The sequence below is a fragment of the Agrobacterium sp. 22-3639C2 genome, from assembly GCF_053522105.1.
The window spans coordinates 173015-218526 of record NZ_JBNWDB010000008.1 but is presented as its reverse complement, the minus strand read 5'-3'; the positions used below and the strand labels follow the sequence as shown (position 1 = coordinate 218526).

Below are 45512 nucleotides of genomic sequence, written 5' to 3'. Positions count from 1 at the left end.
GTCAGCATGAAGGCCCGCCTGAACCCCATCGAGCGCGTCTCGCGCGACGCTCCGGACTTCCGCATCACCGCCGGCAACGGCGTCGAGGTCGGCGCGGGTTGGAACAAGGTCTCCAACGACGGCGAGCCCTTCATCTCCGTCAAGCTCGACGACCCGAGCTTCAATGCCCCGATCACCGCAGCCCTTTGGCCGGGCGAGAAGGAAGGCGAATACGCCCTCATCTGGAACCGCCCGAAGCGGGAGGCCTGAGCACCCAGAGGAGCTCCGCTCGACAAGGCGGGGCTCTTTTTCGTCTTTTTCTCACATGGTGAAGCCGGAGGTGGGCATCGAGCCCATTTCATCACTCGGTCGCGATGGATTTCACAGCTGAAGCGACGACGGCGAGAGCATTCTCATCAAGGCCGATCACACCATCCTGTTTTTCGCCGATCAGCTTGGGCGTCGCACCGCTATTGTCCCAAATCCAGGCTCTGTCAGCTCGTTCGAGAAACCACGGAAGTTGATCGAGCGATCTTGCGTAACGGGCACGCACTTTATCAGCCGGAACGTCGTGTCCACCCTTCGCAACGCGAAGTTTGATACGTTCGATCGACCGCTCCGGGCTGTCCAAAACGGTGTAGAAAAGCCAGATGGCAAATCCCACGGCTTCAGCCGCCTCAACCAGACGGCGGTACTTATCCGTCGATAAAACGGTCTCTACCCCGATCGTCTTATGAACGGATATCGATGACTGAATCCAGGCCTCAATGCGCTGAACAGCAACCAAGTTGGCTTCCGGAAGTGGTTTGTTTTCTACCTCACTGATCCGGCCGGCGAGAAGATCGGGGTTGACGATCCATACGGAGCGCCCTTCCAACTCGAGATCCGCATTTGCGTAGACGCTGCTCTTACCGGATCCGTTCGGGCCAGCAACAATCAGAAAGACGGGCTGCTCAAGCTTTTTCAGGCGCACGATCGACAACGCCAGTCACGGCCTTATTATCACGGCGGGCCTTGGCGACATTCCTGCTGAAGACATAGGTAAGATCTTGCCCGAAAGTTTGGCTTTTTGCGTCGATCGTCCGCACAGTGACGAACTGCCCGCTGCTCGAATCCCGAACCCGTTTCTCCGTAACCGCTTTGCCACGCACTCCGGACTTAGGGCCATTAAGCTTTTTGACGACGACTTTTGCCATGTCTGCTCCAATTTTTCACCTTAATATAGCAAGCATCATAGAGCACGAAAAGACCAGTCCTCCTAATGCGTACTCTCGATTCATCCGGTGTCGCCGAGCAGGTTGCGAACAGGATCGCTGTTCGGTAGCCGACCGCTTGGGAGGCGAGAGACGAGACTGCAGAAGCATCGCGCAAACGCTGCCTGAGCACGTTCTACGTTCGCGGCTTGGCCAAGTTCCCCCGTGTGAACGATGCTGCCGCGGGCGTGGTAGAGTTCAATGATACTTTGCTGATAGGAGGAAACGCGGGGAACGCCTTTCATGCAAATTCCAGCCCGGCGCTTGATGCGTTCCGCCACGCCTGGCTGATAGTGGTCGGTGAGCAACGTTTCGAACGCCACCGCAAGAGCGACAATCGCCTCCGACTCGTTGGCATGTGAACCGAATGACTGTCGGAACCAGTCGAGCGCGGTGACGATGCGCTTGTAGAACCTCGCCTCCATCTTTGAGCCGGCCGTGAGATGGACGTGCCGGAAATATCCCTGCTCGACAGTCTTGAGCGCAGCCACGATTTGTCTTTCGAAACGCTTCATCGTGTTCGTCTCCATCGCCTCTGTCGAGACTACGGCGGCGACATCCGACAGTCTCGCGAGATCCAGCGCCGACACGTTCATGGGGACGCGCCGGGTGGCAATCTTTCCAGAGCGTCGACCTTCCCCGATCAGATAGTGGCGGATGTCGAGTGTTTCCCAGTTGTTGACGTGAGCGGACGAGCTGAATTTGTCGATCGAGCCGTCCCGCTCGACCGACAGCGCGTGAAGCATCAGTAGCGCGGACGCAGCCGACCGGATCTTGAGAGTGTAGACAAACTGGTTTTCATACATGTCTCCCGTGTGCGATGTCAGCTTGACGAGCAGCAACGGGTTAGTTTTAAGCCATTGCGCAGCATGCGAGAAATGTTCGATGTCGCCTCGCTCTATACGTTGCCGTATGCCCAACCCGCGTGCCATTTCGATCAGGCGGTCATGTGCCCGCGCGACTGAATTGGTCTGGGCGCTGACGGCAAACCCGGCCGCACGAAACAGGATGTGGCTTTTCAGTCCCGAATTCCTCCAGGGCAGCATCTCCATCTTCATGCCGAAGCTGGTTAGCGGATAAAGGACGAACCCGGGACGCTCGACTCCGGCCGAAGCGAGATCACTCAGCATTTTTCCGGGAACGCCACCCCCACCTTGCTTAGCGCATGCGAGAACATGCTCATCCAAGAGAGACGTACCGACATAAATTTCCTTTGACCACAGCGATCGGGCGATAGCCGCGCGAATATTTACGATATGGTGTTCGATTGCGCCCCGTTCACTGTCGCTGAGTTTCTTCTCATCCGTAACCAGATGATCGATCGAGTTGAACAGATTGAGCTGATTGTGTTTGCTGGCAAGGAAGGCGTCGGACTGGTTGACCGACTTTGACTGCGGAGTGACGACCGTGGCGATTGAGGGATGGCGCAACTGCTCACCATGATGGAGTTTGGACAGAGAAGGTTAATCGAAGCGGCAAAAATCGCCGAATTTTACGAGTAGCTGATGAGCTGCGTCCGGCTTTTCTGCCAGGCCTCGTTGAGATCCAAACGATGCCGTTCAATCCAGGCTACAATCTCCTCCTCGTACGGGCCGGCGCTACCTTCAAGTCGCCGGAGGGTGTCGAGGTTGAAAGCCACGTTGATTCCTCCGCCACGAACGACAACGTTTGCCGGCATCGCGAGATCAGCACAGGTTACGACAGCACTTGCACGGTCATACCCGTGTCGCGACGCGACAACCTCGCGCAATTCCTCCAAGGCCGCTTTCCCTGCCGAATAAATTCCCACGTTCTCAAGCTCGTGGCGGCCGTGAAGTTCGAAGTCATACGGGATGTAGCCGTCCTCCGTCCGGTATAATACTTCTTCAAATTCCTTAGGATCGATGGGCCGGAACGAGAGATACCAGGTCTCTTCTTTCGTCGCTGTCATCAACATCACTCTTTCCAGCTCCGAAGCGTTCAGACCCGCCACGGACTCGACGCAGGAAAGGCCCATGAACTTCGCGAACCTCGGACCGTCGTTTTTCCGGGACCAGGCAGAATAGTTGAAAAGCTTGCGGTCCCGCGTCGGAATTTTGACCTTAATTCTGATGCGCGTCTTATCGGCCGTCCACACACGCCCCTGGCGAAGCTTCGTTTGCTCGACTTTTTCAACATAAGAACGGTGCACTGGATCGAGTTGTTCTCCCGTCGTCAGTCCGTGCCCCTCGTGCCTTTCATCGGTCGTCAGCCATACGACGTCGCGCAATGGCTCTTCGGACCGCCTGGTGACGTGACCCTGGTTGAGCTGAGATGCCAAAATTCCCTCGGCAAGGGAAACAGAAGTATGATGAAAAAGGATCATTGTTATTCCGGGAGACAAATGACTGGAAGTTGCAAACTGCTATAGACCATCGAAATGCGAATGTTTACCCCTGATGGATTGATGTCGCTTAGGTCTGCCGGAAACTATGTGAGTGAAGGGAAGCGCAGCAGATGGCTGAAATTCCGATCCGATTTTTGCCGTATCCGTCGTACTTCTTCGCAGCGTCGCCGCTGGACCCGAGGTACTGCTTTTACGCCGGAATCGCACGCTGATCGGCGAGTGGTGCCAGATTGCCGGTGGAATTGAAGAGGGGGAGAAAGCATGGGAAGCAGCGCTGCGCGAAGTTCGTGAAGAAACCGGCCTGACTTGTGGTCAGCTCTATTCGGCAGACATATGTGAGCAGTTCTATGAGGCGGATCGCGACGCAATCAGCATGCTGCCGGTCTTCGTTGGTTTCGTGGATGCTGGGGCAACTGTTGTCATCAATCACGAACATAGCGAATTTCGATGGGTGCCGTTCGAAACGGCCTTGGGGATGGTGCCTTTTGCGGGTCAACGCCATGTGCTGAAGCATGTGCAGGCCGAGTTCGTACAGCGACAGCCGGTTCGACACCTCCTTATCTATTCGACGCGTGGAGCAATGCGATGTTCATGACGTCGAGTCAGAGCCGTCTCGGCATCGCTCGACTGTCGAACGACAGGTAGTTCAGACGCACCCATCGGCGATGGCGTCGAAGGAACGGCAGGTCCGCAGCCGTGACGTGGTGTGAGCAGGGTGCCGAAAACGATTGTGCCAGCGGCGTGCTGGTAGTGAGTTCAACGATTGGTTTCTCGGCATGTCGTGCGCAATCCGGTTCTGGCTGGCCACACCCACGCAGACCTCGATGGATCTGGTGTGACCGAAGGACGCCTTCGTCTCGATCGCCTTGGCCGCAACGGCCATACGCGACTTTCTTCCCCTGCAAACAGGTTTGCATTCCTCGCGGGCCAAGAAAGCCGCTCCCGGCCGTCCTCCACTTCGTTCCGGCCGCCAGCGGTGCGACGTCGATCGCCGTCGGTCTTAACACCGTCATCGAGGACGCGATGGGCGCGGCCCGAGCAAACCGGAAAAGGAGCACGACAATGGCAGTCATCGGCGAATTCAACACCAACGGCAACAACTCCATCATCGGCAACGTGCGCACGCTCACAGTCAGCATGAAGGCCCGCCTGAACCCCATCGAGCGCGTCTCGCGCGACGCTCCGGACTTCCGCATCACCGCCGGCAACGGCGTCGAGGTCGGCGCGGGTTGGAACAAGGTCTCCAACGATGGCGAGCCCTTCATCTCCGTCAAGCTCGACGACCCCAGCTTCAATGCCCCGATCACAGCAGCCCTTTGGCCGGGCGAGAAGGAAGGCGAATACGCCCTCATCTGGAACCGCCCGAAGCGGGAGGCCTGATCACCGCAACGAGCTCCGCCGAAAGGCGGGGCTCTTTTCGTGTCGCGAGGGAGAGCCGGGCGCAGGCATCGAGCCTGCTTCCGGCTTTTCCGGTGCCATACGAGGAGTTGTGGGCTGCTCAGTTCGTCCAAGGGTGCCATGGCGAAACGAAGGCGTCCAGCACGAGCGGCGCCTCCAATTTGCTCCTTCCGCCTATGGCGGCTCCCGCAAATCGGTTCCTCCCCTCGCCGCCTCCGGCGGTCGCGTCCCGCGATGCTGGACCCCTCCGCTCCGCCATGACGCGCGGCGTCGTCTTTCACAAACGTCAAGGAGACGACGATGACGATTTCTCTCGAAATTCAGCGCGAAGAGCTTCGGGCCGAATTCAGGAATGCCTGCGATCCGGCCGAGCGCCGCCGGATTGCGGCGGAGCTGGAGATGGTACAGGCGGAGCTTGCAACGATCGAGGCCGAACAGGACGGACGCATCAGCGCGGAGCCTCCTTTCTAGGAGGCTTCCATCATGCTGCCGTTTCCGGCGGCGTGGTCGCTTCAGCCGTTCAGTGCGTCCTTGACCGCTTTGCCGGGCGTAAAGGTCAGCTTCTTCGATGCCGCGATCTTGATCGTAGCACCCGTCGCCGGATTGCGTCCCTCGCGCTCCGGAGTGTCCTTCAGCTTGAACTTTCCAAATGATGGGATCGACGTTTCTGCGCCAGCAAGCGCCGCGTCGGTGATCTGCTTGAAGACGCTCTCGACGATCGTCTTGGCCTGCGCCTTGGTCAGGCTCTGTTCGGCTGCGATCTTGTCGGCGATTTCGTTGGTCGTGGTCATATTGGACATTCCTCATGTTGTTTCGGTCCCTCAGCTTTGGCAATGAAGATGTGGCGAAGAAAGGGGCAGAAAGGCAGGAATCCCCGGAAGGAGCGCGTAAGCCACAGGAAATGCAGCAATGCGGTCGATTGAAACCGGCTATTCGGTGTTGCCCGCGTCCCGATAGCCACGTCGTCTCTTCGTTCGTTCGAGACAGGAGAGTGCTGTGTTCGCATCATCCGGATGATCGAAGGTCTGCATCATCGTCTGGCCGCCCGATCCGATCCGGCCCCAGTTGCGGATGACCGAAGCCCCGCCGAACAGTGTCGGCTGGATCGCCAGAATGTAGAAGCGTCGCATGTTCTGCGCCGTCTCGATGCGGTGAAGATGAACCGGGCATGTCTCCTTGTCTTCCATGCCCTCATTGTCGCTATCTCGGCAAGCAGCGTCCAACGAGTTATCTGAATCGATCCGGTGTCACCGATTCATCGCCGTGATGATTTCAGACAGGGAACTGGGCGAGGCGGCTTCAACGCATGGCTCTATGCGCAAGCGCACCGAACCCGCAAGCGGTTTCGGCCATCCGGTTGCGATCCTCTCGCGGCCGGTTCTACCGGCAGACGGACGCGCCCTGCAGGCGCGGGTCTCTCTTCTCTCTGACTTTGTATTTTGCACCCGCCACTCCGGCGTCAAGGACGTCGTAGCACCTCCAATTTGCAGCCGCCGTCCGCGACGGCTCTTGCAAATCGGCTCCTCCACTCGCCGCCTCCGGCGGTCGCAATGCGATCCCTGACCCCTCGCGTCTACGGCGCAGCCTCCTTGCGTCAGAAAGACGAAAGGAGATTGTCATGACAGAGCAGAAAATCAAATACATCGATGGTGGCAGCCCGGAATACTGGCGTCAGCGGGAAGAGGGTTTTCGGTTGATTCGAGAAGCCGAGCGTGCACATGACCGCGTCACGCGCGCGCCAATGTACATCTCAGGCGCCTATGACGATGACGGCGACGTCATCCCTGTCGAAAACCTCGGTCCATGGGATGCGATGGACGCGGCGATCAGTGCTATCGAGGCGAACGAAACGGCCGTCGATATTCTGGTTGCCCAGCGACGAACCGAGATTGGCGACTGGCGCATCGACACGGTGATCCGTGAACTCAACGTTAGCCCCGATTAATGTCGAGGACGAAAGGTGGTGGTGCCACCTTTCGTCCGTATCCCTGTCTGCGAGCCTCGTCAGCCGGATCGACCGGCCGGCATGGCTAACGAAAGGGGGGCTGCGCCGCCCCTCTCGCCGCTCACCCCATGAGGGAAGGGCAAGCCCCTCCCTCAAACACCCTCCCATGGGGAAAGGGGACGGTTCCCTCCACCCTTTCCCCAAACCCCTATCCCTCTCCCGGGTGCGGCCTGCGGCCGGCTTAAAGCTCCGGGAGATCGGCGTCGCTCATTGGTGATTTTATGCACCGGTGATAGCCTCTCCCCCTGAATTCAGCAGCTTGTCGCAGTGTGCCGGATACAGGTCCCGTACGGCATCCGGGGACGCGCTTTCGGACGTCATGCGATGGACGGCTTCGCATCGCTGGCAGCGGCCCCCTCCTTCTCTTCCTCCCGCTTTCGTTTTCCGGTTGTGGACCGAATCCGGTTCAGCACCGGTGGCAGAAACGGAACATCTTCCCAGGCGACATCGCCTTCGAAGAGCATCTCTCTGTTTCTGTTGCGCCAGGCCACCTCTTCTCTCGTCACAAATGGCGGCGCGATCTCCGTGAACGCCGCCAGTGGCCCAAGCACCAGAGCGCAGAAAAGGCCAACCGTCTTCACGATCGTATCGCCGATCGCTGGCAGAATGGCCATGCTGACGATCGCCCCGGCGCCGAGAAACGGAATGGCGATGATGAACGCCACCCAGGTCATCAACGGCCCCATCAACGAGTACCAGTCTTTTCTCCAATGCATCATGCGCGCTTCCTTTCGTTCTGTCAGGGTGTGGAAGGTTCCGGCCCCTTGGCCGGCGCATCGCCTTGATGGAACCTGTTCTTGCCGACGATCCTCGTCATCTCGTCGCGGCGGAACCAGATGGCGCGGCCGCATCTGAGCGGCGCGTTGCCAGCCGTGAACACGATCTGCTCGTCGGTCCGCATGCGCATCACCTCATGCGGCAGGATCAGCCGCCGGTTCGAAAGCTGCTTCGACCGCGAGCGCGACGATCCCTTCATTCCGGTCGACCGGTTCGTCTGGTCGACCTCGATCGTCGTGTCGCCGCATCGCTTCGAGATGTAGTCGGCCGTGTCGGGATCGTTGATCGCCGCGAACGAGATCCATGACGCCGACTCGAACCATTTGCTCGTGGCGTCCCGACCGCCATAGGCCTCGCGCATCTGCCCGAGGCTCTGGAAGATCAGCGTCAGCGTGATGCCGTATTTGCGACCGGCATCGCGCGCTGTCTCGAGGATGCGCAGATAGCCGAGACGGGCCACCTCGTCGAGCAGGAACAGCGTCCTGCCCTCGACCTCGCCGTTGCGATTATAGATCGCGTTCAGGAACGCGCCGATCACGACGCGGGCAAGGCCCGGATGTGCCTCCAGCACTTTCAGGTCGAGTGCGATGAAGATGTCCGTCTCGCCCTTGGCGAGATCGTCCGTCGAGAAGCTGTCGCCGGACACCAGGGCGGCATAGTTCGGATAGGAGAGCCAGTGCGTTTCCTTGACGGCGTTGGCATAGACGCCGGAGAACGTCTCCGGCGTCATGTTGACGAACACCGCGACGTTCTCCCGGACGAATTCGGATTCGGACTGCTCGTAAATCCGCGTCAGCCGCTCGCGCAGTTTCGGTTCAGGCTCCGAGAGATTGGCGCGCACCCGGCGCAGCGTCTGGTCCTGTTCGTCCGTATGCCCTGACAGGCACACGTCTGCGATCAACGCGGTCAACAGCTGCATGGCGGAAGCCCGGAAGAAGTCGTCGCGGGCGGACGCAGTCCGCGCGTTGTCGGTCATGATCCAGGTCGCGACCGACACGATATCCTCCTCCTTCGTTCCGCCAAACCGCCCGATCCAGTCGAGCGCGTTGAAGCCGATGGCGGGCGTGGCGGGATCGAGCACGATCACTTTTCGGCCGGCCTTGCGCCGGTGTTCCGAGACCATCGGCGCCACCTCGCTCGACGGGTCCAGAACCACAAGCCCGCCACCCCATTTGAGCGCCGTCGGGATCGTCAACGATGTCGTCTTGAAACCGCCGGAGCCGGCAAAGACGATGCCGTGCGACGAGCCGAACGAGCCGTCGAAGCAGAGCAGCGGGGACTTGCCGCCCGCGCCCCATGTCTCGCGCTGATCGGCGCGGAACGACATGCCCGCCACACTGTCGCGATCGACGCGATAGCGTTCTCCGATGACGATGCCGCCCGCATCGGGAAACAGTCTTCCCGCTTCGACCACGCCCATCCAGTCCGCCTCGCCATGCACGGCCCGCTTGCCGCGGACACGGCGCGGCGCCGGACTGGCAAATGCAGCCTTGCCCTTGATGACGACGCGAAGTGCGAAGACGCCGGCGAGGAATGGGCCGGCCGCACCGAGCGCTGTCGCCGGGTCCGTGTAGGCGAGGACGGACTGGTCCGTGGGGACGCTTCCGGCGATGCCGGAAAGACGAGCCGCCTCGCGGATCATCGCGATGATAATCGCCGCGACGTTTCCGCTGACGACGCTCCATCCAGCCGTCTTTATGTTGGCGGCACCGTTGGCCGCGAACAGGAACATCGTACCTATCGCAGCCGCTGCGATGTAGGGCAGGGCGATGCCGAACCGCCCGAGCATCAGCTTCGCCTGCGCCGTCCTTCCGAACGCCGCCAGCCAGTGCTCGATCCCCGGCATCAGGATCACCGCGGCGATCATCGTCGTGGCGGGGACGACGGCGAGGAGAATTCTATTCGCCGTCACGACCAAAGGCCTCCGCCCCTATCGTGGTGAGGCGCGATCGCTCGGCATCGTCGCCCTTGATGCGGCGACCTGCATCGATCAGCATGCCGAGCAGCAGTGCCCGTTTCTCGTAGCGCAGCCCGGCCTTGACGATCAGGCCACCCAGCTCGATCTTCTCGCGGGTGTCCTTCTTTCGGGCGTCGGTCGATGAGGTCCGGTGCATCCGCTCAAGCCTCGCCACGGCTGCCCGCATCCGAGCCAGATGCGAGCGTCGCGCCCGGCTCGCCGGCGGTCCGGCCGTCATCGGCATTTTTCCTTCCGGATGTCCCTGCCTTACCTCCGCGAAAGCGCCCGGCGATGTCCTCGAACGCTGCCTGGAGTTCGGCCTCCTCGATCTCGATCTCGCCAAGACCGGCCTTCAGCGCGACGCGGCCGATGCGCTCGGCCTCCCGCGTCTCCGCCTGTCTGAGCTGGTCCTGAAGGCGGGCGATTTCTTCACGTATCTTCGATGACGGTTTCTTCATTCCGGTCGGATCTCCCTGGAAGTCTCGCGGTGATGTTCTCGCCGCCAGACTTCCTCAAAAGCACGTCCGAAGGAACGTGCAGATTTGCACGTCGGCAAAGCCGACACTTTGGAAGATGATCCCGCCGTTCCGAAGGAGCGGATCCAAGGGCGCAATTATACGTCGCTGGCGCGACGCGTTGCTCAATGACCCTGGCGGGGCCGCTATTCGCGACGAGCAGCTTGTTTCGACCGATTGACCGGGAGTATTCGCCGCCGTGGCCATCGCCCACTTCTCAGCCAGCATCGTCAGCCGCGGCGACGGCCGCAGCGCGGTGCTGTCGGCGGCCTACCGGCACTGTGCGAAGATGCACTACGAGCGTGAGGCGCGCACCATCGACTACACCCGCAAGGTTGGGCTCCTTCACGAAGAGTTCCTTTTGCCGGACCATGCGCCGAAATGGGTCCGGATGCTGATCGCCGACCGCTCTGTCGCCGGCGCTTCGGAGGCCTTCTGGAACAGGGTCGAGGCTTTCGAGAAGCGGATCGACGCCCAGCTCGCCAAGGACCTGACGGTGGCGCTGCCGCTGGAGCTCACAGCCGAGCAGAATATCGCGCTCGTCCGTGACTTCGTGGAAAAGCACATTCTCTCCAGAGGGATGGTTGCCGACTGGGTTTATCACGACAATCCCGGCAATCCGCACATCCACCTGATGACGACACTGCGGCCGCTGACCGAATACGGTTTTGGCGCGAAGAAGGTCGCGGTGATCGGCGAGGAGGGCGAACCTCTGCGGACGAAAGCCGGGAAGATCGTCTATGAGCTATGGGCCGGCGGAACGGACGACTTCAACGCGTTTCGCGACGCCTGGTTCGAACGGATGAACCATCACCTGGCGCTCAACGGCATCAATTTGCGCGTCGACGGGCGATCCTACGAGAAGCAGGGTATCGATCTGGTGCCGACCATTCATCTCGGCGTCGGCGCCAAGGCGATCGAGCGTAAGGCCGAAGGGGAGGGACGCAAAGCCGAGCTCGAACGCCTTGAGCTCAACGAGGAGCGGCGCGAGGAAAATGCCCGCCGCATCCGGGAGAATCCCGAACTCGTGCTGGATCTCATCACCCGCGAGAAGAGCGTCTTCGACGAGCGCGATGTCGCCAAAATCCTGCATCGCTATATCGACGATGCGGGCCTGTTCCGCAACATGATGGCGCGCATCATGCAGAGTGGGCAAGTGCTGCGGCTGGAGCGCGAGCGGATCTCGTTGGCAACCGGCAAGCGCGAGCCGTCGAAGTTCACGACGCACGAGCTGATCCGCCTCGAAGCGACGATGGCCCGGAGCGCGATGTGGCTTGACCGACGCTCCTCGCATGGTATCGGCAAGGCCGTTCTCGACGCGACCTTCGCGCGCCACGACCGGCTGTCGCAGGAACAGCGGACAGCGCTTGCGCATATCGCCGGCGCCAATCGCATAGCCGCCGTCGTTGGCCGTGCCGGAGCGGGCAAGACCACAATGATGAAAGCGGCCCGCGAGACATGGGAAGCCGCCGGATATCGCGTCGTGGGCGCAGCGCTTGCTGGCAAGGCGGCGGAGGGTCTGGAGAAAGAGGCCGGCATCATCGCGCGCACGCTGTCGTCGTGGGAACTACGCTGGCAGCAGGAGCGTGACCGCCTCGACGACAGGACCGTCATGGTGCTGGATGAGGCGGGCATGGTGTCGTCGCGGCAGATGGCGATGCTTGTCCAGGCAGCGACCGAGGCCGGGGCCAAGCTGGTGCTGGTCGGTGATCCCGATCAGCTCCAGCCGATCGAAGCGGGCGCCGCATTCCGCGCGATCACCGACCGCATCGGCTATGCCGAACTTGGCACGATCTATCGTCAGCGCGAGGCGTGGATGCGTCGCGCCTCGGTCGATCTTGCCCACCGTCAAGTCGGGTCGGCGCTCGCAGCCTATGACCGCGCGAACCTGATCCATTCGCACTGGTCGAAGGACGAGGCCATAGCCTCGCTGATCGAAGACTGGAACCGCGACTACGATCCGGCGAGGTCTTCTCTCATTCTCGCCCATCGACGACTCGACGTGCGCGCACTCAACGAACTCGCCCGCGAAAGGCTGGTCGGGCGCGGTCTCGTCGGCGAGGGCTTCGCCTTCCGGACAGAAGAGGGCGAGCGTCGCTTCGACGCCGGCGACCGGATCGTCTTCCTGAAGAACGAGGGATCGCTCGGCGTCAAGAACGGCATGCTGGCGAAGGTGGTCGAAGCCGCACCCGGCAGGTTTGTCGCCGAGATTGGCGAAGGGGAGGATCGCCGCCAGGTGACGGTCGATCAGCATCTCTACGCCAATGTCGATCATGGCTATGCGACCACCATCCACAAATCGCAGGGCGCGACGGTCGACGTCGTCAGGGTGCTCGCCTCCGGCACGATGGACCGCCATCTGACCTATGTCGCGCTCACCCGTCATCGTGATGCAGCCCGGCTCTATGTCGGCATGAACGAGTTCACCAACCGCGGCGGCGTTCTCGTCGATCACGGAGAGGCTCCCTACGAGAACAAGCCCGAGAACCACGACAGCTATTTCGTCACGCTCGAAACCGGCGAGGGGAAGCAGAACACCATCTGGGGCGTCGACCTGAAGCGCGCGATGGCAGAGGCGGCGCCTCAGATCGGCGACCGCATCGGCCTCGACCACAAGGGTTCCGAAATGGTCCGTCTTCCCGACGGCAAGAAGGTCAAGCGCCATACCTGGAAGGTCGTCGACATCCGCGAGCTGGCGCTGTCGCGGATGACGGAACGCATGTCGCGCGACGCAGCGAAGGAAACGACGCTCGACTACGAGAACGCCAGCTTCTATCGCGCGGCACTCCGCTTCGCCGACACGCATGGCCTGCGCCTCATGAACGTCGCCCGGACCATGATGCGCGACCGGCTCGACTGGACGGTCCGGCAGAAACAGCGGCTTGCCCGTCTCGGAAGCCGGCTGCTCGCCATCGGCGGCAAGCTCGGTCTCGTTTCCAGCACTCAGCAGCAACAATCGCTTTCCAGCAACATGAAGGAGGTCAGGCCGATGGTTGCCGGCATCACCATTCATCCGAAATCCCTCGACCAGGCGGTCGAGGACAAGCTCGCCGCCGATCCCGGTCTGAAGAAGCAATGGGAGGAAGTCTCCTCCCGTTTTCATCTGATCTACGCCCAGCCCGAAGCCGCCTTCCGCGCGGTCGATGTCGACGCGGCGTTGAAGGATCCGGCGACTGCGAAATCCACGCTCGCGAAGATCGCGAACGAGCCGGAGAGTTTTGGAGCGCTCAAAGGCAAGACCGGCCTGTTCGCCAGCCGCGTGGAGAAGGAGGACCGCGATATTGCACACGTCAATGCGCCGGCGCTTTCGCGTGACCTCGAACGTTATCTTCAGATGCGAACGAACGCCATGCAGCGCCTTGAAACGGAGGAGAGGGCAATCCGGCATCGCGTCTCGATCGACATTCCGGCACTGTCGCCGTCCGCCCGCACGGTGCTCGAACGGGTGCGCGATGCGATCGACCGCAACGACCTTCCCGCAGCACTCGGATATGCGGTCAGCGACAAGGAGGCCAAGCTCGAAATCGACGGATTCAACAAGGCTGTATCGGAACGCTTCGGTGAACGCAGCCTGCTGCCGAACGCCGCGCGCGAACCGTCCGGGCGGCTGTTCGAGCAGCTCGCCAAGGGGCTCCAGCCCCAAGAGAAGGAGCACCTGGCCGAGGCATGGCCGGTGATGCGCACCGCCCAGCAACTCGCTGCCCACGAGCGCACCGCCGCGACCTTGAGGCAGGTCGAGGACCTGCGGCTATCGCAGCGCCAGACACCGGTGATCAAGCAATGACGCCGCGCCGGGCGATCATCCTGATCCGTGCCTCTGTGACCGTCATTCTCTGCGAATCGGTCGTCGCCGCGGTCGGCGGCTATCGCCTGAACCTAACACCAAGCGAGCCGCTCGGGCTCTGGCGCATCGAGGCATTGAACCGCTCCCCTGAGGTCGGGGATCTGGTGTTCATCTGCCCGCCGTCGAACGCGCCGTTCATCGAGGCGCTAGAGCGCGGATATCTCCACCGCGGGCTTTGCAGGGGCGGTTTTGCGCCGCTGATCAAGACCATTGTCGCTCTTCCCGGCGACCGGGTCGAGATCGCCGGCGAGGTCATCATCGACGGCCGCCCGGTACCCGCATCCGCTGTGCGGGCGACGGATGGTGCCGGCAGGGCGATCCATCCCTATCCCGGCGGCGTCGTGCCACCCGGCCATCTCTTTCTTCACTCATCCTTTGCGAGCTCCTATGATTCACGATATTTTGGGCCGATCCCGGCATCCGGCCTTCTCGGTCAGGCGCGGCCGGTGTTCACGTTTGACCCGTGACCGCTGGCGTGTGGCGCTCCTGATCCTGCTTTCGATCGCCGTCGGAGCGGTCGGCTGGAGCGGCGAGGCCCTCCTTCTTCCGACAGCCATGCTCTTTCCGTTGCTATGGGCGCAATCTCCATCACGACTGGTTGCGGGCGCGGTGTCTGCCGGGTACTTCCTCACCGCCTCGCGCGGCCTGCCGCAGGGTGTGGCGAACTTCTACGCCGCCGATTTCTGGCCCGGCCTCCTGCTATGGCTGGCGGCCTCGGCCGGCTTTGTCGCCGTGCATGCGGCGTTCTGGCCCGCGCGCTTGCAAAAGAGGCTCCCGGGAAGGGGCGCTCTGGGTTGGGGAAAGCCGGTGCGCTACCTTGCGGCCGCGGTGCTGATGGGGCTGCCGCCCTTCGGCATCACCGGGTGGGCGCATCCACTGACCGCAGCGGGCATTCTGTTTCCCGGCTTTGGATGGTGGGGGCTGGGTGCGACCACAGCCGGCCTCGCGATGATGACATCGCGATACTGGCCGGCTGCTGCCATTGCCCTGGGAGGCTTCTGGTTCTGGTCCGCCGCTACGTGGACGCAACCTGTCCTACCGGATGGATGGAAAGGCGTCGACCTCGAACAGGGTCAAACGCTTGGACGTGATGGTTCGCTTGACCATCACCGTGACCTGATCGCAACGGTGCGCGCGGCGGCAGGAGCGGAAACCCGTGTCATCGTTCTTCCCGAAAGCGCCCTCGGCTTATGGACCCCGACTGTCGCACGGCTTTGGCAGGCGGGCTTGCGAGGGGCGGACGTCACCGTGATCGCCGGCGCGGCCGTCATCGATCCGGGCGGCTACGACAACGTCATGGTGACGGTCTCGGAGGGTGAAGCACGGATCCTCTATCGCGAGCGCATGCCGATCCCGGTATCGATGTGGCAGCCATGGTTGCAATGGACCGGGCAGGGCGGTGGCGCTCAAGCGCATTTCTTCGCCAACCCGGCCGTGGATCTCGCTGGCACGAGGATCGCGCCGCTGATCTGCTACGAGCAGCTCATCGTCTGGCCCATACTGCACTCGATGCTGTTTTCCCCCGCCGCCATCGTCGCCACGGGCAACGGATGGTGGACCGAGGGAACGTCGATCGTCGCCATCCAACAAGCAGGCGTGATCGCCTGGGCGAAACTCTTCGGGCGACCCGTCGTCACGGCTTTCAACACATAAGGAGACTTTCGCGATGGTCGATTCCGCCCTCATCAAGGAATGCAGCGATCCCGGCCTGAAGCCCGCGATCGTCGAAGAGTTCATCGAACGGGCAGGGGCGCCGGACCCGCTCGCGGTCACTGTCCGCTCCGGCAACCGCATCGTTCTGGTGCCGAAGCCGACAACGCCGGACGAAGCGCTCGCATTGATACGCCAGAACCTCGGCCGCAATATCGTTCGCGTCGGCTTGACGCAGTATCCCGCCGGCCTCGGTATCGTCGAGGCGGGCCAGTTGAAGCCGGACCTGATCGAGCCTTGCGAAAACATCAAGATGGGCACGGCCCTGTTCGCCAAAGTCTATCGTATCGTCACCAAATGGTACGGTAACCCTCCCGAAAGCGAGGTCCTTCCGCAGGTTTTTGAAGACGCGATCATCGCATGGCAAACGGGGTATTTCGAGGGGACAGCGGTGTTCCGGGCAGCCGATCCGGGCGACGTGAAGCTGCCAGAGCCGGATCCAGGGGTGGAAGCGGAAACGTCCGAAGCCGGTAGTGACAAGATGAAGGGCGGCAACGTCGATACTGCACTCGAGGCGGAACCAGCTGACCCGAACAAGGCCGGTATTCGGATCGACCTTTCCGGCATCGGCGCGCGCGGGAAGTGAGGAACAGGTTCCTCGCGTCTGCGTGGATGAACGCGGGCCAGGAGGGAAAAATCGCTCGGTCCGTGGGCCAAGCGAATCGCACTTAATGAGACCATGGCGGAAAACAACTAAGTGTCGTCACGCTTCAACAATGCATTCTATCCCTGGTCGCAAGTCGCGTTGATTTCTTCTTCGAAAGCATAGGCCTTGAGGTATTTTGTGCCTTGCATCGAGATGGGCATGTGAAGATTTGCACCGTCGTTCTGTCGATCGGCGCTGGCATCTCTTTGGAATGGCTCTTATAAGGGGCATGACGCAGTACGCGCTGTGTTGCGGCTTAGAATCCGCAGATGAACGGTTGGCGCTGACCGAAACGGTGCCAGGAACCCTCTGACCTTGTGGCCGGGGGCCTGTGACTCATGTCCAGGCGCCTCGGTGCTAAAGGTCTCAGGGCCGATTCATCTCGGATTCTAACCCCCGGCTAGGGTTCAAAGGGTTCAACGTCGGCGGGGGCGCACCGCAGACAAAACCAGGGTTAGGTCAGGAATGGAATCGGAAGATGCAACATTGACGAAAAAAGTTGAGCTCCGGCCACTGGTCGGCTTAACTCGTGGACTACACCCGGCTGACCTCGAGAAACTGACCATAGACGCAATCCGTGCACATCGGCGACTTGTCGAAAAGGCCGACGAACTTTTCCAGGCCCTGCCGGAAAGCTATAAGTCGGGAAAGGAAGTCGGAGGCCCACAGCATCTGTGTTACATCGAGGCCAGTATCGAGATGCACGCGCAGATGAGCGCTGTCAGCACGCTAATCAGCATTCTTGGCTATATCCCGAACGCCTCCGTGAACTGAACCGGCTTCCGTTTGTCTCATGGCGAATTTTTATAGCGGGCTATGATGTCATATCGGTCCTGAACTATTGCGGCAGCTCAGACCCGCTATCTTCATCGGAGGCAAGGCGGCGTGACACGAGCTCCTCCGTTCGGTCTCTTTGATACCGACCGCGGTGGAACCCTACGCAGCGAAGACCTGGGCAGCGCGGCTCGACGGTTTGGCGACTGGCGCGACGGATGGCCGATGAACCTGGCCAGCAAACGCTTGCGTTCGGCCGGTGTCATCGAACCTGAAATGCTCCAGCAGCTCGAATAGCGCGGCGGCCTCGCGAGCAAGGCTGTGGCTGGCCGCCGTCTGCTCCTCGACCATCGCGGCGTTTTGTTGCGTTCCCTGATCGACGCTGTTCACGGCCTTGTTGATCTCACCGAGAGCGTTCGACTGCTCGCGTGCCGCTTCGACAATCGCGACGACATTCGTGTTGATGTCGTGGACCTGGGTCGCGATTTCCTGCAGCGCGGAACCGGCTTTCGTGACAAGCGATACCCCGCTCTGGACCTGGCTACCCGACGCGGTGATCAGCGTCTTGATTTCCTTGGCGGCCTTGGCCGATCGCTGCGCGAGCTCGCGGACTTCCTGCGCGACGACCGCGAATCCCTTGCCCGCTTCGCCGGCACGGGCCGCTTCGACACCGGCATTCAGCGCCAGGAGGTTGGTCTGGAACGCGATCTCATCGATGACACCGATGATGTTGGAGATCTCGCGAGAGGACGTTTCGATCTGATCCATGGCGCCGATCGCGTCGCGCACCACCTGCCCGGAATGCTCTGCATGTTCGCGGGTGCGTGCAACGAGTTGGCCAGCCTCCTCCGCCCGACGACTGGAATCCTTGACCGTTGTGGTGATTTCCTCGAGCGCAGCGGCGGTCTCCTCGACCGAGGCGGCTTGTTGCTCGGTGCGTTTTGCCAGCTCGTCGGCGGCGGTCCGAATCTCGCTGGATCCCGCGGAGATCGCCCTGGCGTTGTCGGCGACAGTCGCCATCGCGCGCTTCAGCTTGTCGGAGGCGGCGTTGAAATCGGTGCGCAAACGTTCGAGCGAGGGGATGAACGGTTTTTCGATTTGCTGCGCCAGGTCACCGTCCGCCAGACTGTTCAGGCAGCCCGCGAGCTGTTCGACGTTTTCGACCCGGGCCGTCACGTCGGTCGCGAATTTCACGACTTTGAAGACTCTGCCGTTCATATCGAAAATCGGATTGTATGAGGCCTGGATAAAGACCTTGCGACCACCCTTGCCGAGCCGCATGAACTCGTCCGCCATCAAATCCCCGCCTGCAAGCATCTTCCAGAAATTCCGATAGTCGGGCGACGCGGTATAGGATGGTTCGCAGAACATCGAATGGTGTTTGCCCTGGATCTCGCTCAGAGAATATCCGAGGGCGGACAGGAAATTCTCGTTGGCGGTCAGGACGTCGCCGGTCGGCGTGAACTCGATAATCGCCTGCGCCCGCGACAAAGCCTCGATCTTGCCGGCATCTTCTGCAACTTTCAGCTTCTGGGCGGTGATGTCGGTGGCGATCTTGACAACCTTGACCGGCTTGCCACGGCGCATGACAGGGTTATAGGACGCCTCGATCCAGACTTCCTTGCCGCCCTTGCCGATGCGCTTATATTGCTGCTGGTCGAAGTTGCCGGCGGCGAGTTTCGCCCAGAACGCCTTATAGTCTGCCGATTTCACAAATGCCGGTTCAACGAACATGCTGTGATGTTTGCCGATAATTTCTGATAGCTCATAGCCAAGCGCCCGGCAGAAATTGTCGTTGGCAGTGAGTATCCTGCCGGACAGATCGAATTCGATCATGGCCTGAGACTTAGAGAGGGCAGCAAGTACCGCGCATGCATTGGCACCACGATTGAGAATATTCACTAGGCGACCTCCCAAGGATACTTACCGGACCGAAGGTCGCGGCAGAGCGCGAATAGTTGCATACGATGTTTAATCTTCATTTAAACATGGAACTGGCATCCATCAATTATGCCCGCTTAAAGCGCTCGAAGAGAAGGAGGAGATTGTATCAACAATCATGTGCCGCTCGATAAGGGCTTCCATGTTGCGATTGAGCAAAGACAGCAGCAGGTCTTTTGTGACGGCCCGGGTCTCGCTTTTTCGAGATAGAGCGGACGCCACGTGAGGTCGAGATCCTGGCTTAGGTCTTCGTGCAACTTGACTATCTCCTGCCGGGCCGCTTCCAGGCTATCGAAAAACTGAACGGTGGTGTGCCCGTGCAGCCAGTGCGCCTGGTCATCGGCAGTCGCCTGAGAATAGGTGTAGAACGTATAGGAAGTTACTGACATCATTCCTCTCCCCTGGTTTGTCTGTCACGTTTTCAGATCAGCTTTCTTCTGATTGCGAGGGCGGTGAGATGGGCCTTACTGCGAACGTCGAAGCGCTTCATGGCCTCGCGGAGCTTGACACGGACGCTGTTGTACTTGACGCCCTCCACGTCTGCGACTTCCTCCATCGTCATGCCGACGGCGATCCATCTGAGATAGGTCGCCTCTTTCGGATCGAGCCAGGCGGCATCTTCCACTGTCGGAGTGGTCTGAAGGAAAGAGATGCGGGCGTGGAGCTGCCCGACGGCGCCCGCGGCTGCGACCGCGTCGATCTCACGGTCGAGGTCGATCGCCGGCCTTTCCGACGCCAGCGTGAACATCGACATCGATCCGTTGGCGGTCTTGATCGGAATGGTGATGCCGGAGCGGATGCCGAAATCGGCCGCATGCGCGTAGAAGGCACGCTCTTCCTTCGATAGCCGCGATCGTTCCTGTTCGCCGGACCAGGCAAAGACGTGCTTCCTGGATTTCGCGCGCTTGACGACCGGATCGAGCTTGTCGAAGTTGTTCTCGAAGTAAGCCGATCGCCAGTCACGATGATAATTGGTGACCGCGATGGTGTGTTTGTGCTGGATATGGAGATAGGCATAGCCGGTGAAGCCGAAATGTTCGGCAAGGTCGGCAAGGCCATCCTTCAGGATGCACTCGTCGCCCTGAATTGCGGCAAGATCGGTCAACTTGTCCAGCCAGTGCTGCATTCCATACCCCCATATGCTGGTGTGCGATGCCTACTCTAACGTTTGCTCCCAGCAGCCGACCGCCGGGCTGAATCTGCTTTCATCCTCTTTTACCCAGACAACTCAGGCTGAGCCGAAGCATTTTTCCACGAGGCATACATGCTCCAACGCTTCACGAATATCCGTACTATCCCCCTGTACATGCTATCGAGCCGGGGAAGCGGCACTTGCGTGCAGTTCACTCGACGATCTGCATCTCGCTCTGACCAGATGCGGCAATGCTCGCCTTGCGGTCGGCAAATGAGATCTTCAATTCAGCAAAAGCATCGCCGTGTTGCCATGAAAGCACCAACGCTCCGGCATCAGCAATGGTGGCCTTGAGCGCTCCACCGAAGGCGGGATGGGTGTTCCTGAAACGGATCAGATTTGAAAGGCGATGGAAGAGCGGCGTCTCAAGGGCCGTACCGATTTCGTCGTTGCCGTAATAGTGCCGGTTAATGTCACGCCCCACGCCCGTTTTGGCGAGCAGGTCCATATCGTTTACACCGCCCAATAAACCGACATAATAGACTTGCGGAATTCCTGGAGCAAAAAACTGAATTGCCCGAGCGATGAGATAATCATTATCGTTGCGACCAAGCGCGTCATAGTAGGTGCAGTTTACCTGATAAAGGTCCAGATTCGATGCAGCGGCCCCCGTCGCCTGGCGGCTCTGGCCATCCGATCGCCTATGGATCTCTTCCACAAGATTGTCGATCGCCTGGGGTTCGAGGAGGCCCGCCCGGCCGTCGCTATGGGCACCGACATCTATAACGCCGATCCCGTCATGGGTGTCGAGAACGGTGATCGCGTTACGGGGGCTTATTGCCAGCCACTTTGCCAGCGGCGTGGCGTCTCCCGTAAACAATGCATGCAAGATGAGCGGTGGTAGTGCGAAATCATAGACCCGGTCGACCTTCTTCGCGATCTCGATTTGGTCACGATGATAACTATGAATCTCAACCAGAACCTCCATGCCGCGGTTGCGGGCCTTTCCAGCCACTTCTTCGAGGAATGCGTAGGTATCGTCGATCATGAAGCAACTGCTGCCCGCTTTCTTGATCGCGTATCCCGCGGCGTCGAGGCGGATCGCCGTCACATTCGCCTCCGAAAAGCGATCGAGGATCGTTTCGAGATAGGTTGTGCCTTTGGCGCTGTGGACATCGATGTCGATCTGCTCCGGTGTGAAGGTTGTCCAGAGCATCCGCTGAGTACCATCAGCCAGGGTCACCTTCGAAAACGGTAAACCGGGGCGCGGTCGATAGATCCTCAGAAGGTCTTCTTCGGTGGCGCCATCGGGAAATACCTTATCGAACGTCATGAACATGTCGGCAAATTCGGACGCCGAACCCTTGGCAATGAAGTCCGTGAATGCGCCGGATTGCGATGAGACATGGTTGACGATAAGATCGGCCATGATTTCCACGGATCCCGACAAAGCCCGCACATCCTCCCAGTCGCCGAGGCGCGGATCGACGATCGTGTGATCTGTTGGATCGAATCCGGCATCAGCGCCATCGATCGGATTGAAGAAAGGCAAGACATGGACGCCGCCGAACAGGCCAGCGAACTTGCCATCGACCAGTTCCTTCAATTGCCTGAAACCACCTCTGGTCAGGCGGTCAACATAGGTGATAAACTGCACTTTGTTTTGCATTTCAATTTCCAGTATGTGTCGTCTTACGAGGACGAGTTGATTTTCTTTCACTCAGTCTGCAGAGCCGCCCGCGATGAGACGGCTCTCGCCCAGTAATCCTTGCTCGTCCATGATCGGGTGAGCAACCGAGACGATATGCGCGTTGATCCGCTTGAGATCACGCAAGATGTCGAGGTGAAGCGAGCTGGTTTGAAGGCTGTCGGTGCGCCCGTCGCGCAGACGTTCCAGGTGGCGCTCGGAAGACTGTTTTTCCATGTGCCGGACTTCGACTTTCCGCTCCATGAGCTGACGCGCGAGATTGATGTCCCGGGTGATAAGGATTGTTTGTGCGATCCGGAGATTATCGACGGTGAGCTGGAAGAGTTGTGTTAGTTCGGAGAAGCCGTCATCAGAGAATTTCAAACCGTGGGCGATCTTCTTCGTGACCTCGGGCAGCAGACCTTTCTCGACAATATCCCCGATATGTTCGAGGTTGATGGCGTAGTCGATGATGACGATCGAGCGGCGGCCTTCGTCTTCCGACAGTCCAGTACGGCCGAGTTTCGATAAGTAGACCTTGACCTCCTGCTGTAACCGGTCGACCTGGCGCTCAAGCTGCGCAATATCCTTCAATCTCGCGGCATTGTTCTGCTGGAACGCGTCCGACACTCTCAAGAGCATTCTTTCGATCAGGTCTCCAACGCCAAGCACTTCGCGTGCAGCACTCGTCAGTGCTACGACTGGTGTTGATAGCTCATCCGGATCGAGGAATTTCGGTGTGTTGTCAGCCTGTTCGGACGCGGGGATGAGGACCCCCATCCACCGTGCAAGAAGGCGGGAAAACGGCATGGCCAGGAGAGCCAGGCCGATATTTAACGCGAGATGCGCGTCCACGGGAAGTTTGGACGCTGGGACCGGCAACATCGAAAGCCAGCTGGCCAAAATATCGGCCACTGGCAGGATCAGCAGGCAGCCGATTGCCCGGACAATCAGATTGCCTAGTGTGACCCGCCTGGCCGCCGCCGATGCTGATAACGACGCGATCACCGGAGGTATTGCGCCACCGAAATTGGCTCCAAGAACCAGCGCTACGACAAGCCCGCCAGAGAGGATTCCGGTGGAGGTCAACGACAAAATCAGAACGACCGCAGCCAAGCTTGAAGATGAAGCGAATGCGATGGCCGCGGAAAAGATCATCGCGACCGGCCAGGCGTTTTCAAGCAGGCCGATAAACGCTGCGAGCGCCGGCGAATGGCGAAGCGGCTCGGTCGCGTTGCTGAGTAGGTGTAGTGACAGCAGCATCAGCGCGATACCGAGCAACGCTGTTCCGGCGCCCTGCCTGGAGGTCGAACCGCCTCGATAGAGAATGATGCCGATGAAGAGTAGGGCAGGGGACACCCATTCGATGCCCGTTGCGACGATCCAGGCGGTGACCGCCGTTCCGACATTGGCGCCGAGGAGGACGACCTGCGCCATGCGAGGCTTGATAAGCTCTCGTTCCACAAACGAGGAGACCATCAGCGCCGTCGCTGTAGAACTCTGAAGCGCGACTGTGGCGACGAACCCTGATAGAAACGACCGGGCGCTGCTTTTCGTGCCGGAGGCGAGGCCCGTTCGCAATCTGGCCCCAAGCGCACGGGAGGCTCCGTCCTTCACCTGGGCCAGGCCGAACAGCAGCAACGCGACGGCGCCGCAGAGATTTATGAGAACGATTATCGATTCCAAGTCGCGCCTCTCGCTAATTCTGTTGGAAGTAAGCCTTGATCAGCGAAGCGGCTGCTCGCAACAGAGATCGGCCAGACGGGTGCCGTCTTGATTTGTCTCGAGAGGGAAGCGGTTCTCGTCGCAGACCTTGTCCAGCTTGCGGTTGATGAGGGTGCCGGTGGGCGAGCAGGGAGGAGAGCTGCCCACCGGCATCTTGCCCGCGCCGTATCGCAGGCAAGATGAATTCCAACTGGTTTCGTATTGTTGTCGTGCGGAGTAGCGCTGATCCGCGCCGGTTTTGTTGACGGCAGTTCGACATCGAATGAGTCATCACTCCTCCTAGAAGCTTACGATCTTGGTGCGGTGCGAAAGTGAGCGATTTCGATCACACTAACAAAGGCTTCCGCTTAGCTACCCGAAGCTTCTTGATCCCCAACAATGCGTAATCACTTGTAATGTATCGTTGCGATGCAACAAAACTGTCACCAAACTTTCATTTGACGAAGAACGATTACGCTCATAGTGTGAGCGATATAGACCATTTCTTGTTGGAAGGGAAGCGTTGGTGTTCAACTCGACTCAGGACCGCCAGGCGAAAATCGTTGAGCTTTTGCGCGATGAGCAGTTTTTGGCTATCGGCAGATTGACGGAGCACTTCCAGATTTCGGTGGCCACTGCGAGGCGCGACTTGAGCGAACTCCACGAGGCCGGACTCTTGCGTCGAACTCACGGCGGTGCGGTCAGCGTCACGCAGGTTACACAGGACAAGCCGAACGCTGCCCGCGCCGTCTGGAATCGGGCGGAGAAGGCGGCCATAGCCGGAGTCGTTGCCGGTATGATCGTCGAGGGTGACACGGTTCTTCTGGACGCCGGTACAACTGCGCTGGAAGTTGCCAAGAAGCTCGCTGACCGCAGAAACCTCACCTTCATCTCGAATGGTCTCGACATTGTCGAGGAATTGACGAGAGGGGAGGGCAAAAGCATCTATTCGGTCGGGGGCGAGTATACCGAAACGAACCGCTCCTTCCGCGGCCCTTTGGCGGAGCAGTTTATCCGCCAATTCAATGTCGACAAACTCATTCTCAACGCGGCGTCGATCGATGTTGATCGCGGATTGATCTGTACGTCGTCGCCCGTGAACGCGAGTGTCGCTCGCGCCATGATCGAAGTTTCGAGCCGCGTGATCGTCGTCGCGGATCATTCGAAATTCACAAAATCGAGCCTCTCGGTGACGGCCAGGATCGAGGATGTCGGCGTGATCGTCACCGACTCTGGAACCCGAACCATCATTGAGACAATACCGGAAAAGCTGCGGAAGAAGTTCGTTGTTGCGAACTAGGTTCGACGGCCGCGGGCGAATTAAACCCTCATTCAACAGAGCTGGGAGGAAAACCACATGCTTAAGACCAATCGCAGGAATTTTATGATGGGCACCGCGGCGATAGCGGTCGCTTCAACTGCCGGTGCGAAGTTCACCTTCGCGCAAGAACGCCGGGCGCTTCGCCTGGGTGTGAACGGATTGCCGAACTCGCTGGAGCCGGTCAATGCAATCAGCAATGTCGGCCCGCGTATCGTCAACCAGATATTCGACACGCTGATAGCGCGCGATTTTTTCGCGAAGGGAGCTCCCGGCAATGCCATCGACCTCGTTCCGGCACTTGCCGAGAGCTGGGAGCGCATCGATGAGAAATCGGTTCGCTTCAAGCTGCGGCAGAAGGTCATGTTCCACGATGGTGTTGAACTGACCGCGGACGATGTCGCATACACCTTTTCTTCCGAACGCCTTTGGGGTCCCGAAGCGATCAAGAAAATCCCGCTTGGGAAATCCTATTCGCTCGATTTCGATGAGCCCGTGGTCGAGGACAAATACATAGTCACACTTCGCACAAAGACCCCGAGCTATCTCATCGAGACCTTCGTCGCATCCTGGATGAGCCGCATTGTTCCCAAAGAATACTACAAGAAACTGGGAGCAGTAGATTTCGGTAACAAGCCCGTTGGAACAGGCCCGTACAAGTTCGTGGACTTTGTTGCCGGTGACCGTGTGGTGCTGGAAGCCAACGACGCCTACTGGGGTCCAAAGCCGACTGCATCGAAGATCACCTACCAGATCGTCGCAGAGCCAGCCACACGCGTCGCGGGTCTGATCAGCGGTGAATACGATATCATCACTACCCTGACGCCGGACGACATTCAGCTGATAAATAGCTATCCGGACCTCGAAACGCGCGGGACGCTCATCGAAAACTTCCACATGTTCACCTTCAATATGAACCAAGAAGTTTTCAAGGATAAGAAGCTTCGGCGCGCTCTTGCTCTGGCTGTCAACCGGCCAATCATGGTTGAAGCGCTCTGGAAGAAACAAGCATCTATCCCGGCCGGCTTCAATTTCCCGAACTATGGGGAAACCTTCGATCCAAAGCGTAAGGCCATGGAATATAATGTCGAGGAGGCCAAGCGTCTCGTCAAGGAGAGCGGCTACGATGGAACGCCGATCACCTATCACACGATGGGCAACTATTATGCCAACGCCATGCCTGCGTTGATGATGATGATCGAAATGTGGAAGCAGATCGGTGTGAACGTGGTCATGAAAACCTACGCACCGGGTAGCTTCCCCCCGGACAACCAGACCTGGATCAGAAACTGGTCCAACGGCCAATGGATGACCGATGCCTACGCCACGATCGTCCCCGAATTCGGGCCGAATGGTCAGGTTCAAAAGCGTTGGGGTTGGAAGGCGCCGGCCGAGTTCAACGAATTATGTCAGAAGGTCACGGTTCTGCCGAATGGCAAGGAGCGCTTCGACGCCTACAATCGCATGCGGGATATTTTCGAAGAGGAGGCGCCAGCCGTCATTCTCTATCAGCCGTATGACGTTTATGCCGCGCGCAAGGATGTCCACTGGAAGCCCGTGAGCTTCGAGATGATGGAATTCCGCAACAATCTCAGCTTCGGCTGAACTCGTTAATCGAGAAGGCGGCGCGCGCGAGGTGTGCGCGTCGCCCTGGAGGAGCCTAAGTTGTCAAATCTACTAACAGTTCGCGACCTGGTCGTTCAGGTGCCGGCGCGCGATATCACAATCATCAACGGTGTCAGTTTTTCACTGGATGCAGGGCAGACGCTTGGACTCGTCGGGGAGTCGGGCTGCGGAAAGAGCATGACATGTTACGCAATAGCCAAGGCATTGCCGCGAGGGATTTCGCAGACGGGCGGAACTATTGAGCTGAACAGTGGACCAAAGGCTGATGGCAAGCCGGCTATTGCCATGATCTATCAGGACCCGACCAGCAGCCTCAATCCGGTTCATTCGATCGGTTATTATCTCGAGAGCAGCCTTTATCGCCATCAGGGTCTGGAGGGCAACGATGCACGGCTCGAGGCCATGCGTCTTCTCGAACGTGTCGGTATCGACCGCGCCAAAAGTCGGCTGCGATCCTATCCTCATGAGTTCTCGGGCGGTATGAACCAGCGCGTCATGATTGCCCACGCGCTCGCTGCGAAGCCCAAGCTGATGATCGCCGACGAGCCCACGACAGCGCTCGATGTCACGACGCAGGCGCAGATCCTTCATCTTCTGGAGGAACTCAGATCTGAAACAGGCATGGCGCTTTTGATCGTGTCGCACGATCTCGGCGTGATCGCCCGCCTCGCGGATCGTGCGGCGGTCATGTATTGCGGAAAGATCGTCGAAACGGCGCCGGTTGCGGAATTGTTGGAGCGTGCAGCGCATCCTTACGCTCGCGCCCTGATCGGCTGCATGCCAACGATCGATGCGGACGACCTGGAGCCGCCAGTACCAATCCCGGGTTCTGTTCCTCTTCTCGATAACCTGCCTGCCGGATGTTATTATCACCCACGCTGTCCCCGCGCGAGCGAACAATGTTCCGTGAGCTTTCCCGGGCCTGTCAACGTCGGCGCGTTCCATGACGCGGCGTGTTACCATCCGGTGAGCCCATGAGTGCGCCTCTTCTTCAGGCCCGCGGGGTCACCAAGGTCTTTCGCCTGAAATCCGGGCTTTTCGTAAAGCCATCGGTACATGTGGCGGTTAATTCAATTGATCTCGAACTTGCGCCGCGTGAGCGGGTAGGTGTGGTCGGTGAATCTGGGAGCGGGAAATCGACACTCGGTAGACTTCTGCTCGGCTTGACCTCCACCACCGAGGGAGAGGTCTTGTTCGAAGGACTCGCGCACACAGATCGTAGCGCGCGAGACTGGTCGACGTTCCGAAAGGAGACCTCCCTGGTCCAGCAAAACCCGCTGTCCGCCCTTAATCCACAAATGACGATCGGCGAGCAAATCGCTGAAGCCGTCTGGGTTCACCGGGTTGCCAACCGCGCGGGCGCGCGTGATCGGGCGGCAACCATGCTGGACCGGGTCGGCCTCTCGAGCGCGATGATGAACCGCTATCCACATCAGATGTCGGGAGGGCAGCGACAAAGAGTTGTTATTGCCCGAGCTTTGATCCTCGACCCCAAATTGGTCGTATTCGATGAGGCGGTATCTGCGCTCGACGTCTCTGTGCAAGCCCAGGTCGTTGCGTTGCTTCGGCAGCTCTGGCAGGAGCTTGATCTGGCGTATGTGTTCATCACCCACGACCTGCGCATCGTTCGCCATCTCGTTGATCGTATTGTCGTGATGTATCTTGGCCGCGTCGTCGAAACCGGCGATATCAAATCTGTGTATGCGTGGCCACGCCATCCCTATACCCGCGCATTGCTTGCCTCCGTCCCCACTATGGACCCGACGGTCCGCAATATTGAACCACCGATCAAGGGGGAACTCGACGCTGGCAAGGTAATGACTGGCTGTGCCTTCCGGTCACGCTGTCCTTTTGCAATCGAAAGATGTGCGAAAGAAACGCCGCTGCTTCGGCCTGCGGGCGGGCAACTGGCAGCGTGTCATAGAGCGGAAGAGTTTCCGAGATCTATAGTCGCGCAGACTGATCCGGCGCAGATGATGGAGGTGGCGCGATGATTAGTTTCATCCTTGCACGCCTCGTTCGAGCGATCATTGTCATGATGCTGACCGTGACGTTTGTCTTCATCATTCTCAGGTTGGGTGGAGATCCAGCTCGGGCCATGTTGGGCGAGAACGCGACGCCAGAGGCGCTGGCAGCATTCCGAACAGCATGGGGCCTGGACAGATCCATTCCTGAACAGTTCCTGATCTATCTCGCCAGCGCGCTCAGAGGCGACTTCGGGGTATCGGCAGCCGACGGTCGTGAGGTATTCACCGTCATCGCCGAACGTATACCCAAGACATTGACGCTGACGATTTCAGCGTTCGTGCTAAGCGTACTCGTCGGTATCCCCGCGGGAATCATTGCAGCAGTCCGCCGCGACAGTGCCGCCGACAAATCCGTCATGGCAGGCGCTGTTCTCGGCTATAGCGTACCAAATTTCTTGCTCGGACTGACGCTCATCTTCGTGTTTGCCGTCTGGTTTCGTGTGCTGCCGAGCTCGGGAAGTTCCACCTGGCAGCATGCGATCCTGCCCGTTGCGACATTCGGTCTTGTCAATGCGGCTGCGATTGCGCGCTTCGCACGTTCCGCGCTGATCGAAGTTCTGGAACAGCCCTATATCGCAGCGGCTCGCGCCGATGGTATTCCCAAGTGGGAAGTGGTTATCCGCCACGCGCTCCCGAACGCGGCGATCCCGATGGTGACCATGCTGGGTTTCGTTGCAGCTGGCTTGCTGGGGGGGTCGGCTATCGTAGAGACCGTATTCGCCTGGCCCGGGCTTGGTAGCGGTTTTGTTCGAGCAATCACGCTCAGCGATCTCAATGTCGTTCAGGCAATGATCCTTCTCTTCACGGCGTTCATGGTCACGATCAACTTGATCGTCGATGTTCTCTATGCGGTGCTGAACCCGAAAATCAGGCTTCAAAAAAATGGCTAATACGACACTCTCATTACCAAAGCGGCAATTCCTGAAATCTGCCCGCCGCATTCCGATCAGTATCTGGCTATGCCTGATCTGGATTGCGGTTGTCGTCTTCGTGGGCATCACGGCGCAATGGTTGGCACCGTTCGACTATCTGCAGCAGTCACCTCTGGCGCGATTTGCGCCGCCGGGTGCGCCGGGACATTTGCTGGGAACTGATTATCTCGGTCGTGACGTGCTCAGCAACATTCTGGTCGCTACCCAGACGTCTTTGATGATCGCTCTTGTCGGTTCTCTCATCTGCGCGTTCATCGGTACGACCCTCGGATTTCTTGCGGCACATTTCGGTGGCTGGGTCGACAATCTCATTATGGGCTTCGCAGACGCGAAGGCTTCCGTGCCCTTTATAATCTTCGCGCTTGGTGTCCTGGCGTTTCTCGGGTCAAGCCCGCTGATACTTCTTATGCTCGTTGGTGTCGCATCATTCGAGCGTTATGCGCGGCTGACGCGTGGCCTCGTCTTGAGTGCGAACCAGGAGGGATATGCGGAGGCGGCGCGCATCGTCGGCGTGCCATCGCTTCGGATCTATGTGCGCCACGTCCTTCCAAACATTGCTGGACCGCTCATCGTTCAAATCACCCTGAATTTCCCGGATATCATCCTGCTCGAAAGCGGATTGAGCTTCCTTGGGCTTGGGATCCAACCGCCGGAAACGAGCCTTGGGCTGATGGTCGCAGACGGCAGAAACTATATCGCGATTGCCTGGTGGCTCATCGCGTTGCCCGGCGTTGTTATTGTTCTCACCACCCTGTCCATCAGCCTGCTCGGCGACTACTTGCGCGATCGCTTCGACGCGCGCCTGCGATAAACGAAAGGAATGAAAATGAACCCTCTCAGAATGACACCGGAGACGATCCGCCTGGGCGGCCATCGCGGCCACAGCGCCGGCGCCCCCGAAAACACGCTCGCGGCGTTTCGGAAGGCGTTTGAATTCGGCGGACGTAACGTCACATGCGAAACCGATCTCGGAATTACCCGCGATGGAGAACTTGTGCTGATTCACGACAAGACCGTCGACCGCACAACAGACGGTCACGGCATCGTTCACGACATGACCTATTCGGAGTTGTCGAAACTCGACGCAGGGAGTTGGTTCAGTTCGGAGTTTGTCGGAGAGCGTGTGCCGCTACTTAAGGACGCGCTTCAGCTCGCCCGTGAGCTTGGCATTATCTATCAGCTTGAACTGAAGATCTACGACGCGAACGACGTCTTCTTCCCAAAGTTGAGGACGCTCATCGATGAATTGGGCTGTGCGGATCTCCTCCAGTTCTCTTCCTTCGACTACGTTCAGCTGAAGGCCGTCAAGGAAGCAATTCCCGAGGTACCGACCGTTGGCCTGATGCATTCGCGCCTCATCGATCCAGCCGCCCTTGCCCGTCAGGCCAATCTCGATGCCATGAACATCGAGATCTACCATTTCGCCAGCGGTGAAGCCCGCCAACTCCACAACGAGGGATTTGCCGCTTTTTGCTACCTACCGACGGGGTACCATGAAAAACTCGCGCAGTACGGCGTGGACGTGGAAACGCAGGTCGTTCAGTGGGTTCGTGAAGGTCAGTTGGATCAGTTGCTCGGAGACGACGTCGCACAGGTCGCCAGGCTCAAGGACCGTGCAAATGGCTGATCGGGACACATCGACATCTCACGCAGGAGAAACAGCTTCGATTGTGGAAGAGATCGCGCGCAAGGCAGGCGACCTTGCCCTCGCTCATTTCCGCTCCCTATCGAGCCTGTCGGTCGAGACCAAGGGACATCTCGATCTTGTGACGAAGGCGGACAAGGAGGTCGAAACATTTCTTATCGCGCAGTTGCGGGAGGCGTTTCCCGCAGACGGCATATTTGGAGAAGAAGGGGGCGAAATCAAAGGGCGTTCAGGTCGTATCTGGGTGATCGATCCGATTGATGGGACATTCAATTTCGTCCGCGGCGGTCAGAACTGGGCAATTTCCATCGGTCTCTATGAAAACAAGCGTCCTACATTCGGGGTTATCTTCGCTCCAGTCCGAAACCTGATGTTTGTTGGAGGGAAAACGGTGGAGACGAAGCTCAACGGCATGGCGGTCAAGCCACTTCCGCCGCTCGATATGTCGCGTGCATCGACCGGGTTCAGCTACCATCCTTCGGCTTCGACAGCGGACAGGCTCGAAGTCATCCGTTATATCTCGGATGATCTCAATATCAGCTTCCGTTTCTGCGGCGCTGCGACACTCTCGATGGTCGAGGTGGCCATGGGCGAGACAGATGGCTACGTTTCATTGGGAGACTCGACGTGGGACGTTATGGCAGCGTTGCCTATTTTGAGCAATCTGGGTGTTGCGGATACGATCGACTGGGACAGGACCGACTTGTCGGCCAAACTCCGGTTTGCTTGTGGCAGCCACGACTTCCTGGAGAAGGTGAAGCCGTTGCTCGATAAAGTGGCGCTGGCCGCATAATGCGGCGCGCCTCTGACAATAACGGTCACAGATCGCCACTGGTCGACGCGGACCAATGCGGCGCGATTTGCGTACGCTCGACAAGCCTTGTTAACAGCGAGATGGAAGCGCTTCTGATCACCAGCCGCGAAACTGGCCGCTGGGTAATCCCCAAGGGCTGGTCGGAGGGCAGGAAAAAGCTTCATCGAGTCGCACGGGAGGAAGCTTGGGAAGAAGCCGGCGTGCGGGGAAGAGTCTGCAAAAACCCGTATGGTCACTACCGCTATGACAAGAAGGTATCACATGACGAATTCATCCCTTGTCTGGTTCAGGTTCACCTGCTGACCGTATCGACCCTGAAGGATGATTTCCCCGAGAAAGGACAACGCCAGATCAGGTGGTTTTCTCCGGAGGAAGCTTCTGGATTGGTTATCGAGCCGGAGCTCAAACAACTGCTTTTAAAGCTGCGACAGCAGTGACCCACACAATTGAGGACGACATGGACATCGAACTTCTCAAGAAAACACCCGACCTAAGAGCCATAGCAGATATCCGGCTGGCGACCCTCGAGGACGGTCCGGCGCGTGGCCAACGGCTGTTGATCGCTCGAAATGCAACAGGAATTGCGTTCGAAGTGGCGTTGGATCGCGGCTTCGATATTTCCAGCCTTTCGTTTAGGGGGACCAATATTGGTTGGAACTCGCCGATTCAGATGCGTTTTCCAATGGTTGATCCAGGCTCCGAAGGCGGCTGGGCTTTCATGCGCAACTTCGATGGCTTCCTTGTGACATGCGGGCTCGACCACATCAGCCGTCCTCTGGAAGTTGATATGGCCCACTATAATCATCCGCACCTGAAGACGAAAAGCATGCCTCAGCATGGCAGAATCTCGACCGAAAAAGCAAGATTGGTCGGATATGACGTCGACCCAGAATCCGGTGAGATCTTCTGTGAGGGGATCGTCAGGCAGGCAAGTGTCTTCGGCGAAAACCTGGAGCTGAGACGGAGGATCACTTTACCAGTCTTTGGTCAGGTGCTGCGGATTGACGACACAGTGACAAACCGGGGGTTTCGCCCGTCTGGACATGCAATAATCTATCACCTGAACTACGGCTATCCGTTTCTGGATCAGAACCTCGAGATCACGGGTCTTCCTGAGCTCCTTGCGGCAAAATTGGTCGTGGATCCACCTCGGCCAAGTGACGATTACGGCGAATACGTCGACTCGGTCGATAGCCTAGAGATTCCGGAAGCGGATCCGATCGTTGTCAGCAACCGTGAACTCGACATATCCGTCGGCCTGACGTTCACTCGCGACCAACTGAACAAGCTTGCTATCTGGAGAGCTTATCAGTCTGGAGTGTTTGCGCTCGGCGTCGAACCCCGCACCGACCTGGCACAGGACAGACCTTTGCTTCTGCCTGGCGAAAGCTGCAAGAACTCGTTGCAAGTTGAACTGACCGATTGCTGTTGTTCCAACTAAAGGAGCTGGTAGGGCCTCAAACGGGGGACAGGAAATGAAACGCGTCTTGATCGTCGGTTGCCCAGGTGCTGGAAAATCCACGCTTGCGAAGCAACTCGCCAAGATCACCGATCTTCCTCTCGTACAGTAGCTCGACGCGCCGAGCACGCCGAGGAACAGTTCCGCCTCGCGGATCTCACCGGTCTTGCGATCGACAATCGGCACCTTCTTGCCGGAATAATCAACGAAGACTTTGTCGCCGGCGATGTGTTCCTGGCGCATCGTCGGTGACAGGCGCTTCTCAAAGCCGCGGAACAGCTGGCAAAAACGGCTATATCCATACCCATCCGGATGGGCGCTGCGGTATTCCTCCCAAAGAATCAGCAGCGTCACGCCTGGCTTCTTCAGCTCGATTGAAAGCGGTCCCCAGTCGGGCTCTTGGCGCAGTCGCTGGCCCCGCTTGACGCCGGGGTGAACGAAGAGCTTGGCCTCGAGAACATCGTCTGTCAGGCCGCTGGCGAGGGCCCAACTCAGCCCTGCCATCGCAGCCCGCTTCAAGTTGTCCTGCACGGTGCTGCGAGCAATGCCAAGCATTACAGCGATCTCGCGGCTACTCGTTCCGCTACCCGCAAGCCGCAGCATTTGTCGTATGTGTCGCATGGTCAGCTTTCTTTTTGCAGGCATTAAATTCCCCTCGTGGATATCGAGGGGACACATGCCAATGTTGCTGACCCAGGGGAACTTGAGTGCCGGAAACTGACCGGTTATTGATAGGAATGGTGGCCGGTCAATGATTGGAATGGCGGCCGGGTTCAGAGTGGAATTCGCACATCTAACTTTTGTGCTTAAAATGGACAATGCCTTTGCGGCAAACTTAGGCGCAATCCCTACAGCTTTCCACCAATTCCGCGACGGACAAAGTTGGTCGACGGTAGCCTGCGGCCTGTGCGACGAGCGCCTCAAGCACCAAAGCCGGAAATATAATTTCGACCATATTACAGATGAAACGAGATTCAAATTTGTCGACATATCTTTTGTTGCTACGTTAAACCGAAGGCTTATTATTGAAGCTAAGGCTTTGAATTCCCATACGGTTTACGTCGATTCTGGTATCGACTTCGATGAAAGTATGTAAAAATGATCACGAGCAGCATTTCTGGGACCGACCAGCAGTTTCAAAACGCCACGCAGCCAAAAGAGCTCGATCCTGATGCTGTTCCTGTAAGCAGGCTTGATTCTGAAGGCCATGAAATTTTTGCTGAATGGCGACCTAAGCGCCCGTTCCTTCGGAGGGAGGACGGCGTCTTTTTGGTTCTCCGCGCGGATGATATCTTTCTGCTGGGCACCGATCCTCGTACGAGGCAAATAGAAACAGAACTCATGTTAAATCGAGGCGTAACCCGCGGCGCCGTTTTCGACTTAATCCGCTACAGCATGCTCTTTTCAAACGGCGAGGTCCATGTGAAACGGCGCTCAGCCTTTGCGAAGACCTTTGCATTCCGGATGATCGACGCGCTACGCCCGGAGATCACGAAGTTAACGGAGCATTTGTGGGACGATGTACCGAGAGTTGACGATTTTGACTTTGCTGAAATGTACGCGTCGAAATTGCCTGCGCTAACGATTGCCAGTGTACTTGGTTTGCCATTTGGGGATGCACCTTTCTTCACACGACTTGTTTACAACGTTTCGCGCTGCTTAAGTCCTTCGTGGGGAGAAGACGATTTTCCGGAGATTGAGGCTTCTGCCGTCGAGCTCCAGGATTATGTCCGGGCAGTGGTAGCGGATCGCAGCCGACGTATAAGCGATGACTTCCTCTCTTGCTACTTGAAAGCGGTGCGGGAAGAAGGAACGCTTTCACCCATCGAGGAGATCATGCAATTGGTGTTTCTCATACTCGCCGGAAGCGATGCAACTCGTAACGCGATGGTGATGCTGCCGACTCTTTTGCTGCAAAATCCTGTTGTCTGGTCCTCTCTATGCCACGATCAATCCGGCGTCGCGGCCGCAGTGGAGGAAGGGCTTCGCTTCGAGCCATCAGTTGGGTCTTTCCCGCGGTTGGCGCTCGAAGATATTGATCTGGATGGGTACGTATTGCCAAAGGGAAGTTTCCTAGCCCTAAGCATCATGTCCGGCCTGCGGGACGAGAGACACTACGAGCATCCTCAGCTTTTTGACATAAAACGCAAACAAATGCGCAGGCACCTCGGATTTGGCGCGGGTGTGCATCGGTGCCTCGGCGAAGCTCTGGCGCGGATTGAATTGCAAGAAGGACTTAGAACACTTCTGCGCCGCGCGCCGAGCCTTAGGGTGACAGGCGACTGGCCACGGATGATAGGTCACGGGGGTGCACGGCGCGCCACGGGGATGACAGTCAATCTGGGCGTCGATCGGTGAGGTCACCGTTCCGTTCGGTTGACGGAGATGACGTTGAGTATCACAGCCAGGATTAAATGAACCGGGAGAACTCCCAATGCAATTGGCACCAGTGGATCGCGTAACCACAATCGACGACCTTACACTTGATCCCTATCCGATTTATCGCCGAATGCGCGCGCAGACCCCGGTGGTGCGGGTCGCCTCAGTGATGCGAACGTTTCTGACCAAGGCCTCCGATACGAAGATGGTGAAGGATCAGCCCAGGCGCTTCAGTTCGGATGACCCCAACACGCCAATGAAGCCGGCCTTCCAGGCCCATACTCTAATGCGCAAGGACGGCGCGGAACACGCCCGCGAAAGAATGGCCATGGCTAAGGCCTTTGCTCCCAAAACGACCGCGGAGCATTGGGCGGCGATCTATCGGGACATTGTAAACGAGTATCTTGATCGCCTATCCCGCGGCAGCACAGTAGATCTGTTCGCGGAGATCTGCGGCCCGGTGGCTGCCCGTATCCTGGCTCATATCCTTGGAATTAGCGAAGCATCCGACGCAGAAATGATACGTTGGTCGCAGCGGCTAATTGAAGGGGCGGGCAACTTCGGATGGCGGCCTGAGCCTTTCGAGCGGGCAAACGAAGCCAATGCGGAGATGAACCGGCTCTTCGACAACTTGGTCGAAAAGCACCGGGCGGAACCGAACCCCTCGGCTTTCGCGATCATGGTGACCGCGTCTGATCCCATACCCATGAGCCAGATTTACGCCAACATCAAAATCGCCGTCGGCGGAGGCATCAACGAGCCTCGCGACGCTCTTGGCACGATCATCTATGGATTGCTGACCAATCCGGAGCAGTTCGAGGAGGTTAAGAGGCAGCAGTGCTGGGGGCAAGTCTTCGAGGAGGGCGTGCGCTGGGTTGCTCCGATCCAGGCGAGTTCGCGCCTCGTCCTGGAGGACACGGAAATTCGCGGTTTTCTTGTCCCGAAGGGCGATACCGTGATGACCATCCAAGCCTCTGCCAATCGTGATGAAGATGTCTTTGACGACGGAGAGCGCTTCAATGTCTTCCGCCAGAATAATGCGCACCAGTCCTTCGGCTCGGGGCCGCATCACTGTGCCGGTGCGCAAATCTCGCGTCAAACCGTCGGGGCGATCATGTTGCCTACGCTGTTTGAACGTTTTCCGAACATGACGCTGACTAACCCGGACGCGGTGCAATGGCGCGGCTTCGGCTTCCGCGGACCGATTAGTCTACCGGTTACGCTTATATAATCGTAACCACTGTCGCTTGGCATTAAGCCGTAGAAAGGGATCAGAACAAGATTAGTGCGAAATCGTACGTTTGGCCGGGAAAGTGATGATCGAGATGGATATCCGTTCCCAAAACTGAGTCTTAAATAGCATTTCACCCTAAAACTTCTTATTCAGCACAGGCCGCAAACTACGGGAAATATGCACGAATTCGGTTAGACCAGATGAGCGATTTTTGGCGGTAAAGCCGCTAGGTTTTCCTTGCTGAGCCAATATTGGTTTCGAAGGGAAAAGCCATGGAGAAAATAGTTTATGTAGGCCTCGACGTTCATGCTGACACGATAGCTGTCGCCATTGCTGACGACGGTCGGAATCGAGAGATCCGATTTCACGGTGTGATTGAAAATACTGCAGATAGTGTTCTAGGTCTCACCAAGCGGCTTGTTGCCGCAAACACCCAACCCATCTTCTGCTATGAAGCAGGCCCATGCGGATACGGTCTGCATCGCTTGCTCACGAAGCTTGGATTTGATTGTGCTGTCGTCTCTCCGGCCATGATCCCTCGTCGTGCAGGCGACCGGATCAAAACCGATCGACGCGATGCGGAAATGCTGGCGCGGCTGTGGCGAGCAGGCGAATTGACCCCGGTCTGGACACCGGATGAAGAACAGGAAGCTATGCGGGATCTGATCCGAACCCGCAAACAGTCCCTGGATGCGCTGAAGATTGCAAAACAGCAGCTCCAGAGCTTTCTGCTGCGGCATGGCCTTCGCTACAATCGACCTACTTACTGGACCAAAATCCATTGGCGCTGGGTCAATGAGCTGCGCAAATTCCGCTTTCCACATCAGCAACTGGCTTTTGAGGAACTGAAGCGAACCATCCGCCAGATCGAAGAGCGCATCGCCACGTTGGATCAGGCCATTAAAGATGCTGTAAAGGATTGGCGTTTTGATGCACTGGTCGATGCCCTGCGATCATTGCGCGGCGTCAACACGATCATCGCTGCGACACTGGCCGCAGAGATCGGCGACATCAACCGCTTCGACAATCCACGCCAGCTCATGGCCTGGTTGGGGCTGGTGCCAAGTGAGCATTCCAGCGGCAGGACAGTCAGACGGGGGCGCATTACAAAGACAGGTAATGCCCTGGCCCGAACCATGATGGTTGAAGCTAGTTGTCGTATCGACACCCACCTCGAGAAAGACATCCTTTTTTGAAGCGCAGTCAGCATCAGCCTCAAGAGATTAAAGATATTGGCTGGAAAGCGCAGACGCGATTGTGCAAGCGGTACCGGGACCTTTCAAAAACCGGGAAACCACAACCTCGTGTTCTGACCGCTATTGCGCGCGAACTTGCTGGCTTTATCTGGGATATTGCCCGGCACGTGCCGATCCCAGCATAGCCCGAGACGTACCGCACCTTTCTGCCTGTGCAGCATGCTGGAGATGACGGCCAAAGAACAGGGAACCCTCGACTTACGTTGGGATAGATATCCGTCCTTAGAGAGAGGCAAGCCCGCATCGAATATGGTCAGGCGGTGAAAATCCGCGGATGAGAGTATGATAACCATCGGTTCGGATCGCCATCTCCAGCACCGTGCACAGGCTGCATCAATTGACTGACCTCGCGAAAACGGGGTAGTTTAAATGCGCCCGGAAAACCTAAATCGCTTATGAGAGCGTACGATTTCGCACTAATCTTGTTCTGCCCCCAGGAATGCGACCGTTTCGACGTGGTTCGGTATCTTATTCGAGAATCGAAATGTAAAGATTCTCTTTATAATCAGTCAGCCTGCAGCATGTGCGTTAGGAGAAAAATCATGCTATAGTCTGATTAATATTACTCTATAAGATCGACCATAAGCTATTTTCTTATATCATTCCGCCTGTGGCAATCGGAATCGCTTGGCGCTTAAACGTGAGGGTGACCATCTACGGCGCTAAGACACTACTCCAGCTTTGGTTTCGGAAAATGACTACTTCAACATCGTGCATTTTCACCAGGTCAATTGAATCACAGGTTGTTAATTGCAAAAGTAATACAATAAAAATTGAGGCTCTCTCTTTATCACAGTAGGTTCCGACCGATTGAGAGAAAGAAGGAGCATGCACGATGGAGCCCAGCCAACGAAGCTTAAGTGATGAATCCGAAGCGTCCCGTACGGAAGTCCATTCTACATCGACAAATAGGGATATGCCTCCCGAGCTTTTGGCTAAGGTGGCAACTTATATTCCTACCCAGGACCCGGTAGAAACGGCACGAAATCTTGGAAGCCTGGAACGTACAGGGCGTGCAGGTCGTGAAGCCGTTACAAGTGATCCCGTCGGAAAATATCACGCGCGAATGAAACGAATTGGCGCCTCCGCCAAAACCGTGTTCGATACGGTCATTCCCGGAAATCAATTACCTGAGTGGGAGACGAACCGACCCTCTCCGACGGCCAGAACGCGAGCCGTTGGCCCAATTCTTAAGTTCCAGTCTGAAGCGGGAAAATCGAGATTTGTCACCAATATACTCAATTTGCCTGAATCTGCTCAGTGCGACGCAATTCTTAGTGTCATAAAACACTTGAATGATCTTGGTGAAGCAAACAAGACGCGACTTATCGAACGCTCTATCGAAATTTTGCGGCTAGAACCCCCTTTGACCTGGAATATGGGCCAGAAATGCCCTGCGGTCGACGTGCTGGTCCAAGGCGAAAAGTACCTAAATGCGGATCAACTGGCTCGCATACAACAAGAGAGGAGCAGCCGTCCGCGACTGTCTCCCCTGTTTGGCCGAGCCATAGCCGATTTCGAGGTTCAAAAAACCATGGACGCAAATCCTAGACGATATAGGGACGCGGCGGGGCCTGAGGTCAGAGCTGTAGACACAGTAATTGAGACAATTGAGAGATATAGTGCGTCGTTAGCAAGAGGCGGTCCAAATGCAGTGGGACTCCTAACGACGAACGAAAGCTTTGAGAAAAATATCAATGAGGTCTACAACCGTACGCGAGCCGAGCTAGACGCTTCTTCACGTGACAGAAGTCGCTCTGGACTATCGCGATAATTTCCTGGATCCACCGCGCTGTTGTAAGTTGACACATCGCATCGTCTTGCCGCTGACGGGACTTTTGGGGACGTCTTTAGTTGAACCGCCCCATGACGCGAATGCTGTTTGATCCCGTATCACTTCCCTCACAAATTCTGAAGGGACATCAGGTCTCGAATGTACGGCCCCATTTGTTTCAAATGAAGCTTTCGCCGGCGTTTCTGAAATCCTTCTGAAAACGTCCGACCCTACGTTCGTCTGTAGGGGCCGTGTCAACCGGACGTGATAGGGATGGTAGACGCAGCGGTTTTTCCGGTTTCACGCTGCGGCCTAAAACGCCTAGGTTAGAAAGCATTACCTATCCGGCCCCACCCCTCTGGTTGCGATCTGGTGCAACACGGTGATGCAACGTCGACTGCACTGAACTAAAAAATGCAAAGGGATATCAATTGAGCCGATCTTCCCTGAGTGCAGCCTTTGGAAAAGAGGACGGTTTCGGAGCCTTGTCCATGCGCGGAAATAAACAGGCGAATACGGGGCCTGAAAATTCTCAAAGTGGCGATAGTGCAACGGCGCGGCCCGCCTCCGGGGTTGCGTTTTGCTGTCCGTGAACTGCAATGTCTCGAAGCACCGGAGCGCGTGCGAATGAGCGCGTGGATCACCTCATGGCGCTCGGAGCTTCAGGGGAATCCGCCGCCCTCAACACTTCATACCAAACAGAAACATGGAGATGCCGAAAACGCCATCCTAGTGGAATCATCGTCCGCGCTGAGAGATTGCTTCTCATCAAGCAGACGGGGCGACTGCAAGGCAGGGCTTGCTAGGCGACTGACTCCTCATCTCAAAGCTCAACGTAACAGCAATTCCATAGTATCGGAATGGCTTACCTTCTTTTAGTCAATCTAAATAGGATCACCTATGAAACTTATGCTACCGACCCTGTTTGGGATACTTTTGGCTACGGCTGCAAACGCTGCCAATGATAGTCATGTACTAGCAACCTTTCCCGAGATTGCGCTTGCACTGACTACCGGCAAGCCAGTGGACGTTATGGTCGATTTAAGTTTGTGTACTCCGGGGACCGACGATACACCGCCGACGAAGACGCGCGGAGGCATTCGCATAGATGGGTATAGAATCACTTCTGACGGCACCCTCGCTTTTGCGGATCAGCACTTTACGATTGATCGTGACGGTAAGCCTATTCTTCAGTTTCTTCGCTACCAAATCCGGTTGGACGGTGACGCCGAACTGACTATGGTCGTATTCAACATGCCAAGCTACGAGAGAAAAGGTACCAGCTTGGCCTACAAGTGCGCGATCAGTCACGGGTTGAGTTTCTTCGCTCCATAGTGATCTCTGACTCCTGTGTGACGCCAATCAGAGTTGGCTTAATCTGCCCGGCGAGGCAATTTGCAGGTGGTGGTTCGAGTTATGAAAAAGGTACTCGTCATAGCGCAAGCGCTCGTTTTAAAATAAAGGCGCTGGCCATGCGATTGATCTTGGCTGAGCGGGCGCCGATCGCCTTGGCGGTATCGCGCCAGGTTGCGGTCATGGTCGCGACCTCTTTGATTATCGCGCGGGCCTGCGGCAGCGTGAGAGCGCGAAAAACTCCGACGCGGCTTCCAGCAGATCGAGCGAGCAGGTGCCCTCGTCGAGATGGATGTTCGCCGTCAGCTCCCGAGCCTTCAGATCGGTCGGAACGGGTTTGAGGTCGTATGCCGGCGAGAGCGACCAGTCCGCCTTTCCCAGTCACAGGAAACCGTGATTGCGCAGGTGATCGTCGACATTGGAAATCAGCACATGGAAGACGACACGCCGATAGAGGACATGGGCGTCCGTCTTACCTTGGGCGCCGTGTTTAGCAAGGGCATCGACGATCTCCGGAGAGCTGCCGCGCTCGCCGCCCATCGTCGCCATCGTCGACAGGAACGGGGTGCGGATCGCCCCTTCGCGATCGAAGCGTCGCGACAACATGACGGCCTTGCCGGCGAGGTCGATCAACTCGTGCCGAGGAGTGGCGATACCTGCCTGGCCGGCCAGCCGCAGCGCGATCTCTTCCCAGCTCTCCATGCTGTAGTCGTTGGTCTCCTTCGGGAATTTCGCGATTGAGAGTCGACCATGTTGGTCGATGACCGAGGCCTTCGGGCAGGCATCGCCAAGGGAGGAGCCTGGGGCAAAGATGAGCTGCAGGCCTTCATCTTAGCGGCATAATTGCGGGTGATAGCAATGAAAGCTCAATTCATGAGGTTTCTTTCCGCATCCTTCAACGAATCCCTGCCTCGACGAGGGTGCAATCTCAAATGTATCGTGAAAGCGGTTCGGCCGACCAGGCCCAAGTGGTAGAGCCGGAGCCATATTGGAGGCTGATCTACGAAGGGAGAAAAGCAGCAGACTGGCATCCCACAAGGCTCTCTCGGCGTTGGATGCAATGCCGAACGAAAAACTCATTTTCCGCCTGAATTGCTCGCCGAATTCGCGACGCACTTGCCATTCGGCAATCCATTGGAAACGGCAGATAATCTCACGAATTTTTCAGCTCGCAAGTCGCCAAGTGCGGGTGCGGTTTAGGGTAAGCGCGCAATACCCCGCACCTTTTTCCGTTGAATGAGCTGAGGCATTTGGTGTCCACCTAAAATGAGGTGGACGCCAAATCATGGAAGATGATCAGAAACTGCGTGTGAGGCTTATAGGCCGGAACGGGCGACGTCGTTTTGATCCGGTATCGAAGGAGCGGCTTGTCGCAGCCTGCCTTGAGCCGGGGGCATCGGTATCGAGACTTGCGCTCGAACATGGGGTCAATGCCAACCTCCTTTGGAAATGGATAGGCAAGTGAGTACTGACCGGCCCAATGCGCTTCGGACCGAGGAAGCTAAGCGCTTGAGCACCGAACGTCCGGTTTAAATGCGCAAAAAATGTCGCCAAGGTTGTACTCATGATCCGGACGCCAAGGTTTCTTGGATAGCAGGTCGCATATTTCGCATGAATCTTGCGATCAGAGCGGATGTTCATCGGACTTCTTTTGGGGTATTGGCATTTTGCCCTGGTCGTTGACACTATCGCCACCCCGTGTCAGCGATACGCCCTGTCACCAACTTAACCTTTGGTGACAGGGCTAATATTCAATAGATCCCCCGACCCTCAATTAGTTTGGCTAAATAGAGCACAAGCTGCGCTTGGCGGCTGGCCATCAGTTCTTTTGAACGTTTTCGAACGGCGCCTGCTCAAAATTGCGAGCTTCGATCAGCGCTTCAATAATCGCAATAGTCAGGCGCATGGTACAATAATCGGTGCTCCATCGATGACCTTCGGATGTCGAGCGCAGCAAATCCAGTCCCTGGCCGACACAATCTCCTCGGCCCGATTAATCGCCCATTCCATAAAGGTTTTTGAACCTGATCGTTTTTCCCGATAACCACAACTATCCGTGTTGCCTCCGCATTTCTAGGACGGGAAGAAAAACAAGCAGTTAAGGCGCAGCGCGTCGTCCGCTGCATGCCGGGTAACGCTATTGCTCTAAGATCACGCAGCACCAGTTCCACACCTTGCTGCTTTCAGCGAAGGCACCGGTCCGCGACGCACAACCGACCTCATCTAGCTTTAGATCAAACAATATCAGATGCACCAACCTGCCATTGTAAAAATAGGGTTCCTCTTCGTTGCTAATTGCGTTCGCGTTTCTTGTAAGGAGATGGAGCCGCTGGCCGATAGCGGCGCGAACAGTTTCTGCAATCCGACTGGGGACCTATTGACGTATCGTGGGAACATGAGTGCCAGCCGTCCAAGACAGCCCGTTCATGAATGATGCGAGGGGCGAGCGCGGCAGAATGGCCAGCCCCGCTCAAAGATGTTTTCAGCCAGCTGTTCAACACGGTTACGACGAACCGATCCTGTGCAGCACGCCTTTATAGCGAGCTCCTGAGCTTGAAAAGCGATCTGGATGACTCGTATCGATCCGTTCTCTTTCGAGCAGTGAATCCGGTAGCCGTCGCAAAACACTACTGAGCAAGCGAGCGTGGAACCGGAAAGTCTAATACTTTGCTTGTGTAACTTTCTACCAAGGTACTAAACGGCGTGCCGTCAGGAAGTTTCAGCACAGCACGATGTTCGAGCAGGAATGGCGGCAGGGTAGGAGATCCCCTTCCAGACGCAATCAAGCCGTCCATGTCCCAGCCTTCTGATAGAGGAGACCAGAGTAACTTGGCAGATAGATTGGTGCGTGTGAAATTGAGAGCCAGAACGGCTCTGCCAAACGCGATATCGCTGGTATTCAATGCCTGATTCATCTCGGCCGTTAATCTTGCCGGCACATACCAATTGTCGGCCTCGGACAAGACGCGGTCGCCGCAGACTAGGCGAACGCGGCGATAAGCGATCGGCTCGTCGGGTCCGACGGTCAGTAGTTCACGGATATGATCATCGGCCGGCTTGGCTTGCCCGCGCACACGCTGAGCTAGGATCTTGGAACCTTCCGGTGCGAGCTTGTGCCCGGCGCACCAGCGGTCAAGGGTCAACGTAGCACTGGCGTTACTCAGGAGATTGGCATTCAAGGTCTGGAGAACCGCAAGCGCTTCCACTTGAGATGCCGGCGTGTTCAACCACTGAGACCCTATAGACGGTTCTTGCGCAATTGCGATCTGGGTGCCCAGCACGATGGAGGCCGCTGCAAGTGCGGCGATTCGAAAGCATTTCGAAGGGCATAATGACACGGAGAATGAAATCCTTTGTGGAGCAAATTTGATGGGCGAACCCTGCGGTCAAATTGCGTTGATTTTGGGAGGCGAGCGCGCGTTGTCAGCATATATGATACCGGCAGCAAGATCTGGCCTGCGCCTTGGGCGCACCGTATACCGGTCAGGTTCCCGATTGACTTTCTTACCATCTTTTGATGTTCCTGCCGCGCAGGTTCGCACCTGTTGAAGCCTAGGTGCCCGAGCCGTTCTTTGCTTGCGTCACATCGATGTTGTCCATGATATCCTCCGTCCACTCGCCGACCTATAGTTGGAATTTGCAGGTGTTGACGAGTGAGATACCACGTTGGTTTTCGTCCAGCGTGGCGACAATTTTCATCATGGCACTTGGAAATCCAATGGACTTGGGTTTCAAACCAGGAGCGCGGCGGCTGGTTGGATTTCTCCCAAATCTATCGAATCGTTATTCTCACTTGCGAGTCAGCGCTCTTGGTCTTCCCCCTCGCGCGTTGCAAGATGCTCGTATAGCTGGATCGGATAAAATAGTTCGCAACCGAACGCAAAATCCAAGAGCAGTTGCTCGAAAAAGGACCTCTTCGTCGAAGTCGGGCGCTGCTGCCGGTCGGGCGATAGTTGTAGATCAGGCAGGGATACGCCGTCGATAGTTGCCAATCGCAGATGCGAGTAG

The 45512-nt window shown here is 57.7% G+C and carries 43 protein-coding genes and 4 pseudogenes (1 of these 47 cut by a window edge); 28 read left to right on the top strand and 19 right to left on the bottom strand.

Annotated elements, in window-relative coordinates; translation table 11 throughout:
- On the top strand, positions 1-249 hold a 249-nt coding region (locus ACQZ6D_RS27190; RefSeq protein ID WP_448730433.1), incomplete at its 5' end, for a DUF736 domain-containing protein.
- Between the two features lie 91 nt (positions 250-340).
- On the opposite strand, the gene ACQZ6D_RS27185 is transcribed toward ACQZ6D_RS27190, so the two are convergent.
- The 4 genes from ACQZ6D_RS27185 to ACQZ6D_RS27170 all read right to left on the bottom strand — a co-directional run bounded on the left by ACQZ6D_RS27185 (position 341) and on the right by ACQZ6D_RS27170 (position 3576).
- Positions 341-952 (bottom strand): zeta toxin family protein, encoded by a 612-nt coding sequence (locus ACQZ6D_RS27185; protein WP_162936981.1) that lies wholly within the window; start codon positions 950-952, stop codon positions 341-343.
- Entirely contained in the window at positions 933-1175 is a 243-nt protein-coding gene (locus ACQZ6D_RS27180) for a hypothetical protein (RefSeq protein WP_003524955.1), read from the bottom strand. Before ACQZ6D_RS27180 ends, ACQZ6D_RS27185 begins: the two co-directional genes overlap by 20 nt.
- Before the next feature lie 80 nt (positions 1176-1255).
- On the bottom strand, positions 1256-2662 hold the full coding sequence (locus tag ACQZ6D_RS27175) for a HEPN domain-containing protein (RefSeq protein ID WP_010974890.1): 1407 nt from the start codon (positions 2660-2662) through the stop codon (positions 1256-1258).
- Between the two features lie 62 nt (positions 2663-2724).
- Positions 2725-3576, bottom strand: coding sequence for a DUF4160 domain-containing protein (locus tag ACQZ6D_RS27170; protein ID WP_045231725.1), 852 nt, complete (start codon positions 3574-3576; stop codon positions 2725-2727).
- Between the two features lie 131 nt (positions 3577-3707).
- Between ACQZ6D_RS27170 and ACQZ6D_RS27165 the strand changes: the two are divergent.
- The 3 genes and pseudogenes from ACQZ6D_RS27165 (at position 3708) to ACQZ6D_RS27155 (ending at position 5466) form a co-directional block, all read left to right on the top strand.
- Positions 3708-4192: pseudogene (locus ACQZ6D_RS27165) on the top strand (NUDIX hydrolase).
- 467 nt (positions 4193-4659) lie between these two features.
- Positions 4660-4977: a DUF736 domain-containing protein gene (locus ACQZ6D_RS27160; RefSeq protein ID WP_045024646.1), complete on the top strand. Its 318-nt coding sequence runs from the start codon at positions 4660-4662 to the stop codon at positions 4975-4977.
- 318 nt (positions 4978-5295) lie between these two features.
- On the top strand, positions 5296-5466 hold the full coding sequence (locus tag ACQZ6D_RS27155) for a hypothetical protein (RefSeq protein WP_162936979.1): 171 nt from the start codon (positions 5296-5298) through the stop codon (positions 5464-5466).
- Between the two features lie 41 nt (positions 5467-5507).
- On the opposite strand, the gene ACQZ6D_RS27150 is transcribed toward ACQZ6D_RS27155, so the two are convergent.
- Positions 5508-5786 carry an HU family DNA-binding protein gene (locus tag ACQZ6D_RS27150; RefSeq protein WP_010891541.1) on the bottom strand — a complete coding sequence of 93 codons (279 nt, stop codon included), beginning with the start codon at positions 5784-5786 and terminating at the stop codon, positions 5508-5510.
- A gap of 138 nt (positions 5787-5924) precedes the next feature.
- Complete coding sequence (locus tag ACQZ6D_RS27145) at positions 5925-6182, bottom strand: WGR domain-containing protein (protein WP_010974892.1); 258 nt, start codon at positions 6180-6182, stop codon at positions 5925-5927.
- Positions 6183-6613: 431 nt separating this feature from the next.
- On the opposite strand from ACQZ6D_RS27145, the gene ACQZ6D_RS27140 reads away from it, so the two are divergent.
- Positions 6614-6940: a hypothetical protein gene (locus ACQZ6D_RS27140; RefSeq protein ID WP_045025118.1), complete on the top strand. Its 327-nt coding sequence runs from the start codon at positions 6614-6616 to the stop codon at positions 6938-6940.
- A 377-nt stretch (positions 6941-7317) separates the two neighbouring features.
- On the opposite strand, the gene ACQZ6D_RS27135 is transcribed toward ACQZ6D_RS27140, so the two are convergent.
- From ACQZ6D_RS27135 to traC, 4 genes are read right to left on the bottom strand one after another with little or no spacing between them, the layout of a single operon-like run.
- Positions 7318-7719 carry a hypothetical protein gene (locus tag ACQZ6D_RS27135; RefSeq protein ID WP_045023315.1) on the bottom strand — a complete coding sequence of 134 codons (402 nt, stop codon included), beginning with the start codon at positions 7717-7719 and terminating at the stop codon, positions 7318-7320.
- A 20-nt stretch (positions 7720-7739) separates the two neighbouring features.
- Positions 7740-9689, bottom strand: a complete 1950-nt coding sequence (gene traG / locus ACQZ6D_RS27130; RefSeq protein ID WP_045231723.1) for a Ti-type conjugative transfer system protein TraG — start codon at positions 9687-9689, stop codon at positions 7740-7742.
- Positions 9676-9891: a type IV conjugative transfer system coupling protein TraD gene (gene traD, locus ACQZ6D_RS27125; RefSeq protein WP_045231722.1), complete on the bottom strand. Its 216-nt coding sequence runs from the start codon at positions 9889-9891 to the stop codon at positions 9676-9678. The genes traG and traD overlap by 14 nt, the downstream gene beginning before the upstream one ends.
- Before the next feature lie 4 nt (positions 9892-9895).
- Complete coding sequence (traC, locus tag ACQZ6D_RS27120; protein WP_045023309.1) at positions 9896-10192, bottom strand: conjugal transfer protein TraC; 297 nt, start codon at positions 10190-10192, stop codon at positions 9896-9898.
- A 256-nt stretch (positions 10193-10448) separates the two neighbouring features.
- Here traC and traA point away from each other — a divergent pair, with 256 nt between their 5' ends.
- The 5 genes from traA (at position 10449) to ACQZ6D_RS27095 (ending at position 17223) form a co-directional block, all read left to right on the top strand.
- Complete coding sequence (traA, locus tag ACQZ6D_RS27115) at positions 10449-14033, top strand: Ti-type conjugative transfer relaxase TraA (RefSeq protein WP_045231721.1); 3585 nt, start codon at positions 10449-10451, stop codon at positions 14031-14033.
- Positions 14030-14560 (top strand): conjugative transfer signal peptidase TraF, encoded by a 531-nt coding sequence (gene traF, locus ACQZ6D_RS27110; RefSeq protein ID WP_045023305.1) that lies wholly within the window; start codon positions 14030-14032, stop codon positions 14558-14560. The genes traA and traF overlap by 4 nt, the downstream gene beginning before the upstream one ends.
- Entirely contained in the window at positions 14550-15746 is a 1197-nt protein-coding gene (locus ACQZ6D_RS27105; RefSeq protein ID WP_045231720.1) for a conjugal transfer protein TraB, read from the top strand. The genes traF and ACQZ6D_RS27105 overlap by 11 nt, the downstream gene beginning before the upstream one ends.
- A gap of 13 nt (positions 15747-15759) precedes the next feature.
- Positions 15760-16389 (top strand): TraH family protein, encoded by a 630-nt coding sequence (locus ACQZ6D_RS27100; protein ID WP_045023302.1) that lies wholly within the window; start codon positions 15760-15762, stop codon positions 16387-16389.
- 525 nt (positions 16390-16914) lie between these two features.
- Positions 16915-17223, top strand: a complete 309-nt coding sequence (locus ACQZ6D_RS27095) for a transcriptional repressor TraM (protein ID WP_010891530.1) — start codon at positions 16915-16917, stop codon at positions 17221-17223.
- A 162-nt stretch (positions 17224-17385) separates the two neighbouring features.
- Here ACQZ6D_RS27095 and ACQZ6D_RS27090 read toward each other — a convergent pair whose 3' ends face one another.
- The 6 genes from ACQZ6D_RS27090 to ACQZ6D_RS27065 form a co-directional block, all read right to left on the bottom strand.
- Positions 17386-19125 carry a methyl-accepting chemotaxis protein gene (locus ACQZ6D_RS27090; RefSeq protein WP_045231719.1) on the bottom strand — a complete coding sequence of 580 codons (1740 nt, stop codon included), beginning with the start codon at positions 19123-19125 and terminating at the stop codon, positions 17386-17388.
- 155 nt (positions 19126-19280) lie between these two features.
- Complete coding sequence (locus tag ACQZ6D_RS27085; protein ID WP_233278959.1) at positions 19281-19556, bottom strand: hypothetical protein; 276 nt, start codon at positions 19554-19556, stop codon at positions 19281-19283.
- Positions 19557-19585: 29 nt separating this feature from the next.
- On the bottom strand, positions 19586-20290 hold the full coding sequence (gene traR, locus ACQZ6D_RS27080; RefSeq protein WP_045023300.1) for an autoinducer-binding transcriptional regulator TraR: 705 nt from the start codon (positions 20288-20290) through the stop codon (positions 19586-19588).
- A gap of 217 nt (positions 20291-20507) precedes the next feature.
- A complete protein-coding gene (gene gtfA, locus ACQZ6D_RS27075; RefSeq protein WP_236736194.1) occupies positions 20508-22016 on the bottom strand; it encodes a sucrose phosphorylase in 1509 nt (502 codons plus the stop codon).
- On the bottom strand, positions 22017-23669 hold the full coding sequence (locus ACQZ6D_RS27070) for a Na/Pi cotransporter family protein (RefSeq protein WP_045231718.1): 1653 nt from the start codon (positions 23667-23669) through the stop codon (positions 22017-22019).
- 39 nt (positions 23670-23708) lie between these two features.
- Positions 23709-23855, bottom strand: coding sequence for a hypothetical protein (locus ACQZ6D_RS27065; RefSeq protein ID WP_162936978.1), 147 nt, complete (start codon positions 23853-23855; stop codon positions 23709-23711).
- Positions 23856-24210: 355 nt separating this feature from the next.
- Here ACQZ6D_RS27065 and ACQZ6D_RS27060 point away from each other — a divergent pair, with 355 nt between their 5' ends.
- The 17 genes and pseudogenes from ACQZ6D_RS27060 to ACQZ6D_RS26980 all read left to right on the top strand — a co-directional run bounded on the left by ACQZ6D_RS27060 (position 24211) and on the right by ACQZ6D_RS26980 (position 41486).
- Positions 24211-24987, top strand: coding sequence for a DeoR/GlpR family DNA-binding transcription regulator (locus ACQZ6D_RS27060; RefSeq protein WP_010974787.1), 777 nt, complete (start codon positions 24211-24213; stop codon positions 24985-24987).
- Positions 24988-25044: 57 nt separating this feature from the next.
- Positions 25045-26610, top strand: a complete 1566-nt coding sequence (locus ACQZ6D_RS27055) for an ABC transporter substrate-binding protein (RefSeq protein WP_045231717.1) — start codon at positions 25045-25047, stop codon at positions 26608-26610.
- Positions 26611-26670: 60 nt separating this feature from the next.
- Positions 26671-27609: an ABC transporter ATP-binding protein gene (locus tag ACQZ6D_RS27050; protein ID WP_045023296.1), complete on the top strand. Its 939-nt coding sequence runs from the start codon at positions 26671-26673 to the stop codon at positions 27607-27609.
- Positions 27606-28625: an oligopeptide/dipeptide ABC transporter ATP-binding protein gene (locus ACQZ6D_RS27045; RefSeq protein WP_010974903.1), complete on the top strand. Its 1020-nt coding sequence runs from the start codon at positions 27606-27608 to the stop codon at positions 28623-28625. The genes ACQZ6D_RS27050 and ACQZ6D_RS27045 overlap by 4 nt, the downstream gene beginning before the upstream one ends.
- The gene (locus ACQZ6D_RS27040) at positions 28622-29548 is read left to right on the top strand and encodes an ABC transporter permease (RefSeq protein WP_045231716.1); all 927 of its coding nucleotides are present in this window, start codon (positions 28622-28624) and stop codon (positions 29546-29548) included. Before ACQZ6D_RS27045 ends, ACQZ6D_RS27040 begins: the two co-directional genes overlap by 4 nt.
- On the top strand, positions 29541-30401 hold the full coding sequence (locus tag ACQZ6D_RS27035; protein ID WP_010891520.1) for an ABC transporter permease: 861 nt from the start codon (positions 29541-29543) through the stop codon (positions 30399-30401). Before ACQZ6D_RS27040 ends, ACQZ6D_RS27035 begins: the two co-directional genes overlap by 8 nt.
- Positions 30402-30416: 15 nt before the next feature.
- On the top strand, positions 30417-31217 hold the full coding sequence (locus tag ACQZ6D_RS27030) for a glycerophosphodiester phosphodiesterase family protein (RefSeq protein WP_045023290.1): 801 nt from the start codon (positions 30417-30419) through the stop codon (positions 31215-31217).
- A complete protein-coding gene (locus tag ACQZ6D_RS27025) occupies positions 31210-32028 on the top strand; it encodes an inositol monophosphatase family protein (RefSeq protein WP_010974906.1) in 819 nt (272 codons plus the stop codon). The genes ACQZ6D_RS27030 and ACQZ6D_RS27025 overlap by 8 nt, the downstream gene beginning before the upstream one ends.
- A 101-nt stretch (positions 32029-32129) precedes the next feature.
- Positions 32130-32486, top strand: coding sequence for an NUDIX hydrolase (locus ACQZ6D_RS27020; RefSeq protein WP_233278960.1), 357 nt, complete (start codon positions 32130-32132; stop codon positions 32484-32486).
- A gap of 20 nt (positions 32487-32506) precedes the next feature.
- A complete protein-coding gene (locus tag ACQZ6D_RS27015) occupies positions 32507-33490 on the top strand; it encodes an aldose 1-epimerase family protein (RefSeq protein WP_045023288.1) in 984 nt (327 codons plus the stop codon).
- A gap of 34 nt (positions 33491-33524) precedes the next feature.
- Positions 33525-33620: an AAA family ATPase gene (locus ACQZ6D_RS27010; RefSeq protein ID WP_198927928.1), complete on the top strand. Its 96-nt coding sequence runs from the start codon at positions 33525-33527 to the stop codon at positions 33618-33620.
- Between the two features lie 639 nt (positions 33621-34259).
- Positions 34260-34604, top strand: coding sequence for a hypothetical protein (locus ACQZ6D_RS27005; protein ID WP_045231714.1), 345 nt, complete (start codon positions 34260-34262; stop codon positions 34602-34604).
- 2 nt (positions 34605-34606) lie between these two features.
- Entirely contained in the window at positions 34607-35866 is a 1260-nt protein-coding gene (locus ACQZ6D_RS27000; protein WP_010974908.1) for a cytochrome P450, read from the top strand.
- 76 nt (positions 35867-35942) lie between these two features.
- Complete coding sequence (locus ACQZ6D_RS26995) at positions 35943-37118, top strand: cytochrome P450 (RefSeq protein WP_010974909.1); 1176 nt, start codon at positions 35943-35945, stop codon at positions 37116-37118.
- A 275-nt stretch (positions 37119-37393) separates the two neighbouring features.
- A pseudogene (locus ACQZ6D_RS26990) lies at positions 37394-38502 on the top strand (IS110 family RNA-guided transposase).
- Positions 38503-39212: 710 nt separating this feature from the next.
- Positions 39213-40151, top strand: a complete 939-nt coding sequence (locus tag ACQZ6D_RS26985; protein WP_010891511.1) for a hypothetical protein — start codon at positions 39213-39215, stop codon at positions 40149-40151.
- Between the two features lie 900 nt (positions 40152-41051).
- On the top strand, positions 41052-41486 hold the full coding sequence (locus tag ACQZ6D_RS26980; protein ID WP_010891509.1) for a VirK family protein: 435 nt from the start codon (positions 41052-41054) through the stop codon (positions 41484-41486).
- 97 nt (positions 41487-41583) lie between these two features.
- Here the strand turns inward: ACQZ6D_RS26980 and ACQZ6D_RS26975 are convergent.
- Positions 41584-42335, bottom strand: a pseudogene (locus tag ACQZ6D_RS26975) (type II toxin-antitoxin system HipA family toxin); the annotation flags it as partial.
- A gap of 454 nt (positions 42336-42789) precedes the next feature.
- Between ACQZ6D_RS26975 and ACQZ6D_RS26970 the strand changes: the two are divergent.
- Positions 42790-42966, top strand: a pseudogene (locus tag ACQZ6D_RS26970) (transposase); the annotation flags it as partial.
- 1165 nt (positions 42967-44131) lie between these two features.
- Here the strand turns inward: ACQZ6D_RS26970 and ACQZ6D_RS26965 are convergent.
- Together ACQZ6D_RS26965 and ACQZ6D_RS26960 are read right to left on the bottom strand one after the other, a co-directional pair.
- The gene (locus ACQZ6D_RS26965) at positions 44132-44842 is read right to left on the bottom strand and encodes a hypothetical protein (protein ID WP_045023280.1); all 711 of its coding nucleotides are present in this window, start codon (positions 44840-44842) and stop codon (positions 44132-44134) included.
- A 462-nt stretch (positions 44843-45304) separates the two neighbouring features.
- Positions 45305-45512, bottom strand: partial view of a hypothetical protein gene (locus tag ACQZ6D_RS26960; protein WP_045023278.1) — the 3' portion only. It continues 35 nt past the right edge of the window; only the last 208 of its 243 coding nucleotides appear in the window; its start codon lies beyond the right edge, outside the window — the gene reads right to left on this strand; the stop codon is at positions 45305-45307.

Excerpts from the sequence above, each read along its gene's own strand:
- ACQZ6D_RS27180 (WP_003524955.1), bottom strand. The coding sequence starts at position 1,175 with ATGGCAAAAGTCGTCGTCAAAAAGCTTAATGGCCCTAAGTCCGGAGTG.
- ACQZ6D_RS27170 (WP_045231725.1), bottom strand. The coding sequence starts at position 3,576 with ATGATCCTTTTTCATCATACTTCTGTTTCCCTTGCCGAGGGAATTTTG.
- ACQZ6D_RS27160 (WP_045024646.1), top strand. The coding sequence starts at position 4,660 with ATGGCAGTCATCGGCGAATTCAACACCAACGGCAACAACTCCATCATC.
- ACQZ6D_RS27155 (WP_162936979.1), top strand. The coding sequence starts at position 5,296 with ATGACGATTTCTCTCGAAATTCAGCGCGAAGAGCTTCGGGCCGAATTC.
- ACQZ6D_RS27150 (WP_010891541.1), bottom strand. The coding sequence starts at position 5,786 with ATGACCACGACCAACGAAATCGCCGACAAGATCGCAGCCGAACAGAGC.
- ACQZ6D_RS27145 (WP_010974892.1), bottom strand. The coding sequence starts at position 6,182 with ATGGAAGACAAGGAGACATGCCCGGTTCATCTTCACCGCATCGAGACG.
- ACQZ6D_RS27140 (WP_045025118.1), top strand. The coding sequence starts at position 6,614 with ATGACAGAGCAGAAAATCAAATACATCGATGGTGGCAGCCCGGAATAC.
- ACQZ6D_RS27135 (WP_045023315.1), bottom strand. The coding sequence starts at position 7,719 with ATGATGCATTGGAGAAAAGACTGGTACTCGTTGATGGGGCCGTTGATG.
- traD (WP_045231722.1), bottom strand. The coding sequence starts at position 9,891 with ATGCACCGGACCTCATCGACCGACGCCCGAAAGAAGGACACCCGCGAG.
- traC (WP_045023309.1), bottom strand. The coding sequence starts at position 10,192 with ATGAAGAAACCGTCATCGAAGATACGTGAAGAAATCGCCCGCCTTCAG.
- traF (WP_045023305.1), top strand. The coding sequence starts at position 14,030 with ATGACGCCGCGCCGGGCGATCATCCTGATCCGTGCCTCTGTGACCGTC.
- ACQZ6D_RS27100 (WP_045023302.1), top strand. The coding sequence starts at position 15,760 with ATGGTCGATTCCGCCCTCATCAAGGAATGCAGCGATCCCGGCCTGAAG.
- ACQZ6D_RS27095 (WP_010891530.1), top strand. The coding sequence starts at position 16,915 with ATGGAATCGGAAGATGCAACATTGACGAAAAAAGTTGAGCTCCGGCCA.
- ACQZ6D_RS27085 (WP_233278959.1), bottom strand. The coding sequence starts at position 19,556 with ATGATGTCAGTAACTTCCTATACGTTCTACACCTATTCTCAGGCGACT.
- traR (WP_045023300.1), bottom strand. The coding sequence starts at position 20,290 with ATGCAGCACTGGCTGGACAAGTTGACCGATCTTGCCGCAATTCAGGGC.
- ACQZ6D_RS27055 (WP_045231717.1), top strand. The coding sequence starts at position 25,045 with ATGCTTAAGACCAATCGCAGGAATTTTATGATGGGCACCGCGGCGATA.
- ACQZ6D_RS27045 (WP_010974903.1), top strand. The coding sequence starts at position 27,606 with ATGAGTGCGCCTCTTCTTCAGGCCCGCGGGGTCACCAAGGTCTTTCGC.
- ACQZ6D_RS27040 (WP_045231716.1), top strand. The coding sequence starts at position 28,622 with ATGATTAGTTTCATCCTTGCACGCCTCGTTCGAGCGATCATTGTCATG.
- ACQZ6D_RS27035 (WP_010891520.1), top strand. The coding sequence starts at position 29,541 with ATGGCTAATACGACACTCTCATTACCAAAGCGGCAATTCCTGAAATCT.
- ACQZ6D_RS27030 (WP_045023290.1), top strand. The coding sequence starts at position 30,417 with ATGAACCCTCTCAGAATGACACCGGAGACGATCCGCCTGGGCGGCCAT.
- ACQZ6D_RS27025 (WP_010974906.1), top strand. The coding sequence starts at position 31,210 with ATGGCTGATCGGGACACATCGACATCTCACGCAGGAGAAACAGCTTCG.
- ACQZ6D_RS27020 (WP_233278960.1), top strand. The coding sequence starts at position 32,130 with ATGGAAGCGCTTCTGATCACCAGCCGCGAAACTGGCCGCTGGGTAATC.
- ACQZ6D_RS27015 (WP_045023288.1), top strand. The coding sequence starts at position 32,507 with ATGGACATCGAACTTCTCAAGAAAACACCCGACCTAAGAGCCATAGCA.
- ACQZ6D_RS27010 (WP_198927928.1), top strand. The coding sequence starts at position 33,525 with ATGAAACGCGTCTTGATCGTCGGTTGCCCAGGTGCTGGAAAATCCACG.
- ACQZ6D_RS27005 (WP_045231714.1), top strand. The coding sequence starts at position 34,260 with ATGATTGGAATGGCGGCCGGGTTCAGAGTGGAATTCGCACATCTAACT.
- ACQZ6D_RS27000 (WP_010974908.1), top strand. The coding sequence starts at position 34,607 with ATGATCACGAGCAGCATTTCTGGGACCGACCAGCAGTTTCAAAACGCC.
- ACQZ6D_RS26995 (WP_010974909.1), top strand. The coding sequence starts at position 35,943 with ATGCAATTGGCACCAGTGGATCGCGTAACCACAATCGACGACCTTACA.
- ACQZ6D_RS26985 (WP_010891511.1), top strand. The coding sequence starts at position 39,213 with ATGGAGCCCAGCCAACGAAGCTTAAGTGATGAATCCGAAGCGTCCCGT.
- ACQZ6D_RS26980 (WP_010891509.1), top strand. The coding sequence starts at position 41,052 with ATGAAACTTATGCTACCGACCCTGTTTGGGATACTTTTGGCTACGGCT.